The organism is Alloprevotella sp., assembly GCF_057240785.1.
The window spans coordinates 57,672-99,352 of the sequence record NZ_DBHHRH010000003.1; the positions used below are offsets into that span (position 1 = coordinate 57,672).

Below are 41,681 nucleotides of genomic sequence, written 5' to 3' on the forward strand. Positions count from 1 at the left end.
ACAGGACGTGTAGCCTCTATCGAAGTAAGCAACGATATGCTGGGACGTGTTATCAATCCTCTTGGACAACCGCTAGATGGCGGTAGCGAAATTGGTGGCGAAAAGTTTCTAATGCCTCTGGACCGCAAGGCTCCAGGCGTTATCTATCGCCAACCTGTCAATCAAGCACTCCAAACAGGTCTTAAAGCTGTCGACTCCATGATTCCAATTGGACGTGGACAACGCGAGCTTATTATCGGTGACCGCCAAACAGGAAAAACAGCCATCGCCATAGATACAATTATCAATCAGAAGGAGAACTATGAAAATGGCGACCCTGTTTATTGTATCTATGTAGCCATTGGTCAGAAAGCCTCTACCGTAGCTTCAACCGTAAATACGCTGAAGAAGTTCGGCGCTATGCCCTACACCATTGTTGTTAGTGCTACTGCCAGCGAGCCTGCAGCACTTCAGTATTTTGCCCCCTTTGCAGGTGCAGCCATTGGAGAATACTTCCGCGATCGCGGTCTGCACGCTTTGGTTGTTTATGATGACCTTTCAAAGCAAGCTGTTGCCTATCGTGAGGTTTCGTTGATTCTTCGCCGCCCTTCTGGGCGTGAAGCCTATCCAGGTGATGTCTTCTATCTCCATTCACGCCTACTTGAGCGCGCAGCAAAAATCAATGCCCAGAATGAAGTCGCACAGCAAATGAACGACCTTCCTGCTTCTATGAAAAGTCACGTTAAAGGTGGTGGTTCACTCACAGCGTTACCTATCATTGAAACACAAGCCGGCGACGTTTCTGCTTACATTCCCACCAATGTTATCTCTATTACAGATGGTCAGATCTATCTAGATACGAACCTTTTCAACCGTGGACAGCGTCCTGCTATTGATGTAGGTATCTCTGTGAGCCGTGTAGGTGGATCAGCTCAAATCAAGAGTATGAAGAAAGTGGCTGGTACGTTGAAGATAGACCAAGCTCAGTACAGAGAACTGGAAAGCTTCGCTAAATTTTCTAGCGATATGGACGCTGTAACGGCAATGACTATTGATCGCGGACGTAAGAACAACGAATTGCTGATTCAAAAACAATATAGCCCTATGGCTGTAGAAGAGCAAGTAGCTATCCTTTACTGCGGTACACAAGGCTTGCTGAAGAACGTACCTGTGGAGAACGTGCAGGAATTCCAAGACAACTTCCTTCAAATTATGCGCAGCAATTATAAAGAGACCGTTCTTGAACCACTTGCTGCAGGAAACTTGACTGAAGGTGTAACTGCAACGATTGAAAAAGTAGCTGCTGATATTGCTGCACAATATAAATAATTATAGCCTATGCCTTCGCTAAAGGAAGTAAAAAATCGAATATCATCCGTCAATTCAACGCGAAAGATTACGAGCGCAATGAAGATGGTAGCAAGTGCCAAACTACATGGTGCTCAAAAAGCCATTGAGAGTATGCGTCCATATGAATCGCTGCTGAATCGGATTATGGCTACTTTCGTCAGTTCGATGGAAGGCGAAATCAACTCACCCTTCTCCGCTGAGCGCGAAGTGAAACGTGTAGCTATTGTTGTCTATAGCTCCAATACAAGCCTTTGTGGAGCATTCAATGGCAATGTCATCAAAGAACTGACACGTATTGTTGAAGAATATCGTAATAAGGACGTAGAGATTGCTGCCATCTATCCTTTTGGAAAAAAAGGAGCAGATGCTGCTCGCAAACTAGGATTCAAAGTTACTGACTACGACTCTATCGTGGAGCATCCCGCTTATGTGCCAGCAGCCGAAGTAGCAGCAGATCTCATGCAAAAATTTGCAGCAGAGGAAATTGATCACGTTGAGATGATTTACCATCACTTCCACAGTGTTGGTAAACAAATTCTTACACAAGAAACATTCCTCCCTGTAAAGCTTGAAGCCAACACTGAAGAAGTCTCTGGTACTCATTTAGACTACATTGTCGAACCATCTCAAGAGACACTTATTTCAGAGTTAATCCCTAAGGCTCTCCATCTGAAGTTATACACAGCTCTTTTGGATAGTCTCGCCTCAGAGCATGCAGCCCGCGTTATAGCTATGCAAGTTGCAACAGACAATGCAGACGAACTTCTTCGAGAACTCACATTGCAATACAATAAGTCACGTCAATATGCCATCACAGCAGAACTGCTCGACATAGTCGGTGGCAGTATGCAATAAAAAAACAACATACACTCTTCCCCCCCAAAGCGCATCTAATAACATTTAGATGCGTTTTTTCTTTTTCTTATAAGTCTACTAAAATGCAGAAAATAGTCCATTTTTCACCTATGCAGCAAACTCCCTCTTTTATAGATATCACACCTATCTTGCTGTCAACTGAACAAACTATAGCTCATTTGCCATTTATCCATAAATATCTTTATTCTGTCAACTGACGCAATAAGCCAACTGATATATATCCGTATTGTATTTCAGAACGCAATAAGGATGTATGACACAAGAGATAACATATACCATAACAGCAAAGAGAAATCAGATAACTAAGACACACTTGGGAGGCTTGAAGCATAGGACTACGATGGCTATTTTTAATATTTTTCTATATTTTGCAAAACGGCCAAGTTTTATGAGTATTTTTATTTGCACAAATCAAATGTTATTTGCAAATTTGCGTGTAAATGATATCTGCATTTAGCAAAGAATACTCAAACATATACATAATAACAAAAGAAAAAGAAACTCTAAACATATAACGATATGGAAAACAAAGCAAGTCTATCTGGACTCCGTAGAGAGGACTTCCAAAAGAAAGTTCAAGGTAAAGATGTAGACCTCTTCTTCCTTCGCAATGAAAATGGAATGGAAGTAGCCATTACAAACTATGGAGGATCTTTAGTAGCCATCATGGTGCCTGACAAGAATGGAAATTTTGCAAATGTAATACAAGGTCACGACAACATTGACGATTGTGTTTCCTCACCCGAACCCTTCCTTTCAACACTGGTAGGACGCTATGGCAATCGCATTGCAAAAGGTCGCTTCACACTCAACAACAAAGAATACCAGTTAGCGATTAATAATGGTCCTAATCACCTCCACGGAGGTCCCACTGGTTTTCATGCCCGCGTCTGGGATGCAGAACAAATCAACAACCACACATTAGTGCTTCGCTATGTATCTGCCTACTATCAAGAAGGATTCCCCGGAGAGCTCTCTATGACAGTGATGTACACACTGAACAATGACAACGAGTTGCTCATCGACTATAAGGGCACTACCAATAAGAAAACTATCGTCAATATGACGAGCCATGGCTTTTTCTCTCTTGCGGGTATAGCCAACCCCACCCCATCTGCAATGGATATTATCTGCCAGATAAATGCAGATTTCTATCTTCCTATCGATAAAACTTCTATTCCTACAGGTGAAATTCTTAAAGTTGAAGATACACCTTTCGACTTTAGAGAACCACACGCTGTTGGCGAACGAATTGATGCAGATCATGAACAGATAAAGAATGGTGCAGGTTACGATCACTGCTATGTGCTCAATAAACGCGAACCAGGTGAACTCTCGTTTGCCGCAAAAATCACAGATCCCAAGAGTGGAAGAACCATGGAAGTATATACCACCGAACCAGGTGTACAATTCTATAGTGACAACTGGGCAGATGGCTACAAGGGACAACATGGAGCTACGTTTGGCCGACGCAGCGCACTCTGCTTTGAAGCACAACACTTCCCCGATAGTCCAAATCATCCCTATTTCCCCAGCGTTGTCTTGAAACCAGGGCAAGTCTACACACAGAAAACGATCTATAAGTTCGGAACAATTTAATTCTAACAATAACAAAAACAAACTACAAACTTTATGAATCAACAAAAGAAACAATGGGGCGCCATATTCGTTATGATTGCCTTGTTTGCCATGATTGCATTCGTGACTAACCTTTGCACACCGATGGCAACTATCATTAAGCATCAAGGTACGATTTCTAATGTACTTGCCCAGATTGGTAACTATGGCAACTTTGTTGCTTATTTAGTTATGGGAATTCCCTCTGGTATGCTCATCGCTAAATTCGGTTACAAGAAAACGGCGCTCATCGGTCTTGCAGTAGGTATCGTTGGTATCTTAATTCAGTGGTTCAGCGGTCAACTTAACGTTGAGGAGAATCTTGGCCTCGTATTTGGCGTATACCTTGTTGGTGCATTCATTGCAGGTTTCTGTATGTGTATCCTCAATTGCGTTGTAAACCCCATGTTGAATCTCCTTGGTGGCGGCGGTAACTCAGGCAACCAACTCATCCAAATTGGTGGCGTATTTAATAGCGCTGCTGCCGTTGCTTGTTACATCCTCATGGGGGCACTCATTGGCGATGCCGCAAAGGCAAAGATATCTCATGCGACCCCAGCTCTTTTGATTGCCCTCGGAATCTTTATCGTGGCATTTATTGTTATCTTGTTCACAAAAATTGAAGAACCCGAACAAGCTCCTGTTGAAGTAGGATTAGTAAAAGGAGCATTGAGCTATCGTCATTTCGCCCTCGGTGCTTTGGCTATCTTTCTCTACATGGGTATTGAAGTTGGCGTACCTAACTTTGTACAGCAGTATCTCACTAATGAGAAAGGCATTCCTGCAGCAACAGTAGGTATGATTGTTGCGGTGTATTGGTTCATGATGCTTATTGGTCGCTTCGTGGGTGCATCCATTGGTGGCAAAGTTAGCAGCCGTGCTATGATTACAACCGTTTCTATTGCCACTCTTGTTCTCGTGCTCTTCGGTATGTTTGCACCGCAAACTCCAGTAAGCTTCCCAGGTGTTGACTGGGGCACACTCACAGTGGTATGGCAAGACATCCCCATGGGTGTGTTCGCATTCCTACTCGTAGGTCTCTGCACCTCAGTTATGTGGGGTGGTATCTTCAACATGGCTGTTGAAGGCCTCGGCAAATACACAGCCATCGCATCTGGTATCTTCATGACAATGGTATTTGGTTGCGCTGTGATGATGTTCATTCAGGCTACTGTTGCTGATGCTGTAGGATACATTCAGAGCTATTGGGTAGTTGTGTTCTGTGCAGCTTATATCCTCTTCTACGCATTGATAGGTAGCCGAGTTTCAAAACAAGCAAAATAATTACATTTCGTATCACCTAAACACAGATTGCGCCACACCTAAACACGGTGCAGGCGCAATCCTAAACCCATAAAACAATTACAACCATGCACTTAACAGTTGAAGATGTAAGAAGTCGTTTTTTGAAGCACTTCGATGGCACTCCGGGTTCTGTATATGCTTCTCCCGGTCGTATCAATATCATTGGTGAACACACCGACTATAACGGCGGATTCGTATTCCCTGGTGCCGTAAAACAAGGTATCATTGCTGAAATCAAACCCAACGGAACACGCAAAGTTCGCGCTTATTCTATCGACTTGAAAGATTATGCTGAATTCTCTCTCGACGATGAAAAAGGTCCAACAGCAACTCATTTCCGCTTCATTTTCGGAATCTGCCGTGAGATGATGAAACTCGGAGTTCCTGTAGAAGGTTTCAATACCGCCTTTGCTGGTGATGTGCCTCTCGGCGCAGGTATGTCCTCCTCTGCTGCCCTTGAGAGTTGCTTTGCTTTCGCCTTGAACGATTTGTTTGGCGACAACAAAATTGAGAAATTCCAACTCGCACTTGCAGGTCAGGCAACAGAGCATAACTACATTGGCTGCAACTGCGGCATTATGGATCAGTTTGCTTCAGTATTTGGTAAGGCAGGTCACATCATGCGCCTTGACTGCCGCTCACTCCAGTACAAGTACTTCCCATTTGATCCGAAGGGCTACAAACTCGTTCTGCTCAACTCTCTTGTAAAACATGAGTTGGCATCTAGCGCCTACAACGATCGTCGCAAGAGCTGCGAAAATGTTGTAGCTGCTATGAAGAAGTATCACCCTAACGTAGAAACTCTCCGTGATGCAGATTATGATATGCTGGAAGAAGTTCGTGGTGAAGTTAGCGCAGAAGATGCTCTTCGCGCAAAATATGTCATCGGCGAAAAATATCGTGTTCTTGAAGTGAGTGTTGCCCTTGAAGAAGGCGATTACGAAGAGGTAGGCCGCAAAATGTACGACACGCACCATGGTTTGAGTAAAGAATACGAAGTTTCTTGCCCTGAGCTTGACTTCTTGAATGAAGTTGCTAAATCTTGTGGTGTAACAGGATCTCGCGTCATGGGCGGTGGTTTTGGTGGTTGTACCATCAACCTCGTTCGTGAAGAACTCTACGACAACTTCATTACAACAGCTAAGAATGCTTACAAGGAAAAATTTGGCAAAGAGCCTGTAGTCATCGATGTAGTTATTGGTGATGGTTCTCGTAAGCTTTGCTAAAATTAGCAACTCTATTTATCATTTTCCCCTCAAGCCCATGTTTGAGGGGATTTTTATTACGTTTTTTTCAAAAAAAAGTGCAATGGCTTTGCTAATAAGAAAAATGTTTATACTTTTGCACTCGCAAACGAAAAGAAAACGGTTCGCTAGCTCAACTGAATAGAGCATCTGACTACGGATCAGAAGGTTATAGGTTTGAATCCTATGCGAATCACTACTTTCGGCTCGCTAGCTCAACTGAATAGAGCATCTGACTACGGATCAGAAGGTTATAGGTTTGAATCCTATGCGAGTCACAAAACCTCCGATAGCTAACGCTGCGGAGGTTTTTGTTATTCAGAAATTCTACATATATTTGCAATGTATTCAAAAAAAGAATTATTATGAAACAACTGACTAGATCCATAACACTGCTGATGGTCCTCCTAATAACATCCATCAGCCTCACTTCCTGCGTAGAGGATTATAACGACCCTGATAGCTATGCAGAAATGGTGCTAAGCAATCGTGCATGGCGCGTAGTGAGTTCTACCAATAATTATGCCTATACTGCAGGCGATATCTTCTACTTCTACCGAGATGGTTCTTTCCAGACTCTCCGTAGAGGAGGTTCACCTGAATATGGAGAGTGGATGGTCAGGAACGGTAGCCTGCTCATGCACTTCACCAATTCTTCACTAAATGTAGACATTGAAGCTCCTATCCCTGTACTGCAAGGTGATTATGCCGTTTTGTACTGTAACGACTATATGTACAGAACTGCCTATAACCTTCGTCTTGTAGCTGCTTATGACCTTAGTGGATATGGCTATAATCATTGGTATAATAACAGCTACTATTCACCTAAGGAGTAAAGAAAAGAATTGAAGCTCAATTAAGAAAAAAAGCGAACTGAAACATCTTTCATAATGTTCTAGTTCGCTTTTTTATACCTCTTCTATTTATTCTTAGCTATCATGCAGAAACAATGTTAGTAGCTGTAAATAGCGCTTATCTGTCTCATTCCATACGCTGCCGAAACACATAGAATTTCTCATCTGAAAGCCCTGCAATATCACTGCGGACGATATTGCTCACATCTATGAAATCTCTCACTTCTCCATCGGGATAGAGAATGCCAATACCATCGGCCGTGACAGAATACAATTCTTTCTGAACCTTACGCCATGTCACAAAGTAATCCATATCCTCCAATGGCAGTTCCAGCTGTTTGCTGAGTTCCTGTTTCAATCTCTCCGCTTCCCCTTTAGGTATAGACTCTGCATATACATCCACTTTGAACAATCGACGATTGATAAAATCAGAACAAAGCATTGCTAAAATCTTATCATCTGATTTCATCCAGACTTTCAAAGCAGACATTATATCGTTGTCTTCTAGCTCAAGGAAATAATCCAACCAATCAGGCTCTTTATTAGGAATTTCATGCCTTAAGAAAAAAAGCAAAGAAGGAGAAGCAAACAGATTCTTTCCACTACGCACCAAATACTTTGCACGTCGCAAAGCAGCACGAAGGACTTCCTCTGCAGCAACGGCCGTTTTATGAAGATATACCTGCCAATACATCATACGTCGGGACATTAGATAGTTCTCAACAGAGTATAAGCCTTTGACATCTACAACCAGCTTGTCATCAATAATATCGAGCATTTCTATAATACGAGCAACTCCAATATTGCCTTCACAAACACCGCAGAAAAAACTATCGCGACAAAGATAGTCTAAACGATCAACATCTAGCTGGCTACAAATCAGCTCATGAAGAAAACGTTTCGGGTATTTATCCTCAAAGATATTGATAGCTAGAGATAACCCACCATGCAGCTGCTCATTCATGCGATTCATTATAAGCAAAGAAATCTCCTCATGCGTAATGCCCTTCATAAAGGTCTTCTCTAAGACATGAGAAAAAGGTCCATGTCCTACATCGTGTAGTAAAATGGCAGCCTCAACCGCTTCTATTTCTGAATCGAAAATAAAATGTCCCTTCTCTTGCAAACGATTCAGCGCTTCTTGTATTAGGTGAAATGCGCCGATAGAATGCTGTTTACGTGTGTGTTGCGCACCTGGATAAACGCAAGTCGACATTCCTAATTGTCGGATACGTCCCAAACGTTGAAAACAAGGATGAGCAATGATCTCTGTCAATAAACCACGAGGAATCCTTGTAAAGCCATAAACAGGATCGTTAATAATCAGTGGACCTCTCATATACCTCTCATATACATTGATTGTTTCAGCAAAAATACATATTTATCTAGTTAGCCTCTTGTCTGTCAGTCATAAAATCGGTATAAAGCATAATATTCCGCTAAATCTTTATTATTTTTGCAGCATATAAGTAATTAAGCAATAAATTATGCTGACAATAAAACAGATTCTTGACAACAAGGAAGCCGTTATCCGCGGTTTGGAAAAGAAACATTTTGCTGACGCTCGTGAAACTATAGAACAAGTACTTGCACTTGACAATAAACGAAAAGAAGCGCAAGCACAATTAGATATTCTCCTTTCGCAAGTGAAAACTATTTCTAAGAGCATTGGGGGAATGATGAAAGAAGGTAAGAAAGAAGAAGCTGAAGCTGCTAAGGAGCAAGTTGCTGAAATCAAAGAACAGACAAAAGAACTTGAAGAAAGCATGAAAACGGCACTAGATGAACGTACTCAAGTTCTTTATACAATCCCAAACGTCCCTTATGATGAAGTACCTGAGGGAAAAGATGCGACTGATAATATAGTTGTGAAAGAAGGAGGCCAATTTATTGAATTGCCAAAAAATCCTTTGCCTCATTGGGAACTAGCAAAGAAATATAACCTCATAGATTTCGACCTTGGTGTAAAAATTACAGGTGCTGGTTTTCCCGTCTATATTGGTCAAGGTGCACGTTTGCAACGTGCTCTCATCAACTTTTTCCTTGATGAAGCTCGCGCAGCTGGGTATACAGAAATTATGCCACCTACTGTTGTAAATGCCGCTAGTGGTTACGGAACTGGCCAACTTCCTGATAAAGAAGGACAAATGTATCATTGTGAAGTGGACGATTTATATCTCATACCTACAGCAGAAGTTCCTGTCACAAACATTTATCGTGATGAGATTCTAGATGAGAAAGACCTCCCCATCAAGAATTGTGCCTACACAGAATGCTTCCGTCGCGAAGCTGGCTCTTATGGTAAGGATGTTCGCGGGTTAAATCGTCTCCATGAATTTTCTAAAATTGAACTTGTTCGTATTGATACTCCCGAACACAGTAAGCAAAGTCATCAAGAAATGCTTGATCATGTGGAAGGACTTTTGAAGAAACTAGAGCTCCCCTATCACATCCTGTTGCTCTGTGGTGGTGATATGAGTTTTACCTCTAGCATTTGCTATGATTTCGAGGTTTATAGTGAGGCACAAAAGCGTTGGTTGGAAGTAAGTTCTGTTAGCAACTTCGACACATATCAAGCCAATCGATTACAGTGCCGCTATCGCAATGCAGACAAAAAGATTAACCTCTGCCATACCCTTAATGGCTCTGCATTAGCTCTGCCGCGTATTCTTGCAGCACTATTGGAGAATTTCCAAACTCCAGAAGGCATCCGAATCCCCAAGGCCCTGCAAGCATATATGGGTACAGATATGATTAAGTAAATCCACATAATGCGTATACTCTCCATCGACTATGGAAAGAGAAGAACCGGTATCGCAGTGACCGATCCTATGCAAATCATTGCTAACGGTCTGACAACTGTCGAAACAAAAAATCTGTTTCCCTTTCTAAAGGACTATTTAGAAAAAGAACCTGTTGAGTGTGTAATTTTGGGACTCCCCACTCAGACTAATGGGCAACCATCTGAAAATCAACAGCGCGTTCGTCAATTTGCCGCTAATTTCACGAAACAATTTCCCCAGATTCCACTAGAGTTTTACGATGAACGTTTCACCTCTGTCCTAGCTCACCAAACAATGCTTGCCAGCGGTATTGGAAAACAACGCCGTCGCGATAAAGCACTTGTAGATGAAATCAGTGCGTGTATAATTCTACAGTCGTATATGGAAAGTAAACGAAATATTTAAAAGAGAATATGATATTACCCATTTATACATACGGACAATCCGTACTTCGCAAAGTTGCAGAAGATATACCAACCGATTATCCAGGGCTCAACGAACTTATTGTAAATATGTTTGAGACAATGGAGAAAAGTAATGGTGTCGGATTGGCAGCTCCACAAATCGGTAAATCCATACGTGTTGTAGTTATCTCTTTGGATGTTCTCAAAGACGAATTTCCCGAATATGAAGGCTATAATCATGTATTCATCAATCCACATATTGTGGAAGTGGATGATAGCGAAACGGCTCTGCTCGATGAAGGTTGTCTTAGTTTACCTGGACTTAGCGAACCAGTACGTCGCCCAACACGCATCCATGTTACTTATCTAGATGAGAACTTGCAACCTCATGATGAATGGGTAGACGGATATTTAGCGCGTGTTATGCAGCACGAATTTGATCATCTCGAAGGCGTTGTATTTACGGATAGAATCAGCCCATTGCGCAAACAACTTGTGAAGAAAAAACTCGAGATGATGCGCAAAGGAAAAGTAAGTTGCAGTTATCGTGTGAAGACACCCAAATAAGAAAAGCTAGATTTATGGCACACACAAGTACCAAGCCAAACAATAAGAAAAGCCCCTCCACTGCGGAGGGGCTTTTGCACTTGCTTACATTGCTTCTGCTCATTGTGCCAAGCTTCCTCTATGCACAAATCAATGTTACAAGCACCCTGCTCATGGGACGTAATGCGTTGAGTGTTGATGATAACCTCAGCGCTATTCGCTATTTTAACCAAGTGATAGAGGCACGTTCAAGTAACGCCGAAGCATGGTATCTTCGTGGATTGGCAAAATTCGCATTAGAAGACTTCCATGGTGCAGATGCTGACTGTTCACAGTCAATTCTCTTAAATCCATATAAGGTAGAAGTATACCAACTCCGTGGTTTGTGCCGTATCAATCTCAAAGATTATCATGGAGCGATAAACGATTATGCGCACACCCTCGCTGAAAAGCCAGATAATGAAGATGCACGCTTTAATAAAGCGTATTGTTTCATGCAAATCAAAGAAATGGATAGTGCGAAGGTGGAAATAAGCAAAATACTACATCGCTCTCCTAAATTTTATCGAGCTTATATGGCGCAAGCACAAATATACTTAGAAGAAAAGGACACACTGAAAGCCATCACCTGGATGGATTCCCTATTGACTTTCCGCCCCAACGAATCTCAAATTTGGCAATTCAAGGGACAGTATGCCATAAATAACAACTTATATTCAGCTGCCGATAGCTTTCTTACACAAGCCATTAAATATACCCCTAATGATGATCAAAGCTATCTACTAAGAGCTATGGCGCGCAACTCTCTCAATAAGTTTGATGCTGCTATCACAGACTACGATAAAGTGATTAGTCTTATCCCACAACATTTCGTGGCTCACTATAATCGCGCCTTATTACGCGCACTTGTGGGGGATGATAATCGCGCGATTCAAGACTTCACCTTCATTTTAAAAGTAGAACCACAAAATACATTAGCCCGCTATAATCGCGCTCTTCTTCGTGAACAGACAGGAGATTACTGTGGAGCTATACGCGACTATAGTGTTTTAATAAAAACATATCCTAGATTTATGTATGGCTATGTTGCACGGGCTAAATGTCGTCGAAAAATTGGAGATATTAAAGGAGCATTGAATGACGAGACGGTTATTGCTCGTGCAGAATTAGATATTTCTTTTGCACGCCCTAGCCGTTCAATACACAAAAAGGTCAGACTGCGTTCCGACCATGCTTTGGAGCATTATGACCGCATAATTACAGAAACTCTCGATACAGCCAAGATTTTTGGTGACGGCATCTTTGGTAAGGTTCAGAACAGTAAAGTAGAAGCTAGCCTTATGCCGTCTTTTCAAATAACTCTTCTTCCCGTCACAGCACGAGGCTATCGTAGCATTGGCTATCAGAGTGAAACTGAAGAATTGAGTAAAAGGTTTGAATCTTTAGAACTTCAGGCTGAACAACAAAGGGGAAGATTCCACTATCAATGCAATGCCAAATATCGCGTCTTTTTCACAGCGGAAAAAGACGCTAAAAATCTTGCACATTCAGAAAACTATAGAATGAGTATAGATACATTACTCAATAGGTTAACAGACACGGATGCTTACCTACTCCGCTCTATGTTGGCCTATATGGCTTACGACTACAATGCAGCTTGGACATATGCAGAGAAAGCAGTTTCTCTTAGCCCTAATTCTGTGATAGCTCTACAGAATCGTGCAAACATTCTTGGAACACTGTATCTAAATGCCGATAAAGAACAAAAAGTCCTATATGCACATCAAGCAATAGTGGATATGGAGGAGGCTATAAAATTAAGACCAAACAATGCATATTCCTATTACAATCGTGGATGTCTTCTTGCCTCTTTTGGAAAAGTACAAGAGGCTAAAACAGATTTTACTACAGCCATTGCACTTGATAAGCGTTTTGCTGAAGCATACTATAACCGTGCGATTCTCTGCTTACAAGACAATCGCAAACAAGAGGCAATATCTGATCTCAGCCGTGCTGGAGAACTAGGGCTCTATAAAGCGTATAACTTGTTGAAAGAAGCTCAAAATTAATTTATACTTCTAGCATTTTCTATAAAAGATTTTTATCCGTCAAACAGCAAGATCTGAATTATCATCTCGAGAACGTGCAAAAGAGCTTTAATTGACATCCAAATTATTCTTAAAAGCAAAAGTATTTGAGAATAATTACTTAATTTCGCAAATCGATAAAAGTCACGCATGTTTTATTTATGAAATATCGCATCAGTAAAATTTCCTTTTTTTTATTTGCCGTTCTGCTCGTTCTCCCAGTTCATGCACTCGAAGATCGTAAGAAGACAATATCTACAGTGGGAAAAGGAGTTATCATTGAACCTGATCATCTTTCTTATAAGGCGCAAGCCGATAAGGCAACAAGTCCTTTAGGTCGTGATATCGCTATTGGCGCAAACGCACGTGGAAATGGGCATATAAACACACGCTATGTGGAAGGAATAGATATAAGTCACTATCAAGAAACTATTGATTGGGATGAAATTGCTCGTAATGCAGAAATTTCTTATGTCTATGTAAAAGCTTCTGAAGGAGAAAATCTTAGAGATGATTATTATATTCAGAACTTACTTGGTGCACGCCGTGCAGGACTGAGCGTAGGAAGCTACCATTTCTATCGTCCGCAGGTTACACCTCAAGCACAGTTAGAAAACATGACGCAAGTGGTTCGACGTGAGGAACAAGATCTTGTCCCTATCATAGATATTGAAAAAGAAGATTCGGACGAAGCTGCCTTTATCGAGAATCTTCGACAGTTCATTCTACTTGTTGAACGTTACTACGGAAAAAAACCCTTACTCTATACGTACCACAATTTCTACAATCGTCATTTCCAAGGATTGTTTACCAACTATCATTGGATGATTGCTCGCTACCGTACTGACGCTCCAGTACTCAATGACGGCAAAACATATATCATGTGGCAATATACACAAAGTGGGCGCATACCTGGCATTCGTGGAAAAGTAGACCGCAGCCGAATTATGTCAGGATTTACGCTTCATCAGCTAAAACTATAATCACAACTAAATAAACACAGCAACATTATGTCTGAATGGTTCCAATGCACCGTTAAATATGAGAAGACCATGGAAAATGGTCAGCAGAAAAAAGTTACAGAGCCATATCTCGTAGATGCGATTAGCTTCACTGAAGCTGAGCGCCGCATCATCGAAGAAATTTCACCGTTTATGGCGGGAGCTTTTGAAGTTAGCGACATTAAACGTGCACATTTTGCCGAAATCTTTGAATCAACAGACGATAGTGCAGATCGTTTCTTCAAAGCTAAACTTTTATTTGTCACTCTTGACGAGAAAAGCGGAAAAGAGAGGAAGACAACACAACAGGTTCTGATTCAAGCTACTGATTTACGCGATAGTATTAAGCGTCTAGATGAAGGTATGAGAGGTAGCATGATGGATTACACGATTGCCAGTGTTCAAGAAACAACGATCATGGACGTATATCACTATCAGCAAAGTGCCCCCGAAAGCATGACTAAGGTTGACAAACCTGAATTCGAGGAATAAAGCCAAATAATCAACAGCAAAATGACAGAGATTCAGCAAAATCTAGCAAAAATCCGCGAACAGCTTCCTTCAAATGTACAGCTCGTTGCTGTTTCTAAGTTTCATCCCGCAGAGATGATTCAACAATGCTATGAACAAGGCCAACGAATCTTTGGGGAAAGCCACGAACAGGAACTTCGCATAAAAGTTCCCGCGCTTCCCAAAGATATAGAATGGCACTTTATAGGACATTTGCAGACCAACAAAGTAAAATATATAGCTCCTTATATTTCTTTGATTCATGCGGTTGATTCTTTCAAACTCATGAAAGAAATTGATAAGCAAGCAGCTCACAATAACCGCATTATACGCATTCTGTTAGAACTCCACATTGCTGAAGAAGCCACCAAGTTTGGATTCTCTCTCGCAGATTGTCGCACACTGCTTGAAGATGGTGAATGGAAAGAGTTGAAGAACATACAAATCTGTGGCTTAATGTGTATGGCATCCAACACTGATAATACAGAACAGGTATGCAAAGACTTTGAAACGGCGCACATCTTCTTTGAAGAGATAAAAGAAAAATACTTTCCTAACGATGAGGCTTTCTGTGAACGGAGTTGGGGAATGACTCACGATTTTCAGATAGCAGTAAACGAAGGTTCCACTATGGTACGCATTGGTACCGCTATCTTTGGTGAACGTCAATACTAAAAAGTTATGTTTCTCAATCCTTGCTGCAAAATAAATCTCGGACTTTACGTTGTTGAAAAAAGAGCTGATGGTTACCACAATCTAGAAACCGTATTTTATCCTATACCTCTTTGTGACAATCTTGAAGTAAAAACACTTCACAACTCTAACGAACCGTATTTACTCCAGACTGTTGGCCCTAAGATCCAAGGAAATCCTGAAGACAACTTAATTATTAAGGTGTACAATCAGCTGAAAGCAGACTTTGATCTTCCTCAGCTCGACATTTTACTTCATAAAAAAATACCCATGGGAGCAGGACTTGGTGGTGGATCGAGTGATGCTGCTTTCATGATGCGCATTCTCAACGAAGAATATCAACTGGGAATGAATAATTCTGAGATGAAAAAACGCGTCAGCAAACTCGGAGCTGATTGTGCCTTTTTTATTGACCCGCACCCCGCTTATGCAACGGGGATTGGGGATATCTTTTCCCCTATTACTCTCTCGCTAAAAAAATGGGTATTGGTACTCGTGAAGCCACAAACCTCAGTTTCTACACAAGAAGCTTACTCGCAAATCGTGCCCCAAAAAACTTCAGTAGATCTACGTGAAGCTTTAGCTTTACCTGTAGAAGAATGGAAAAACGTGGTATGCAACGACTTCGAGAAAAGCGTTTTCTCCACACATCCAGAAATTGAAGCCATCAAAGAAACACTTTATGATATGGGAGCATGCTTTGCGCTTATGTCGGGCAGTGGTAGCACAGTCTTTGCCCTGTTCAAAAATAAACAGGGCGATCTTCGAAAGATTTTCTCAGACTGCTTCACGTTTCAAAGTACACTTCTAAAATGATTATCTGTTTTAGCGGAACAGGCAACACGCGATGGGCTGCCAACAAAATAGCAACTCTCACGAATGATGTAATAATAGAGGAGACTTCAGAGCAGTGCGATGATGTACTAGGAATATTCTTCCCTATCTATGCTTGGGGAATACCGAGGGTCTTCATTGATCAGCTCCGGCGATTCTTCAGTAACTCTGAAAAACAAAGGAAATTTAGCTATGTTTATGTAGTTTGTACATGTGGTGACGACATTGGTCTCACTGATAAAGAGGTAAAAATCTTATTACAACAGTATGACATAAACAATATCTCCATCTGCTCCATTCAAATGCCTGAAACATATATAGATTTCCCCGGTTTCAAGTTAGATACTCAGGCTGCTGCAGCTAAAAAAATTGCAGTAGCAGAAAGCCACATCTCAGTTTTTGCCACAAAGATTCAAAAGCATGAAATGTTCTATGAGATAAATCGTGGAACTTGTCCATGGATTAAAAGTAGAATACTTCGTCCTCTTTTTTACAAATTCTTTATAGATGATAAAAAATTTACAGTAGACAAAGATCTTTGCATCCATTGCAGCAAATGTGCAAAGGTATGCCCCATCTGTAATATAGATTGTTCTCCTACAAGTATTCCACAATATAAACACCATTGTATCGGATGCTTAGCTTGCTATCACCATTGCCCCCAAAATGCCATACAGCGCGTATATACTAAGGGTAAAGGTCAATATTGTCCTCCACAATCCTAAATCGTTTTAAGAATTGAGCCTACACTTTATTGCTTCAAGAATAGCTTAAAATCAAGTTTTTTTATTCGTAGATAAGAACATTGTCCTGTACTAAATAAGTTGACAGTTCATAAACTCAAAAAAAGATTATGTCAAGATTAAAGTACAGCGAAACAGAGAAAGTTCTGTTGTTGCGTTCTTACCTAGAGAGCGGTATGGACGCTAAAAACTTTTCACGTAGTCGTGGAGTTCCTTATACCACCTTCCGCTATATTTGCAAGCAATATGGCACTCCAGATCTCTCAACAATCGAACGACTTATGAAAGAAACAAAAATCCCGAATACTGTCGATGAACTTCAATCTCAACTCTCCAACGAGCGCAAAGCCTATGAGGCAGAGATTAAGCGCCTCAAGAAGGCTCTTTCTGAATCCGAATTGCGATGTTTGGCCAACTCCACAATAATAGATTTAGCGGAGAAGATGTTCAATATCCCCATCCGAAAAAAACGCGATACCAAGTAATCAATACTTTGTCTCAGAGCCAGGAAGCAGATACGTCCACGCGGCGTAACGTCTCCTTCCTCTGCGATTATCTTGGCATAAGCAGACAAGGTTATTACAAGTATATGACTCAAGAAAAAGAAGAGGAAATCCTAGGAATGAGTATCGTCCTTTATGCCACAGAGCTGCGTAAGGACCTCCCCAAAGCAGGCATGCGCGAACTCTACGAACTGTGTCGTCGTAAGTTCCAATATAAGTTCTCCATTGGCCGCGACCAGTACTATACAATCTCTTCCAGTCTAACGACCTCTATCAGTGTACTGACAGATAAAATATCCTTATTGTATTTAAAAATACAATAAGGATGTCAGCTGAGAGGCTTATTGTATTTATAAGCCCAATAATAGCGCATTAGGATTCTTTATTTTTAAGAATCATTGCTTATTTTATCATGAAAGAAGAAAGAGAAGCTCCATCTAACGATAGCGTAAGCCGCGTATCTATATTGGTACAAAAAGTCATTGGCGAACCAAGAAAGATTAAATCTCCTTGACATAGTCGATAATTTTGACTAAGTTTTGACACAATTTCTTCAGGTTTCACCAGCATTTCTTTGGTATCGTATGCACAAAGTTTTTTTTCTCCTGCCAGAATCTCTATGTGATGATTGCAATATGTTCCCATAGGTACAAAACGCCCTATTGATGCTGCTCCATCAAAACCAACAGCAAGCTCCCAAGGAGCTCTTTTCTCTCGAAGTTCCTCCAGTAACTGTGAAGCTATGAAATGTACCCCTATTGTTATTTCTGAAAAATATCGGGGAGCAAAACGTTCTGGAATGCCTTTTCCCAAGCGATTAATACGAATAACAAGATGAGCACGTCCGACAGCAGGAAGTGCATAATCAGGTAAAAAAGCAGGCCGCCCTATTTGGTTTAGAGCTGTATCAGGAATCATAAAAACGTTCCCAATCTCAGTGTAATTGTTGCTAAGTATAAATATTTTCATAAAATCTTTGCTATTCCAAAAATTAGAATTACTTTTGCTCTCGCTTAACGGGGCGTAGCGCAGTCCGGTAGCGCACCTGGTTTGGGACCAGGGTGTCGCAGGTTCGAATCCTGTCGCCCCGACTTAGAACTCAACTCTCAGAGAGAGTTGAGTTCTTTCTTTTTTCCCCCTCAGTGTTGGCCGGCAAAGTTACAAAATACAATAATCTTAGATACGTTTTCGTTATAATAAATATGTATAAGAAAAGAATATTGACACTCCTTATAGGGTTCGCAGGAACTATTTCTCTAATAGCTCAACCGTTTACCACTTTTGCAGAAAAAGATTTTTCACCAGGAACTGTCTTCTCTACACAGTTCAACTTGGGGAAAAATTATGCAGATTCCGTATGGTCCGTGAATCTTATCTATCCCGAATTCCGCTTAGCGACAAAATCAGAAACAGAACTCTTAAAAGAAAAAGGGATACCAGCTCAAGAGCTCCCTGCTGTAGAAACATCACTATCCATAAGTCGGAAACAAGGTTTTTTGGATGTATATTTTACTCCTTTTGCCTATCGGAATGGACATTGGATGCGCATGGCTGGCTGTAAAATCCAACTAGTGGCTAATCCACGTATAATAGCGCGCAAGGCACAAGCTTTACCCAATTTAATTCAACGATACACGGATCATAGTGTTTTATCTAAAGGAAAATGGGTGAAAATTAGTGTCCCAGAAGAAGGAATCTACCAACTGACTGCTTCAAAACTCAAGAGTTGGGGCTTTAATAATATCAATCGCGTTAAAATCTATGGATATGGTGGTCGCATATTGCCACAAAAACTAGAGTTTTCAGGCGATAATAGTGTCATTGATGATCTTTGCGAAGTTGCAACTTGGCGCAGGAGTAATTCTTTACTTTTTTATGCCGAAGGAACACTACGTTGGAGCTGGGATGCAACAAAACGGGCATGGAACCGTGCCCAAAACACCTATTCTCGTGCTTCTTATTACTTTATCACAGAAGGCGAATCTCCTCTTGAGATGAAAGTGATAGAACCAACTACAGCGTCTACCACGACGCTCACTTCTGCCATTGTTCCTGCATTGCACGAAAAGGACGCCTTTGCTTGGTACGAAGGGGGTACAGAATTTTTCTCTAGTTATGATTTTATCAATAAGAATACCCAATCGTTCACACTGTCTACCCCAGGATTTTCAGGTGGAACGGCAAAAGTTGCAGTAGCTGTAAGTGCAGCATCAACACTAAAGAATACAAATGTTGAGACTTTAGCAAATAGTCTAAATCTTGGGACTTTCTCAATTAGCACTTACGATAGTGAAACGGAAAGTGCTAGAGAAACGCGTGCTCTGTTCTCAACGGATTCTCTCCTAGAGAATAATACTTTCAAAATAACAACAACAGCAGGGAATTCTGCACGCCTCAATTATATTCTCGCATCCTATCCTCGGAAGTTAGATGCTTCAGTTCCTTTTGTATTTACTCCAGCAACAATGAGCCCCTCTGCTGCTGTGATACGTGCAGAAAATGCAACTGCTTCCACTCAACTCTGGCGTATCGCTTCTGCTTCAGCCCCAACAGCCATTATAAAAACAACCATCAATGGTACAAAAATTACAGCACAAATAGAGGATGCAAAGCAACGCTACATCTTTGTAGATGTAGCAAAGAACTATGCTGAACCTTCTCGAGTAGGAACAATAGAAAACCAGGACTTGCATGCAGATTCAGCACAAGATATGGTCATCATCATTCCTGAGAGTGGCAAACTGAAGAAACAAGCAGAGCGTTTGGCCATGGCTCATAGAGCAGAAGGCCTACGCGTAAAAATTGTCAGAGCAGATCAACTCTATAATGAATTCTCCTCAGGTACACCAGATGCTACTGCATACCGACGATACCTAAAAATGCTATACGACAGAGCAAAGACAACAGCAGATATGCCTCGATATCTTCTCCTCTTTGGCAATTGCTACTGGGACAACCGCTTGCTGTTAGGGAGCTCATTTTCAACAAAAGACCTATTGCTGGCCTTTGAAGTAAGTCCGAATGATCGCCTTATAAACATTCCTCATGGAACACTCTATAGCTATGTGACTGATGACTACTACGGGCTACTTGATGATGGTGAAGGCTCTGCTATTGCTAGTCGTGATAAAGTGGATCTCGGGATTGGTCGCTTCATCTGCACAACTGAAGAAGAAGCTAAAATTCTAGTGGATAAAACGCTAGAATATATGGAGAACAAAAATGTTGGAGCGTGGAAGAATCGAGTAATAATGCTAGCGGATAATGGAGATAATAATCTCCATCAAGAAGATTGCGAAACGACAGTAAGAAATATACAGAATGCAAATGACGAACTAATAATAAAAAAATACTACTGGGATGCTTACCCTATGACTACTTCTGCTACGGGAAATTCTTTTCCTCAAGTAACGCGTATGCTACAAGAAGAGCTAAAAAGAGGGGCACTAATTTTTAATTACACAGGGCATGGAAGCCCGCGACAATTAAGTCATAACAAATTACTACAGACCTCCGACTTTGAAAAAATAACAGATGGTAATATGCCGCTTTGGATTTTTGCATCCTGCGAGATAACTCCTTATGACCAACAAATGGAAGATATTGGGCGTGCAACACTATTCAATACAAAACAAGGTTCTGTTGCGATAGTTTGTGCGACACGTTCTGTTTATGCTATATATAATCGTGCTCTCAATGCGGCTTATTCGCGTTATGTACTTTCTAGCGACGGTAACGGAAAACCCTATACCCTAGGAGATGCAATGCGATTGGCAAAAGTTAGCTTAGTGACAAATGCGGGTGATCGATCTATGAATAAACTTAAATATGCTTTGCTCGGAGATCCTGCTCTTACTCTTACTGCACCACGTGGACAAGTTGTAGTAGACAGCATAGATAGAGAAGCCATAACCTCTAGCACCAATATTCAACTGAAAGCTGGTCAAAAGGTGCGCTTTGCCGGCCATGTAGAAAGAAATGGTCTCCTAGCAACCGACTTCAATGGAACTGTTACGGGTTCTCTCTACGACAGATTAGAAAATATTATTTGCAAAAACAATAACAATGCGAATAAAACAGCAATGGTTTACCAAGATCGCAAGAATGCACTCTTTGAGGGTAGCGATTCTATTCGCTTTGGCCGCTTCCAACTTAATGTTGTTGTACCGCGAGATATCAGCTATTCCGAAGATAAAGGGAGAATGTACTTTTATGCAGTTAACACGGATCATTCTGAAGAGTCACATGGCTCTACAACTCAATTTCACCTCAACGGAACAATACAAACGCAAAAGACCGACACGCTCGGACCAAAAGTTTTTGTATATCTAAACTCCACCGATTTTCCGGATGGTGGATATGTTTCCACCGCTGCACTTTTCGGAGCAACTCTCCATGATATTTCTGGCATAAATGCCAATGGCTTGGGAGTAGGCCACAACATAGAATTGAGCATTGATGGTGACGTCAATAATATCATAGTCTTGAACGATTATTTTGCTTATGACTTTGGAAGTACTACTTCCGGAACCATCCAATATCCACTCACAAATCTTTCGCCTGGGCGACATAAGTTAACTCTTCGAGTTTGGGACGTAAACGATAATTCAACAACGACTTCGCTTAACTTTTTTGTCAGCGAAGATCTCACGGGAGGATATGATGTAAATGCAACTGCTAACCCTGCGTATACGACAACAACATTTGTCACTACTTTGGAAAATTCTAATGAAAAGACTGATGTGTCAGTAGAAGTTTATGATATAGCAGGACGTCGCATTTGGAATGAAACATCTTCAACTTCTGCTAATGCTAGATATGATGCAATCCGTTGGTCACTAACAGATTATGCTAATAGACCAGTTCCAGCAGGAATCTATATTTATCGATCTATTATTTCGTCAAGCAGCAAGAGAGTAACTACAAAGAGCAAGAAGATGATTATCGTAAGGCAATGAAATAATAATCCTGCAACATCTACAATAATAACAATAAACGCAGATTACATCCGTTATAATAGTAATAGAAAACTAACAGAAAAGTGAATAAAATACAATTATTTTTGGCAACAATCATTGTAGCGAGTCCCGCAATCGCAGGTAACAATGACGACATACGCGACAAGTTTAATCCTATCCTGACAGCAGTTACTTCTCAGAGCATTGGGGCTGACGCCCGTGCTGGCGGTATGGGTGATATTGGTGCTGCTACTGACCCAGATGTTAATGCACAGCAGTGGAACCCCGCAAAATATCCCTTTACGATTAGTAGAGCAGGAGTTTCTCTTAACTACACGCCGTGGCTACGTAAGATTACGACAGGCATAGCTCTTTTAAATGCGACGGGCTATATTCGCTTAGGAGACTACCAAGCACTGAGTACTTCTGTGCGCTACTTCTCGTTGGGTGACTTTTCTGTATCAAATGACAATGCAATGACAGTAAAGCCTTACGAGTTCGGAATTGATGTAGCCTATAGTAGAATGTTGAGTGATAATCTCTCTGCTGCTGTAGCTCTTCGATATATGTATTCTGACTTGAGCGGTCACTATGATGACAATACCAAAGCAGGATCAGCCTTCGCTGCTGACATAGCAATGTATTGGAATAAATATGTGATGTTAGGAAGCCGCGAGAGCCAACTAGCCTTTGGCGTCAACATTAGTAACATTGGCTCAAAAATAAATTACGGAGGGGATTATTCATACTTCATTCCTACAAATCTACGTATTGGTGGGAGTTTGATGATACCACTAAATGAATATAATCGTATCTCTTTTAGTGCTGATGCAAACAAATTCCTAGTTCCGTCTATGCCGCTTAGAAATGCAGATGAGAGTAACGAAGATTATAACGAGCGCATACGTGAAAAATACTATGATATGAGTTCGATAAAGGGTATTTTCAAAAGTTTTGGCGATGCACCTGAAGGTTTCAAAGGAGAACTCAAAGAAATAAATTGGGGAGTCGGAGTTGAATACACCTATAATGATAAATTCACTCTCCGTGGAGGTTACCACAATGAGAATGCCTCACAAGGCGGACGAAGCTTCTTCTCTGTTGGTGCTGGCTTCCGCATGAATGTGCTATCCATTGATGCTGGCTACGTAGTTGCAACTAGTGCTTCTAATCCTCTCGACCAAACATTTAGAGTAGGTTTGAGTTTTGATATGGATGGTATCAAAGATTTATTTGGACGTAGAAAATAAACATATTATGACAAAGATAAGAGTAGGCTTGGGGTATGACGTCCATAAATTAGTAGAGGGACGCAAGTTATGGCTGGGAGGAATCTCCATAGAAAACGCAAAAGGCTTATTAGGACACAGCGACGCAGATGTACTCATCCATGCAATTTGCGATGCTCTACTTGGGGCTGCTAATCTTCGTGATATAGGCTACCATTTTCCTGATACTGATATAGAATACAAAAATATTGATAGTAAAATCCTTCTCAGGAAAACGACAGAGCTACTACATAAGACAGGCTGGCACATTGGCAATATAGATGCAACAATTTGTGCTGAACACCCCAAACTTAATCCCCATATTGAGAAAATGAAAGAGACATTAGCATCCTTGATGGACATAGATATTTCTGATGTTTCTCTAAAAGCAACAACTACTGAAAAGCTAGGCTTTACAGGACGTGAAGAGGGCATTTCTACTTATGCTGTTGTACTTATTGAGAAGTAAAAAATATATTGCTGTCCGGTAAATTTCAAAACTGCACTAAAAACCTTCCCGAAGCCCTTTAGAGTAGGACTTCGGGCTTTCTTTTTCAAAAAGCAAGCCCCCTAATCAAATAATGATGGTTCCGAGGGTGGGGATTTAGCTCTTTCAGCCCAAATTGCACACTCATCCTTTTGGGGATCTTCCATGAAAGCGATGAAATTGGTGTAATACATGAGCGTCAATCTAAGCATGGTTACGATTTGAGAAAAAGAAACGTGTCTTTTAATCATTCTGGACAGTACTGTGCACAAGAGATTGGCAATGAGTACCACCCAGGTTTGTATCTGGATGGCATTCACGCTCTCACCATAGAAAAAGTGCAAAGGAAAATTCTGTTTCAGTTGTTTATAGAGAGTTTCTATAGCCCACCTTCGTTTGTAGATTTCAGCAAGTTCCTCAACCGATAGTTCAAAATTATTAGTCAGTAACGTCACCGACTTACGAGAGTTATTACTCCATAGCTCTACGCATCGGGCTTCGTGCCTTACCTTCTCTTTCTCAAAAAGAATGTGTTTGTCGATATGAGTGACCAAACCATCACGAGAAACATAGGCTGTAGAAGCCAATTCCTGGTAGTTGAGGTTTTTCTTCATCTTAGTCACATAGCAGACACCTTCTTCCGTAAGCCTTTGAAACTGTGCATAGTCTATATAGGCTCTATCCATTGCCAAGGTGGAATCTTGGGGCAGGTGCACCTTTTTGAGAAGATAATGATCGTGTTTGGCAGCAGAGGTCAGTTCTACCACCATAGGTACACCTACTTGGTACTTCATAATGGTGTGTACCTTCATTCCGCCTTTCTTCTTCCCGCTTTTGGGATGTCGGCCTACTCCCTTGAGAATGTTGTCAAAGAGCGTGATAGTGGTAGAATCTATCATATAAAGCTGCTTCTCCCACGCTTTTTGACAGCCCACAGGTCGGCTGTCCGCTAAAAATGGAGTGTAGCGTTCCAACAGGGAGGCATAAACCTTGGCAAAGAACTCTTGTGGACGCCGCTGGTTGGCTTCTGCAAGCGTACTGCGACGGACAACGTAGTCAAGACCCAAATGGGAGAGTTTCATGGTCTCGGCTTTCATTCCAATCTCCAATTCACGCAGAGAATCAAAGTGTTTGAGAACACCAAAGAGCATAATGATGAGGTGTTTCCAGCCTGTCAAACGCTTCACATAGCGTTCGCTCCCTAGCGTTTCAAGACTAATTTGTTGAATTTTGGCTTTATCCAGCAATTTTATGACCTGACTATAGACCGGCTGTCCGGTAAAATATGTACTTTTGCTCATGTTACTAGCGTTTTTTTTGCAACAAGCAAAGTAACAAAAGAGGCTGGAATCCTACAAGAGGGTTTCAGCCTTATTTTTTTGCCGTGTAAAACTTTTACCGGACAGCAATATAAAAAATACTAAGCACAAGAGAAGGGACTTTCACTTGAAAGTCCCTTCTCTTTATAATATAAGCTAAAAAATAAATTTTAGAATTCAGCAGATTTAGGAGTTCTTGGGAAAGGAATAACGTCACGAATGTTTTGCATTCCTGTAACGAAAAGAATTAAGCGCTCAAAACCAAGTCCAAATCCTGCGTGAGGACAAGAACCATACTTACGAGTATCAAGATACCAGCCATAATCTTTCTCTTCCATTCCACGTGCTTCGATCTCACCAATAAGTTTTTCATAATTCTCTTCACGAACAGAACCTCCAATGATTTCACCAATGCGTGGGAAAAGAACATCTGTCCCTTGCATAGTCTTACCGTCTTCATTCTTCTTCATATAGAAGGCCTTAATCTCACTAGGATAGTTTGTCATTATCACAGGACGCTGGAAATGAGTTTCAACAAGATAACGCTCATGTTCACTACTTAAATCCATTCCCCACCCAGTAATTGGGAACTCAAATTTCTCTCCTTTCTTTACAGCCTCTTCCAAAATCTGAAGTCCCTCGGCATAAGTAAGGCGCACAAAATTCTCCTTTACAACAGACTGCAAAGTTGCAATAAGATTTTTATCAATCATCTTATTGAGGAATTCTAAATCATCCATACAGTGGTCTAGCGCCCATTGTACACAGTATTTTATGAAATCTTCTTCTAGATCCATCAACTCAGTCTGATCCATAAAAGCTACTTCAGGCTCGATCATCCAGAATTCAGCCAAATGGCGAGGAGTATTACTGTTTTCTGCGCGAAAAGTAGGACCAAAAGTATAGATAGCCCCCAAAGCCGTAGCCCCGAGTTCTCCTTCTAATTGCCCACTAACAGTTAGACTAGATTTCTTACCGAAGAAATCACGATCATAAGGGACATTCTCTTCCTTTCCTGTACGTGATAAGTCCAATGTTGTCACTTGAAACATTTCGCCAGCACCTTCAGCGTCACTAGCCGTAATTATCGGAGTATTGAAATAGTAGAACCCATGCTCATGAAAGTACTGGTGAATAGCCATCGCCATATTGTGACGAATACGGAAGACAGCACCAAAAGTATTTGTACGAAGACGAAGATGAGCATATTTACGCATATATTCAAAACTCTGACCTTTTTTCTGCATAGGATAATCAGCAGGACAAGCACCTAATAGTTCGATCAGTGTTGCTTGAACTTCCACAGCCTGTCCAGAACCTTGACTTTCAACCAATGTTCCTGTTACACTAAGGCAAGCACCTGTTGTTATATCTTTGAGAAGGTCCTCATCAAACTTTTCGTTATCGGCGACGATTTGTACATTCTTTATTGTACTACCATCATTAAGAGCAATAAAACTAACGCTCTTACTGCCACGACGTGTACGAACCCAACCTTTTACAAGTACTTCGGTACCAAAATCTGTACGCTTCAGTACATCAATAATCTTTGTACGTTTCATATTTATTCTTTATTCGAAAGCACCCATACGAAGGAAATTTACTTCTTCCTCTGTGAGGAATCGCCAATCGCCTCTTTTAAGATGCTTCTTAGTAAGACCTGCAAAGAATACGCGGTCTAGTTTATTAACATGATAGCCCAAACTTTCAAAGATTCGACGAACAATACGATTCCTTCCACTATGAATCTCTATACCGACTTGCTTCTTATCGGTATCGCTCGCATATTGTATTTCATCAGCTTTGATTTCACCATCCTCAAGTGTAATGCCCTCTGCTATCTGGCGCATATCTGCAGCAGAAACATTCTGATCAAGATATACATGATATATCTTTTTCTTCATGAACTGAGGATGTGTTAGCTTAGCAGCCATTTCGCCGTCATTTGTCAAAAGCAATACACCTGTTGTATTACGGTCTAGACGCCCAACAGGATAAATACGCTCAGGACATGCACCGCGAACAAGATCCATCACTGTCTTACGATTCTGCGGATCTTCACTTGTTGTCACATACCCTTTGGGCTTATTGAGGAGAATATATACCTTATGCTCAATCTTAACGGGAGCATCATGGAAGAGTACAGTATCAGTACGCAACACCTTTGTTCCCAGTTCTGTTACAACTTTTCCATTAACAGTGATAACGCCGGCTTCAATATATTTGTCTGCATCACGACGTGAGCATATACCTGCATTTGCAAGATACTTATTCAAACGGATTGGTTCATTCGGGTCTATGTTTGCCTCCTTATATTCAATACGTTTTTTGTGGCTATATTTTGCATGTGGGTCATAACCATTCGACGAACGTTGCTGGCGTGAACGATTGAAGCTACCACGTTGTTGACGATCGTGACCATTTCCTTGGCGGTTATAACCATTTCCTTGACGACCATAACCATTATTCTGACGGTCATAGCCGCTAGATTGATGTTGATAAATACCTTGGCCGTCATTATCATAACTTTGGTTATATTGGCGTGGCTGGTAGCCACTTTCTCCCTGCTGTGAATAGCGAGGACGATACTCGCCTTGATGACGATTGTATGAACCTTGACGATTATAATTGTTAGAACGCGGCTGATAACCATTATCACGATTATATCGCGAACGATAACCTTGTTCGCCCCTTTCTTCTTCGTTATAACGATTATTTTGTTGATATCCTTCTCTAGTCTGATTAAAGCGAGAACGATACCCTTGACGATTTTGTCCTGCATTTGAGGAGTAACCACCTACTCGTTGATTCCGATTAAAACGAGGACGGGAAGAACGCTGCTGAAAAGCGTTGGAATTGTCACTTGACGGCTGGAAATCATCACGATGGCCTCCGTCTTGATAAAAATTATTTTCTAAATCACTCATTGTTATTAAGTTATATTAGCCTCGCGGCTATTTTGTAATTATAGTTTATAGACCCGTATAATTGTGTGGTGTTATGGCTCGCAGTTCAGTCTTTACAGCTTCACTAACATCTAGCGTTTCAATAAACTTACGTATAGTTTCAGCTGTAACAGTCTCATTGGTTCTAGTTAGAGCTTTTAATGTTTCGTAGGGATTCGGATAAGCTTCTCTGCGCAAAATTGTTTGAATTGCCTCTGCAACAACTGGCCAACAATTATCTAAATCTGTATCAATATTTTCCTCATGCAAAACAAGCTTTCTCAAGCCTTTTAGAGTACTTTGAAGGGCTATAACGCCATGCCCCATAGGGACACCTATATTACGTATAACAGTAGAATCTGTCAAATCTCGTTGCAATCGACTGATGGGCAATTTCCGACTCAAGAATTCTAAAATTGCATTGGATAAACCTATATTACCTTCAGAGTTCTCAAAATCGATGGGATTAACTTTATGCGGCATAGCACTTGAACCCACTTCGCCCTTCTTGATCTTCTGCTTGAAATAGCCCATAGAAATGTACTGCCAGATATCTCTATCCAAGTCCATTACTATTGTTTGCAAACGCTTCATTGCGTCAAAAACTTGTCCAAAGTTATCATAGTTAGAAATCTGCGTAGTAAACTGTTCACGCTGGATATTCAAACGCTTCGTAAGAAAGTTATTGGCAAACTCTATCCAATCATACTCAGGAAAGGCCACGTGATGCGCATTGAAGTTTCCTGTTGCACCACCGAACTTACCACTTATTTCTTGTACAGCTCTCTCTAATTGTTTTCGGGCTTGTTCTAATCTATAACTAAATACACGGAATTCCTTACCAAGGCGCGTAGGACTAGCTGGTTGCCCGTGAGTTTTTGCCAACATAGGGACATCTTTCCAATCGTCAACATAAGTATTCAACTGCTGAATAAGTTCATCAACAAGAGGGATATACACATCCTTCAAGCTCTCTTTCAACATCATTGGAAATGATGTATTATTGATGTCTTGGCTAGTCAAACCAAAATGAATAAACTCTTTGTAAGTGTCACAATCACCTATTTCTTCTAGTTTTTCCTTGATAAAGTATTCAATAGCCTTGACATCATGGTTAGTCACTGCTTCTATATCTTTCACACGTTGCCCATCTACTTCAGAAAACTTCTCATAGATACTACGAAAACGTGGGAACAACCTACTATCAACATGCTGCAACTGCGGTAATGGTAGTTCACAAAGCGCAATAAAGTATTCAATTTCAACGCAAACTCGGTACTTCATTAACGCTTGTTCCGAAAAATACGGAGCCAAACTAACTGTTTTCTGATGATATCTGCCGTCAATTGGCGATACGGCTGTTAGTGCATCCAATTTCATGTGATTTGTATAAAAGTATGTACAGCGCGCAAATTTAGCGATTTAATTTTGAATAAAATCTCATACTTCCAATATACTTTCCAAAAAAGGAGCTACAAAAAAGCAGCTCCTTATTGAAAAAGTTACAAATAATTTTACATTATCATTCTAAAACGCCCATACTTAGATAACGTTCTCCTGTATCTGGGAGTAAAGCAACAATCATTTTTCCAGCATTCTCCTCTTGCTTCGCCAAAGCTAGTGCAGCACGAAAGCTGGCACCGCTACTTATACCCACAAGTAGACCTTCTTTCCGAGCCAACATACGAGCCCCCTCGATAGCCTCATCTGTTGATACTTTTAATATGCCATCAGTCGCAGATCGACGGAAATTCTTTGGAATAAAGCCTGCTCCGATTCCTTGTATCTTATGAGGACCTACTTGCTCTCCACTTAACACAGCACTTGTTGAAGGTTCAACAGCAAAAGTTTTCACTGTAGGCTTCAATTTTTTTAATCCTTCTGACACCCCGGTAAGCGTTCCTCCTGTACCCACTCCTGCAACAAATATATCTATCCTCCCATCAGTATCTTGCCAAATTTCTTGAGCAGTTGTAGCTGTATGAATAGCGGGATTTGCCGGATTATCAAACTGTCCCATAATTATACTTCCTGGATATTGAGCTTTCAACTCTTGAGCTTTAGCAATTGCTCCCTTCATCCCCTCTGACGCTGGAGTAAGTACCAGTTCTGCACCATAGGATTTTAACAAGTTCCGACGCTCAACAGACATACTTTCAGGCATCGTTAGAAATAGTTTATAGCCTTTGACTGCTGCCACCCATGCAAGACCAACCCCAGTATTGCCACTCGTAGGTTCAATAATAACACCTTTTTCTTTAAGAAGACCCTTATTCTCAGCATCTTCCACCATAGCAAGCGCAATGCGATCCTTGACACTTCCACCGGGATTAAAGAACTCTACTTTTACTAAAAGGCGAGCTTTAAGCTCTTCTTCCTTTGCGATATTATTTATTTCTACTAAAGGAGTACGGCCAACTAGTTCTGTTACTTTTTGATAAATTCTTGACATGATTACAAAGTTTAAGTTCGTAAATAATAAAAACGCAATAACCCTTTTGAGAATTATCGCGTATACGTTCCGATAAAGAAACCTTCATATAAGACAAATCATTCTCAATAACACCACTGAGAACAGCAACGACAATATGTAGATTCTAATACTATCATCTTGTATCTTTACTCAATTCCTTTTGCTTGTAGCACAAAAGTAATCATTTTTTTCCTATACAGAATGTTGAATAGGCAAGACAAATAAATATTAATTATTTTTAAGTATTTCAACTACAGTTTATTATCGATACTTACGTTTAGTAAGGATAAAAGAGCTAAAAGAAATAACCTTCTGATTTCTAGATACCCTTATTGCATTTGCAAACACAATAAGGATATCAGCCCACACAATAAGGATATTTTCAAACGCTATAAGGATATTTCTGTACATTCTTACTTAAAGCACATCCTTTGCTCTGTATTCTATTACTAACAGCATTGAACAAATAAACTAGTATCGTTATCTTCTTTTAATAACATAAAAACATTGAACACTCAAATATAAAATGATTTAATATACATAAAATAAAAACATTTTTTCATCCAAAATAGCAAGAACACTTTTCTATTAAAATTAATCCGCAATACTAAAAAATTGCGGAGAAAAGAATTTAAAGCCATAAAAAGATAAGCTGAAGAAACACAGTATCGTGCCTTTTCACTGCGTGTATCCTTCTAAATAATGACAAAGAACAAAAGTCACAACATAGAAAACTTAGTCCGAATCAGAATCGAAGTTTTAAGAAATCAAAATCATAAATTTCCGTGGGAATTCCATTGCTATAATTATAGAAAAGTCCATAACTACCTCCTGATAATGGCTGGGCGGGAGTCAACTTATAAACGCCGTGCTTTAGTTCCGTTATAACAATAGGAATTCCGATTACTTCTTCTTTTACTTTACCAAAGCCCACAACCTTCATATAGCTGTACCAACGTTGTCCATTCTTGTGCTCTAGATGAATCAAATGGAAATTATCAATACTTTGGGTGCTCCCCAACGTTGAGATATAAAAAGTTCCAGTCTCGCTAGAATTCGTAGAGTTATTACCTTCAAAGGTATAATATATCTTAGGACGAAGTATTCCCTTCTGCTTTACCCCTGCAGCTTTCAATGGTTGCATACGGACGAACTCACCATCAGCATTAAAATAGTATATACCATATGCATAAATTTTAGCCACAGCTTGAGCGTCACGACTTGTTTGCGCGATACTAATAGCAGATATAAAGAATGCCAGAAGACAAACAAAAAGATTTCTTTCTTTCATAATTCCAAAAGTTATTTTTTCCCTTTTTACAAAAGTAACAAATTTGAACGTACTCTAGCAATCTCACGCTCAAGAAAATAATTTGTTTGCTATTTCTTTTCATCTTTTAATTGTATTTTTGCACAAAATAAAGAAATTAATTATAATAAACGATGTATAGAACTAACACATGCGGTGAGTTACGCATCAAGAATGTTGGTCAGAAAGTTACTTTGGCTGGCTGGGTGCAGAGAACTCGCAAAATGGGAGGTATGACGTTCGTTGATCTGCGTGATCGTTATGGCATTACCCAGCTTGTTTTCAACAATGAAACCAACGCTGAATTATGTGACCGCGCTAATAAGTTAGGACGTGAATATGTTATCCAAATAGAAGGCTTTGTAAGCGAACGCTTTTCTAAGAATGATAAGATGCCCACCGGAGATATAGAAATTCTCGTTGATACGCTCAATGTTCTCAATGAATCTCTTACCCCCCCCTTTACTATAGAGGATAATACAGATGGTGGCGACGATCTCCGCATGAAGTATCGCTATCTAGACATCCGACGTGATGCTGTTCGCAGCAATTTGGAACTCCGCCACAAGATGACACTTGAAATTCGTCGCTATCTTGACTCACTAGGCTTCTTGGAGGTTGAAACTCCGGCTCTCATTGGTTCTACCCCTGAAGGAGCACGCGACTTCATCGTTCCGAGCCGTATGAACCCCGGACAATTCTACGCACTACCACAAAGCCCTCAAACCCTTAAGCAACTACTCATGGTAGGTGGCGTAGACCGTTATTTTCAGATTGTAAAGTGCTTCCGCGACGAAGATCTTCGTGCTGATCGCCAACCAGAGTTTACACAAATTGACTGTGAAATGAGTTTCGTTGAACAGGACGATATCATCAACACCTTTGAGGGAATGGCTAAATACTTGTTCAAAACCGTACGCGGTGTAGAACTGGGAGAAGAACCATTCCTCCGCTTACCATGGATTGAAGCTATGAAGCGCTTCGGTTCTGACAAACCCGACATGCGCTTCGGTATGGAATTTGTCGAGTTAATGGACATCTTGAAAGGCTCTGGCGGATTTAGCGTTTTCGATGAAGCTGAATATATTGGAGGTATTTGTGTCCCAGGTTGCTCTGATTATACTAGAAAACAATTGGATGAACTTACAAACTTTGTAAAGAGTCCACAAATTGGAGCTAAGGGACTTGTTTACGCAAAAATCAATGAAGACGGAACAATCAAGTCTAGTGTTGACAAGTTCTATAGTGCAGATGTATTGAAAAAGCTCCAAGATGCAATGAGAGCAAATCCTAAAGATTTAATCCTTATCCTTTCTGGCTCGAATGCGATGAAAACACGCAAGCAGCTCTGTGAGCTTCGCTTGTTGATGGGTGAACGCTTAGGACTTCGCGATCATAACAAGTTTGCTCTCTTATGGGTTGTTGATTTCCCTATGTTTGAATGGAGCGAAGAGGAGCAACGACTTATGGCTATGCATCACCCCTTCACAAGCCCGAAACCTTCTGATATCTCTTTACTAGATACTGCACCAGAAAAAGTTTGTGCTGACGCTTATGATATGGTATGCAATGGAATAGAAGTTGGTGGAGGTAGCATTCGTATCCACGACGCTAAACTCCAAGCTAAGATATTCGACGTTCTTGGTTTCACCCCTGAAAAAGCACAAGAACAATTTGGATTCTTAATCAATGCGTTCAAATATGGTGCACCTCCTCATGGTGGTCTCGCCTATGGTTTGGATCGCTGGGTAAGTATTTTTGCAGGACTAGATAGTATTCGTGACTGCATCGCCTTCCCCAAAAACAATAGCGGCAGAGATGTCATGCTCGATGCTCCAACAGCTGTCGATCCAAAACAATTAGATGAGCTATTCATTAAGCTGGATTTAAAACAAAAATAATTCTTAAGGTACAGGTCACTTGACTTGTGCTTTTTTATGAAGAAATCAGAAAAAAGGAATATTACAAGAAAAAAATCTGTAATATTCCTTTATTTATTGAATCTTTCTGTATTTTTGAGGCAAAATAATCGAATACAATGAACGAGAAATACAAACACTTCCCAGCCTGCCATGTGGTATTCCCTCCTAAGTGTGAGGAAAGACGAGCTGCGTTCTATCTTGCAGCAGAAGAATACGTAGCAGAAACTTTTAATGAAGGCAACTATATATTTACCTGGCAGCTCTCCCCTACCTGCGTCTTTGGTAGAAATCAAATTCCACATTCAGAATTAGATATAAATTTCTGTAATCAAAATGAAATCGATTTATGTCGGCGAAAAAGTGGAGGAGGAACAATCTTTGCCGATCGCAACAATATAATGATTAGCTTAATCACTCCTGCATGCGATGTAGAATCTCTTTTTGCAGAATATGCAGAGATGGTTTCTTCAGGATTAAGAAAGTTAGGCGCTCCAACAATGGTATCTGGCCGTAATGATATTATTCTTGAAGATGGCAGGAAAGTTTGCGGTAATGCCTTCTACCATCAAGCTAATAGAAATATTGTGCATGGAACTATGCTCTATGGGACAGATGTCGAGAAAATGATTGGTGCACTAACGCCAGATAAGGCTAAATTAGAGTCAAAGGGCGTTGTCAGCGTTAAAAGTCGCATTGGTGAACTTAAGGAGTATCTACCGTTCGATGTAACGACTCTACGGTCTCGATTAATAACAATGCTTACTGATAAGAGTTTGGAGCTTTCAGAAGAAGACATAAAATCCATTGAAGAATTAGAACAGACTTACTATGCCACAACCTATCTATGGGGACACAAAGCCAAGTCTGATATTTGTAGAACAGAACGTATTGAGCAATGTGGGACTATTCATGTTGATATCACTCTGCGTGGTTCACTTATAGAATCTATAACACTTTCTGGTGATTTCTTTGAAATTGGAAAAAACGTACAAGAGACTTTCTATAACCTTTTCCACGAAGCCCCATACAATCGAGCAGAGTTGAAGCATATCCTAAATCAACATCATCCCGAAAAGCTCATTCGTAACTTGAGCGAGAATGCGCTTCTCAATCTATTGTGTCCGTGAAATAACATCTAAAATCTAAATAAGCAATTATGGACAAAACAACCTGTTTACATGACAAACACGTAGCATTAGGAGCTAATATGGTTCCATTCGGAGGTTTTGATATGCCTCTATTCTACGATAGTATCGTTGCTGAGCATGAAGCCGTACGGCAGAAAGTTGGAGTTTTCGATGTAAGCCACATGGGCGAAGTTAAAGTTACTGGGCCTGAAGCGGAAAAGTTTGTTCAGTACATTTTCACCAATGATATTAAAGACGCAGAGACTGGTAAAATTTTCTATGGTATGATGTTGCACGAAAATGGAGGAACAGTTGACGACCTATTGGTCTATAAAATGGGGCAACAAGACTTTCTCCTCGTCATAAATGCTGCAAACATAGACAAAGACTACGCACACATCGTTAAGTACGCCCAAAATTTTGATGTTAAGACAGAAAATCTCAGTGATATTTACGGACAAGTTGCCATTCAAGGCCCAGAAAGTGAAGCAACAGTAGAAAACATATTAGGAATAAAGTGTAACGACCTTACATTTTATACCTTTAAGACCATACTCTTTGAGAACGAAAAAATAATCATCTCACGTACTGGTTACACAGGTGAAGACGGATTTGAAATTTATGCTTCACATTTCATTATAAAACATATTTGGGACAAACTTATTGAGGCAGGCATCCAACCTTGTGGATTAGGGTGTCGAGATACTTTACGTTTTGAAGTAGGCCTACCTCTCTATGGCGATGAGCTTTCAGATGAAATTAGCCCTATCATGAGTGGTCTCAGTATGTTCGTAAAATTTGAAAAGGATGATTTTCTTGGAAAAGAAGTTTGTCTAGATCAAAAAGAGAACAAGACATATAAGCAGCGCGTTATTGGTATTGAGCTTCAAGAAAAAGGAATTCCCCGCAATGGCTATCCTGTACAAGCTGAAGGAAAAGAGATTGGATATGTAACAACAGGCTACAAATCTATTTCTACAGGCAAATTTATTTGTATGGCTCTCATCGACAAGAACTATGCAAAACTCGATACTCCTGTTGAAATTCTCATCCACAATAAACCTCGTAAAGGAATTGTAGTAAAGAAACGCTTCTATCAGAAGAGCTACAAAAAGTAAGAGACAAGAAACCTAATCAAACATAAAAACATTATGGCAAAAATCATTGAAGGACTCTATTATAGTGAGTCACACGAATTCGTAAAAGTAGAAGGTGAATATGCATATATTGGTATCACCGATTTTGCACAAGGACAATTGGGAAATGTAACTTATATTGAATTCCCAGAAGTCGATGATGAAATAAGTGCAGGTGATAGCTTTGGTTCTGTAGAGAGCGTTAAAGCTGCAAGCGACTTAACATCACCTGTTAGTGGCGTTGTTGTTGAAATAAATGATGTGCTCGAAGATGAACCAGAATTAGTCAACAAAGATGCCTATTCAAATTGGCTTATTAAGATTAAGCTTTCTGATCCTTCTGAACTTGAAAGTTTGATGGATGCTCAAGCTTATACCAATATCTGCAAATAAAAAGAACATTTAGGATTTGGCAATTAGATTCATTCTTTTGAATCTAAAGCCAAATCCTTTAATTTTTCCTATACCATGTACAAATACTTTCCACACACAGAAGATGAGATTCAGGAAATGCTGAAGACAATTGGTGTGAACTCACTTGAGGAACTCTATGCAGAAATTCCAGAAGAACTGAAAGTCAAACACGAACTGAATATTACTCCAGCAAAATCAGAAATGGAAGTTCGCAAAGAACTCCAAGATCTAGCCGAAGCAAATATCACTCCTGTATGCTTTGCCGGTGCTGGAGCTTATGATCATTACCAACCAAGCATTATACCCTACATTGCATCTCGTTCTGAGTTCTCAACGTCTTATACCCCATATCAAGCCGAAATATCTCAAGGCACACTTGCCTACATCTTTGAGTACCAAACAATGATGGCTCGCCTAACAGGAATGGATGTAAGTAATGCTTCTATGTATGATGGTGCAACAGCTACTGCTGAAGCCATGATAATGTGTATCCATGCTGCACGCAAAAAGAATACTGTACTTATTTCTGATACTTTCGCTCCCAACACACTTAGAGTAGTTGAAACTTACGCCAACTTCCACGATGTAAACCTTGAGCATATCCCTGCCATTCATGGTGTAACTAATAAAGAGTTTCTAGCAAAACGTCTTCAAAAGGAAGATGTGGCTGGCGTAATCGTTGCTCAACCCAACTATTATGGTATCATTGAAGATTTCGATGGATATGCTGAACTATGTCATTCCCACAAAGCACTTTTTGTTATTAACTCCATGGCTTCTGCACTTGGTGTTCTGAAAACGCCAGGAGACTGGGGTGCAGATATCGCTTGTGGCGATGCACAAAGTCTTGGATTCCCACCTAATTTTGGAGGACCTTACATCGGTTATCTTTGCACTAAGAAAGAACACGTCCGTAAGATGCCAGGACGCCTTGTTGGTGCAACAACAGACGCCGATGGTAAGCGTTGCTTTGTGCTTACATTACAGGCACGAGAACAGCATATCCGTCGAGAGAAAGCCACATCAAATATTTGTACTGCTCAAGGCGTTATGTGTTTGTATGTTGCAATCTACTTAAGTCTTATGGGAGAGAAAGGACTTAGAGAAGTAAATGAACAAAGCTATGCAGGCGCACACTATCTACACGATCAACTCCTAAAAACAGGTAAGTTTGAAGAAGTTTATGACAAACCTTTCTTAAACGAATTCTGTTTGCACTACAAAGCTAATGTAGATGAATTCATTCGTGAAAGTATAGAAAAGCACCACATCTTTCCAGGAGTCAAAGTAGAGAACTCTGAAAATGACATTCTTATAGCCGTCACTGAAAAGCGCAGCAAAGAAGAAATCGATCAATACATTCAGCTCATTAAGTAAAATAGAGAAACGCTATGAATAATGTATATTATGGGACTTTAATTTTTGAGATTTCCAAACCTGGACGCATTGGATATTCTTTGCCCAAAAGTAAAGTTGAAGGTTACAAAATAGCAGATTTACCTTCGTCTCTTCTAAGAACAAATAAAGTAGAGCTCCCTGAGGCCGATGAACTAACAGTTGTTCGTCATTACACAAATACCAGCAACAACAACTTTGGTGTCGATACAGGCTTCTATCCCCTCGGTAGTTGTACGATGAAGTATAACCCAAAAATCAACGAAGAAGTTGCTGCTCTACCAGGCTTTGCTCAGCTACATCCTCTCCAACCCATAGAAACAGTACAAGGAGTTTTGAAACTCTATGATGAAGAACAAAAAATTCTTTCTGAAATCACCGGTATGAGCCGTTTTACCCTGAATCCATTTGCCGGAGCTCACGGAGAATTAACTGGACTTATGACAATCCGTACTTATCACACAAGACGCGGGGATACCAAACGTACTAAAATTATTGTTCCTGATTCTGCTCATGGTACAAATCCAGCCAGCGCAGCAGTATGTGGAATGCAAATCGTTGAAGTCAAGAGCACACCAGAGGGCACTGTCGATGTAGAAGATTTAAAACCTCTCTTAGGAGACGACATTGCGGGCATGATGATGACAAACCCCAACACATTGGGCATCTTTGAAACATCAATACCAGAAATTGCACGTTTAGTGCATGAATGTGGCGGCCTTATGTACTATGACGGAGCAAACTTCAATCCAATGCTGGGCATTTGTCGGCCTGGAGATATGGGATTTGATGTTGTTCATCTCAATTTGCATAAAACATTCTCAACGCCTCATGGTGGTGGTGGTCCTGGTGCAGGCCCTGTTGGAGTTCGCAAGAACTTAGAAGACTATTTGCCCAATCCGCAAGTCTATCAGAAGGAGGATGGAAGCTATTCGGTACGTATCAATACAAATGCATTAGGCAGTATCAGTTCTTTCTTTGGTAACTTTGGAATTCTTGTTCGCAGCTATGCTTATCTTCTCAGTTTAGGAAAAGAAAATTTAGCAATGGCAGGAAAATTGGCTGTGCTAAACGCAAACTATATCAAAGAATGCCTAAAAAGCCATTACGAACTTCCTATAAAAGGGTTGTGCAAACACGAATTTGTCTTTAATGGAATGAAAGAAGAATATAGTGGAACGCATGACGATCCTACTCATGTCACGACACTAGATGTAGCCAAACGGTTGCTCGACTATGGATTCCATGCACCAACTATATATTTCCCTTTACTCTTCCATGAGGCTATCATGATAGAACCCACGGAAACAGAGAGCAAGGACACGTTAGACAGTTTCATTCAAGCTATGAAGCAAATTGCAGAAGAGGCTAAAGCAGACAAGCAACTCCTTAAGACAGCTCCTCACCACACTCCCATCAAACGGCTTGATGATGTTAAGGCTGTGAAAGCTGCCATTTTCAGTTTTGAAGATCTCGGAAAAGAGTAACATCATGGAAAAAAAAGATTTAATCATCATTGGTACTGGGCCTGGAGGATATGATGTTGCTGTAAAGGCTGCTAAAGCAGGTTTGCAAATAGTAATTTTCGAAAAGCAACACTATGGTGGCACGTGTCTCAATGTAGGATGTATTCCCACAAAAACACTCTGCAAAAATGCTGAACTTTTAGAAGAAATAAAAGCAGCAGAGCAATTTGGCATAGACATAAAAGAGAGTTCTCTAGATATGTCCCGTGTTATCGCTCGGAAAAACGGAATTGTAGAAAAACTTTCTGGAGCTATTGAGGCACTCATGAAAACGCCCGGCATTACTCTCGTTAAGGGAGAAGCCAGATTTATTGATGCCCACACTGTTGGTGCTGGAGATCATGTATTCACTGCACCCAATATTATCATTGCTACTGGCTCAACCACTAAGTTTCTTCCCATAGAAGGAGCCCACAGTAAAGGAGTTGTTACTTCCGCAGAGATGCTCAACCTTGAATATGTCCCCAAACGCTTATGCGTCATCGGTGGCGGTGTTATAGGCTTGGAATTTGCCTCTATTTTCAACACGTTTGGAAGCGATGTTACTGTCATTGAATTCTGCAAAGAAATTCTCCCTCCTTTCGATCGTGACATTGCAAAACGGCTACGAACGATTCTAAAGAAAAAAGGAATTGATTTCAAGATTGGTTCAGCAGTCATAGGTATTCAAGAAGCTGACGATGCATATTTGGTCGAATTTGAAGAGAAGGGTGAAAAGAAATATGTTACTTCTGATCTGGTTTTGATGGCTGTAGGCCGTGAGGCCAATCTCTCCTCCCTAAACCTTGATAAGGTTGGTATTCATTACACAAAGAAAGGCATCGAAGTTGACGAATATATGCAAACCAATGTGCCTGGAATTTATGCCGTTGGCGACATCAATGGCCGAATGCAACTGGCTCATGCTGCCACTTTCCAAAGTTATGTAGCATTAGATCATATCTTAGGGGTAGAAAGTCGCATCCATCTTCATATTTGCCCAGCTGTTGTATTCACGAGTCCTGAAGTGGCCATGATTGGAAAAACCGAGGAAGAACTCAAGTCGGCAGAAATCAATTATGAAGTGCATAAAAGTATGTATCGTGCAAATGGAAAAGCATTAACAATGGGCTGCGACGAAGGACTGGTTAAAGTACTTACAGATACAGACGGATACATTCTTGGAGCTCACATTCTTGGAGCTCACGCCGCTGACCTTATCCATGAGTTTGCGCTTGTGATGAACGAATCATTAACGATTGACGCTCTAAGAAATACTATTCATGCTCACCCATCACTCAGTGAGATTATCATGAAGATTTGATGATTTTTAGGAATCTATAAATGAAAGAACTCCGCAACCAGCTGGTTGCGGAGTCTTTTTTTAAAAATTGCTTGTCTCACGACAAACAATCTTCACTAACCTTAAATCTAATACCATGAAAAACGCTGCAAAATTACAGGTTCGGGACGAAGTTTGCAAACATATCCAATAAAAAAATTATTTTATTAAGTATGTTTTATTTTTTTGTGAGCTAATTAAAGGATTATTCATTCAAAAAAGCAACTTCAAATAGCAACTTTCACAAATAGAAAATAATTGTTTATTTATTTTCTGCATAATCGCGTTTACTCATGCAACAATCCATGTATAAAAATTCACTAACCTTTTTGTACAAAATCCATTAGTGCTATGAAGAGCAAAACTATTATTATCCTTATTCTACAACAAAAGATAATAAGCGGTATTGACAAATATCCTTATTCTATTTAAAATCTCCTTTATTGTATTTTATTTTCTAATATATTAAAGAAGAAATATGCTGTTTTCATTCATAGGAATTCGTGATAGATTTTATGTTATTCCGAAGACAGTAAACTAAGAATTTTATCTACACATATAGACACGACTTTTTATTCCTAAATACATTTTATCTTATCATTTTCTCTTTAGAAACACCATAAAAAGGATAGACATTAAGTAACAATACTATAGCCTTATCATTCCTTTGATACCCAAATTCGGTTTAAGAAATTCCCTTTCATGAGTTTCTTAAACCGCACACGCATCCTTTCGGTCTTGCCCTAAAACCG

35 protein-coding genes and 3 tRNA genes (1 of these 38 only partly in view) are annotated in these 41,681 nt (G+C 40.4%); 30 read left to right on the forward strand and 8 right to left on the reverse strand.

Going from position 1 to position 41,681, the window contains the following annotated elements; genetic code table 11:
- The 8 genes from atpA to ACO4R2_RS01285 all read left to right on the forward strand — a co-directional run.
- A protein-coding gene (atpA, locus tag ACO4R2_RS01250) for a F0F1 ATP synthase subunit alpha (protein ID WP_311489902.1) crosses the window boundary here: on the forward strand, positions 1-1,308 show its 3' portion. It extends 276 nt beyond the left edge of the window; 1,308 of the gene's 1,584 nt are visible here — the last part of the coding sequence; its start codon lies beyond the left edge, outside the window; it ends in the stop codon at positions 1,306-1,308.
- A 9-nt stretch (positions 1,309-1,317) separates the two neighbouring features.
- Positions 1,318-2,184 carry a F0F1 ATP synthase subunit gamma gene (locus tag ACO4R2_RS01255; protein WP_311489901.1) on the forward strand — a complete coding sequence of 289 codons (867 nt, stop codon included), beginning with the start codon at positions 1,318-1,320 and terminating at the stop codon, positions 2,182-2,184.
- A 540-nt stretch (positions 2,185-2,724) separates the two neighbouring features.
- Positions 2,725-3,804, forward strand: a complete 1,080-nt coding sequence (locus tag ACO4R2_RS01260) for an aldose epimerase family protein (RefSeq protein WP_484768878.1) — start codon at positions 2,725-2,727, stop codon at positions 3,802-3,804.
- Between the two features lie 33 nt (positions 3,805-3,837).
- The gene (locus tag ACO4R2_RS01265; protein WP_484768879.1) at positions 3,838-5,106 is read left to right on the forward strand and encodes an MFS transporter; all 1,269 of its coding nucleotides are present in this window, start codon (positions 3,838-3,840) and stop codon (positions 5,104-5,106) included.
- A gap of 86 nt (positions 5,107-5,192) precedes the next feature.
- Positions 5,193-6,353: a galactokinase gene (gene galK, locus ACO4R2_RS01270; protein WP_484768880.1), complete on the forward strand. Its 1,161-nt coding sequence runs from the start codon at positions 5,193-5,195 to the stop codon at positions 6,351-6,353.
- Between the two features lie 140 nt (positions 6,354-6,493).
- A tRNA-Arg gene (locus ACO4R2_RS01275) sits at positions 6,494-6,567 on the forward strand.
- A gap of 8 nt (positions 6,568-6,575) precedes the next feature.
- A tRNA-Arg gene (locus ACO4R2_RS01280) sits at positions 6,576-6,649 on the forward strand.
- Between the two features lie 87 nt (positions 6,650-6,736).
- Positions 6,737-7,207: a hypothetical protein gene (locus ACO4R2_RS01285; protein ID WP_484768881.1), complete on the forward strand. Its 471-nt coding sequence runs from the start codon at positions 6,737-6,739 to the stop codon at positions 7,205-7,207.
- 145 nt (positions 7,208-7,352) lie between these two features.
- Here the strand turns inward: ACO4R2_RS01285 and ACO4R2_RS01290 are convergent, their stop codons facing one another.
- A complete protein-coding gene (locus ACO4R2_RS01290; protein WP_314602607.1) occupies positions 7,353-8,564 on the reverse strand; it encodes an HD domain-containing protein in 1,212 nt (403 codons plus the stop codon).
- Between the two features lie 148 nt (positions 8,565-8,712).
- On the opposite strand from ACO4R2_RS01290, the gene serS reads away from it, so the two are divergent.
- The 11 genes from serS to ACO4R2_RS01345 all read left to right on the forward strand — a co-directional run bounded on the left by serS (position 8,713) and on the right by ACO4R2_RS01345 (position 17,652).
- On the forward strand, positions 8,713-9,987 hold the full coding sequence (gene serS / locus ACO4R2_RS01295) for a serine--tRNA ligase (protein ID WP_484768882.1): 1,275 nt from the start codon (positions 8,713-8,715) through the stop codon (positions 9,985-9,987).
- Between the two features lie 9 nt (positions 9,988-9,996).
- Entirely contained in the window at positions 9,997-10,413 is a 417-nt protein-coding gene (gene ruvX / locus ACO4R2_RS01300) for a Holliday junction resolvase RuvX (RefSeq protein WP_311489894.1), read from the forward strand.
- An 8-nt stretch (positions 10,414-10,421) separates the two neighbouring features.
- Positions 10,422-10,979 (forward strand): peptide deformylase, encoded by a 558-nt coding sequence (def, locus tag ACO4R2_RS01305; RefSeq protein ID WP_484768883.1) that lies wholly within the window; start codon positions 10,422-10,424, stop codon positions 10,977-10,979.
- Between the two features lie 14 nt (positions 10,980-10,993).
- On the forward strand, positions 10,994-13,027 hold the full coding sequence (locus tag ACO4R2_RS01310) for a tetratricopeptide repeat protein (protein ID WP_484768884.1): 2,034 nt from the start codon (positions 10,994-10,996) through the stop codon (positions 13,025-13,027).
- A 179-nt stretch (positions 13,028-13,206) separates the two neighbouring features.
- Positions 13,207-14,028, forward strand: coding sequence for a glycoside hydrolase family 25 protein (locus ACO4R2_RS01315; protein WP_484768885.1), 822 nt, complete (start codon positions 13,207-13,209; stop codon positions 14,026-14,028).
- Between the two features lie 27 nt (positions 14,029-14,055).
- Positions 14,056-14,538 carry a DUF4494 domain-containing protein gene (locus ACO4R2_RS01320; protein ID WP_347719682.1) on the forward strand — a complete coding sequence of 161 codons (483 nt, stop codon included), beginning with the start codon at positions 14,056-14,058 and terminating at the stop codon, positions 14,536-14,538.
- Positions 14,539-14,559: 21 nt separating this feature from the next.
- The gene (locus tag ACO4R2_RS01325) at positions 14,560-15,231 is read left to right on the forward strand and encodes a YggS family pyridoxal phosphate-dependent enzyme (protein ID WP_347719681.1); all 672 of its coding nucleotides are present in this window, start codon (positions 14,560-14,562) and stop codon (positions 15,229-15,231) included.
- 6 nt (positions 15,232-15,237) lie between these two features.
- A complete protein-coding gene (ispE, locus tag ACO4R2_RS01330; RefSeq protein WP_347719680.1) occupies positions 15,238-16,065 on the forward strand; it encodes a 4-(cytidine 5'-diphospho)-2-C-methyl-D-erythritol kinase in 828 nt (275 codons plus the stop codon).
- Positions 16,062-16,808, forward strand: a complete 747-nt coding sequence (locus ACO4R2_RS01335) for an EFR1 family ferrodoxin (protein ID WP_347719679.1) — start codon at positions 16,062-16,064, stop codon at positions 16,806-16,808. Before ispE ends, ACO4R2_RS01335 begins: the two co-directional genes overlap by 4 nt.
- Positions 16,809-16,936: 128 nt before the next feature.
- Positions 16,937-17,311 (forward strand): transposase, encoded by a 375-nt coding sequence (locus ACO4R2_RS01340; RefSeq protein WP_347719678.1) that lies wholly within the window; start codon positions 16,937-16,939, stop codon positions 17,309-17,311.
- A 104-nt stretch (positions 17,312-17,415) separates the two neighbouring features.
- Positions 17,416-17,652: a hypothetical protein gene (locus ACO4R2_RS01345; RefSeq protein ID WP_347719677.1), complete on the forward strand. Its 237-nt coding sequence runs from the start codon at positions 17,416-17,418 to the stop codon at positions 17,650-17,652.
- 79 nt (positions 17,653-17,731) lie between these two features.
- On the opposite strand, the gene ACO4R2_RS01350 is transcribed toward ACO4R2_RS01345, so the two are convergent.
- A complete protein-coding gene (locus ACO4R2_RS01350) occupies positions 17,732-18,298 on the reverse strand; it encodes a fumarylacetoacetate hydrolase family protein (protein ID WP_347719676.1) in 567 nt (188 codons plus the stop codon).
- Between the two features lie 48 nt (positions 18,299-18,346).
- Here ACO4R2_RS01350 and ACO4R2_RS01355 point away from each other — a divergent pair.
- The 4 genes from ACO4R2_RS01355 to ispF all read left to right on the forward strand — a co-directional run bounded on the left by ACO4R2_RS01355 (position 18,347) and on the right by ispF (position 24,024).
- Positions 18,347-18,420: transfer RNA gene (locus ACO4R2_RS01355), tRNA-Pro, on the forward strand.
- A 111-nt stretch (positions 18,421-18,531) separates the two neighbouring features.
- Positions 18,532-22,287, forward strand: coding sequence for a type IX secretion system sortase PorU (gene porU / locus ACO4R2_RS01360; RefSeq protein ID WP_347719675.1), 3,756 nt, complete (start codon positions 18,532-18,534; stop codon positions 22,285-22,287).
- Positions 22,288-22,370: 83 nt separating this feature from the next.
- On the forward strand, positions 22,371-23,537 hold the full coding sequence (gene porV / locus ACO4R2_RS01365; RefSeq protein WP_484768886.1) for a type IX secretion system outer membrane channel protein PorV: 1,167 nt from the start codon (positions 22,371-22,373) through the stop codon (positions 23,535-23,537).
- Positions 23,538-23,544: 7 nt separating this feature from the next.
- The gene (gene ispF, locus ACO4R2_RS01370) at positions 23,545-24,024 is read left to right on the forward strand and encodes a 2-C-methyl-D-erythritol 2,4-cyclodiphosphate synthase (RefSeq protein ID WP_347719673.1); all 480 of its coding nucleotides are present in this window, start codon (positions 23,545-23,547) and stop codon (positions 24,022-24,024) included.
- A 101-nt stretch (positions 24,025-24,125) separates the two neighbouring features.
- On the opposite strand, the gene ACO4R2_RS01375 is transcribed toward ispF, so the two are convergent.
- From ACO4R2_RS01375 to ACO4R2_RS01400, 6 genes are all read right to left on the reverse strand, one after another.
- Positions 24,126-25,343 (reverse strand): IS4 family transposase, encoded by a 1,218-nt coding sequence (locus ACO4R2_RS01375; RefSeq protein WP_484768887.1) that lies wholly within the window; start codon positions 25,341-25,343, stop codon positions 24,126-24,128.
- A gap of 188 nt (positions 25,344-25,531) precedes the next feature.
- On the reverse strand, positions 25,532-26,923 hold the full coding sequence (gene asnS / locus ACO4R2_RS01380) for an asparagine--tRNA ligase (protein WP_484768888.1): 1,392 nt from the start codon (positions 26,921-26,923) through the stop codon (positions 25,532-25,534).
- A gap of 9 nt (positions 26,924-26,932) precedes the next feature.
- Entirely contained in the window at positions 26,933-28,288 is a 1,356-nt protein-coding gene (locus ACO4R2_RS01385) for a pseudouridine synthase (protein ID WP_484768889.1), read from the reverse strand.
- 45 nt (positions 28,289-28,333) lie between these two features.
- Complete coding sequence (gene purB, locus ACO4R2_RS01390) at positions 28,334-29,686, reverse strand: adenylosuccinate lyase (RefSeq protein ID WP_484768890.1); 1,353 nt, start codon at positions 29,684-29,686, stop codon at positions 28,334-28,336.
- A gap of 142 nt (positions 29,687-29,828) precedes the next feature.
- A complete protein-coding gene (cysK, locus tag ACO4R2_RS01395) occupies positions 29,829-30,758 on the reverse strand; it encodes a cysteine synthase A (RefSeq protein ID WP_311489878.1) in 930 nt (309 codons plus the stop codon).
- A 766-nt stretch (positions 30,759-31,524) separates the two neighbouring features.
- Positions 31,525-32,070, reverse strand: a complete 546-nt coding sequence (locus tag ACO4R2_RS01400) for a hypothetical protein (protein WP_484768891.1) — start codon at positions 32,068-32,070, stop codon at positions 31,525-31,527.
- Positions 32,071-32,222: 152 nt separating this feature from the next.
- On the opposite strand from ACO4R2_RS01400, the gene aspS reads away from it, so the two are divergent.
- The 7 genes from aspS to lpdA all read left to right on the forward strand — a co-directional run bounded on the left by aspS (position 32,223) and on the right by lpdA (position 40,911).
- Complete coding sequence (gene aspS / locus ACO4R2_RS01405) at positions 32,223-33,989, forward strand: aspartate--tRNA ligase (protein WP_484768892.1); 1,767 nt, start codon at positions 32,223-32,225, stop codon at positions 33,987-33,989.
- A gap of 137 nt (positions 33,990-34,126) precedes the next feature.
- Complete coding sequence (locus tag ACO4R2_RS01410) at positions 34,127-35,137, forward strand: lipoate--protein ligase (RefSeq protein WP_484768893.1); 1,011 nt, start codon at positions 34,127-34,129, stop codon at positions 35,135-35,137.
- 29 nt (positions 35,138-35,166) lie between these two features.
- Entirely contained in the window at positions 35,167-36,255 is a 1,089-nt protein-coding gene (gene gcvT, locus ACO4R2_RS01415; RefSeq protein ID WP_484768894.1) for a glycine cleavage system aminomethyltransferase GcvT, read from the forward strand.
- Positions 36,256-36,288: 33 nt separating this feature from the next.
- Positions 36,289-36,666: a glycine cleavage system protein GcvH gene (gcvH, locus tag ACO4R2_RS01420; RefSeq protein ID WP_311489873.1), complete on the forward strand. Its 378-nt coding sequence runs from the start codon at positions 36,289-36,291 to the stop codon at positions 36,664-36,666.
- Between the two features lie 75 nt (positions 36,667-36,741).
- Complete coding sequence (gene gcvPA, locus ACO4R2_RS01425) at positions 36,742-38,064, forward strand: aminomethyl-transferring glycine dehydrogenase subunit GcvPA (protein WP_484768895.1); 1,323 nt, start codon at positions 36,742-36,744, stop codon at positions 38,062-38,064.
- Positions 38,065-38,078: 14 nt separating this feature from the next.
- Complete coding sequence (gene gcvPB / locus ACO4R2_RS01430) at positions 38,079-39,569, forward strand: aminomethyl-transferring glycine dehydrogenase subunit GcvPB (protein ID WP_484768896.1); 1,491 nt, start codon at positions 38,079-38,081, stop codon at positions 39,567-39,569.
- Positions 39,570-39,573: 4 nt separating this feature from the next.
- Positions 39,574-40,911 carry a dihydrolipoyl dehydrogenase gene (gene lpdA, locus ACO4R2_RS01435; RefSeq protein WP_347719664.1) on the forward strand — a complete coding sequence of 446 codons (1,338 nt, stop codon included), beginning with the start codon at positions 39,574-39,576 and terminating at the stop codon, positions 40,909-40,911.
- Positions 40,912-41,681 lie beyond the last annotated feature (770 nt).

Coding starts and splice junctions, on each gene's coding strand:
- serS (WP_484768882.1), top strand. CDS start 8,713: ATGCTGACAATAAAACAGATTCTTGACAACAAGGAAGCCGTTATCCGC.
- ACO4R2_RS01255 (WP_311489901.1), top strand. CDS start 1,318: ATGCCTTCGCTAAAGGAAGTAAAAAATCGAATATCATCCGTCAATTCA.
- lpdA (WP_347719664.1), top strand. CDS start 39,574: ATGGAAAAAAAAGATTTAATCATCATTGGTACTGGGCCTGGAGGATAT.
- porU (WP_347719675.1), top strand. CDS start 18,532: ATGTATAAGAAAAGAATATTGACACTCCTTATAGGGTTCGCAGGAACT.
- ACO4R2_RS01335 (WP_347719679.1), top strand. CDS start 16,062: ATGATTATCTGTTTTAGCGGAACAGGCAACACGCGATGGGCTGCCAAC.
- galK (WP_484768880.1), top strand. CDS start 5,193: ATGCACTTAACAGTTGAAGATGTAAGAAGTCGTTTTTTGAAGCACTTC.
- asnS (WP_484768888.1), bottom strand. CDS start 26,923: ATGAAACGTACAAAGATTATTGATGTACTGAAGCGTACAGATTTTGGT.
- ACO4R2_RS01350 (WP_347719676.1), bottom strand. CDS start 18,298: ATGAAAATATTTATACTTAGCAACAATTACACTGAGATTGGGAACGTT.
- ispF (WP_347719673.1), top strand. CDS start 23,545: ATGACAAAGATAAGAGTAGGCTTGGGGTATGACGTCCATAAATTAGTA.
- gcvT (WP_484768894.1), top strand. CDS start 35,167: ATGGACAAAACAACCTGTTTACATGACAAACACGTAGCATTAGGAGCT.
- purB (WP_484768890.1), bottom strand. CDS start 29,686: ATGAAATTGGATGCACTAACAGCCGTATCGCCAATTGACGGCAGATAT.
- gcvH (WP_311489873.1), top strand. CDS start 36,289: ATGGCAAAAATCATTGAAGGACTCTATTATAGTGAGTCACACGAATTC.
- ruvX (WP_311489894.1), top strand. CDS start 9,997: ATGCGTATACTCTCCATCGACTATGGAAAGAGAAGAACCGGTATCGCA.
- ACO4R2_RS01260 (WP_484768878.1), top strand. CDS start 2,725: ATGGAAAACAAAGCAAGTCTATCTGGACTCCGTAGAGAGGACTTCCAA.
- ACO4R2_RS01385 (WP_484768889.1), bottom strand. CDS start 28,288: ATGAGTGATTTAGAAAATAATTTTTATCAAGACGGAGGCCATCGTGAT.
- ispE (WP_347719680.1), top strand. CDS start 15,238: ATGTTTCTCAATCCTTGCTGCAAAATAAATCTCGGACTTTACGTTGTT.
- cysK (WP_311489878.1), bottom strand. CDS start 30,758: ATGTCAAGAATTTATCAAAAAGTAACAGAACTAGTTGGCCGTACTCCT.
- ACO4R2_RS01265 (WP_484768879.1), top strand. CDS start 3,838: ATGAATCAACAAAAGAAACAATGGGGCGCCATATTCGTTATGATTGCC.
- ACO4R2_RS01340 (WP_347719678.1), top strand. CDS start 16,937: ATGTCAAGATTAAAGTACAGCGAAACAGAGAAAGTTCTGTTGTTGCGT.
- ACO4R2_RS01345 (WP_347719677.1), top strand. CDS start 17,416: ATGACTCAAGAAAAAGAAGAGGAAATCCTAGGAATGAGTATCGTCCTT.
- ACO4R2_RS01400 (WP_484768891.1), bottom strand. CDS start 32,070: ATGAAAGAAAGAAATCTTTTTGTTTGTCTTCTGGCATTCTTTATATCT.
- def (WP_484768883.1), top strand. CDS start 10,422: ATGATATTACCCATTTATACATACGGACAATCCGTACTTCGCAAAGTT.
- ACO4R2_RS01290 (WP_314602607.1), bottom strand. CDS start 8,564: ATGAGAGGTCCACTGATTATTAACGATCCTGTTTATGGCTTTACAAGG.
- ACO4R2_RS01315 (WP_484768885.1), top strand. CDS start 13,207: ATGAAATATCGCATCAGTAAAATTTCCTTTTTTTTATTTGCCGTTCTG.
- ACO4R2_RS01285 (WP_484768881.1), top strand. CDS start 6,737: ATGAAACAACTGACTAGATCCATAACACTGCTGATGGTCCTCCTAATA.
- ACO4R2_RS01325 (WP_347719681.1), top strand. CDS start 14,560: ATGACAGAGATTCAGCAAAATCTAGCAAAAATCCGCGAACAGCTTCCT.
- aspS (WP_484768892.1), top strand. CDS start 32,223: ATGTATAGAACTAACACATGCGGTGAGTTACGCATCAAGAATGTTGGT.
- ACO4R2_RS01410 (WP_484768893.1), top strand. CDS start 34,127: ATGAACGAGAAATACAAACACTTCCCAGCCTGCCATGTGGTATTCCCT.
- gcvPA (WP_484768895.1), top strand. CDS start 36,742: ATGTACAAATACTTTCCACACACAGAAGATGAGATTCAGGAAATGCTG.
- gcvPB (WP_484768896.1), top strand. CDS start 38,079: ATGAATAATGTATATTATGGGACTTTAATTTTTGAGATTTCCAAACCT.
- ACO4R2_RS01375 (WP_484768887.1), bottom strand. CDS start 25,343: ATGAGCAAAAGTACATATTTTACCGGACAGCCGGTCTATAGTCAGGTC.
- ACO4R2_RS01310 (WP_484768884.1), top strand. CDS start 10,994: ATGGCACACACAAGTACCAAGCCAAACAATAAGAAAAGCCCCTCCACT.
- ACO4R2_RS01320 (WP_347719682.1), top strand. CDS start 14,056: ATGTCTGAATGGTTCCAATGCACCGTTAAATATGAGAAGACCATGGAA.